We start from the raw sequence: 55,040 nt of genomic DNA, 5'->3' as shown, positions 1-55,040 counted from the left end.
CCGATCAGCAGGTCCGTCGCGAAGCCGGAGACCGGCACGCCGAGCAGCCGCAACCGCTTCGCGCCGCGCCGCACCAGGGCGCGGGCGAGCGCCACGGAGGGCAGCGAATTGTCGGGGGGAAGCGCCAGCAGCGCGCCATCCGGCACGGTGGCGGCCAGGCTGTCGGGTGTTTGAAGGGTCATGTGACGGTCCTCATTGCCCCCTACCTACGCCGGGTTGCCGCGAACGCGAAGGGGGCGGGTGGCAGGCCCGCCATGCCGGCAGTAGGATCGGGCCATGCATCTGCAAGGCCCCCGCCTCATCCTCCGCCCCCTGACACCGGAGGACCAGGCGGCCGTCTTCGCCCTGAACAGCGACCCGGCGGTGATGCGCCACTTCGCCGCGCCCATGACCCGCGACGAGAGCGATGCCTGGGTGGCGCGGCTGATCGCCCACCAGCAGACGCGTGGCTTTTCCTTCGGCGCGGTGGACCTGCCAGGGGCCGGCTGCATCGGCGTGGTCGGGCTGCTGGAGGTGCCCTGGCAGGCGCCCTTCACCCCGGCCGTCGAGATCGGCTGGCGCATCGCCCCCGCCCATCAGCGCCATGGTTTCGCGGAAGAGGCGGCGCGCCTCGCACTCGCCCATGGTTTCGGGCGGCTCGGCCTGGAGCGGATCGTGGCCTTCACCCCGCCGGTGAACGAACCCTCCTGGCGGCTGATGGAGCGGCTGGAAATGCAGCGGCAGGGCGATTTCGAGCATCCCCGCCTGCCGGAGGGGCACCGGCTGCGCCGCCATCTCTGGTACCAGGTCACCCGCGAAGCGTGGCTGGCCGCGCGCGGGCTGGACTGAACTCGGATATACCTTGTCTCACCCGCCAGATGGACGCAACTTCATCTGCATGACGCGTCCTGCCCTGGCACTGGCCCTGGCCTGCGCCGCCCCGCTGCTCATGGCCGCTGTCGCCCCCGGGCGGACGGCGCCGGAGCTCGAGCGGCTGGGATGGCGCAAGGTGCTGTGGCAGGGCATCCCGGCCGCCCGCTTCGAGGCGACGCCGAGCGGCGGCGTGCGGGTGCTCGGTAGTGGGGAGGCCGCCTTCCTCTACCGGTCCCTCTCCGGCGCCGCCGCCTGCCTCACCTGGCGCTGGCGCGTCGATGCCGGGCCGCCGGCCACCGACCTGACCCGCAAGGGCGGCGATGACCGGGCCATCTCGCTGACCGTGGGCTTCGCCGATTACGGCCCGAATGCCGGCATCGCGGCGCGGGCGCAGATGGCGGTGGCACAGGCTGTGGCGGGCGACCACCGGCTGCCGCGCAGCACGCTCTCCTATGTCTGGGGCGGCACCGGGCAGGAAGGCGCGGGCGGCTTCTTCGCCAGCCCCTATGGCCCCGCCATCGCCCGCGCGCGCGTCCTGCGCCCGGCCGGCAGCCCGCAGGGCCGCTGGATGGAGGAACGCGTGAATCTCGGCGCCGACTGGCGCGCGGCCTTCGGCGGGGCTGCCGTGCCGGCGCTGCAGGAGGTGGCGATCTCCACCGATGTGGACGATACGCGCAGCCGCATCGATGCGCAGGTCGAGGATATCCGCCTGGTCCCCTGCTGAACGCGGCTTCCCAATTCGCCGGTGGCGACCCATCTTGGGCGCGGATTGAAGGCGCGTGACCATGACGATGACGGTAAGCCGGGACGAATTTCGCGACGCCATGGCGCGGCTGGGGGCCGCGGTGAATGTGGTGACCAGCGCCGGCGCGGCGGGACGCGGCGGCTTCACGGCGAGCGCGGTCTGCAGCGTGACCGACGACCCGCCGACGCTGCTGGTCTGCCTGAACCGTGCCTCCTCCGGCAATGCGCTGCTGAAGGCCAATGGCGTGCTCTGCGTGAACACGCTGGCGGCCGGGCAGCGGCCGATCTCGGATGCCTTTGCGGGCGTCGGCGGGCTGAAGGGCGAAAGCCGCTTCGGCCATGGCGCCTGGTCCACCCTGGCCACCGGCGCCCCGGTGCTGGAGGAGGCGGCGGTGTCCTTCGACTGCGAGATCGCCGATGTGGTGGAGAAGGGCACGCATAGTGTGTTCTTCGCGGAGGTCCGCGCCATCCGCCAGGGCGCGCCGGGCCGCGCGCTGATCTGGTACGGCCGCGGCTACCATCCGGTGGGCCACGACCAGGTGGTGGGCTAGCCCTTTACCGCGCCCGCCGTCAGGCCGGAGACGATGCGGCGCTGGAAAACCAGCACCAGCGAGATCAGCGGCAGCGTCACGATGACGCTGGCGGCCATAATGCGGCCCCAGGGCAGTTCGAAGCTGCTGGAGCCGCTGATCAGTGCGATGGCGACCGGCACGGTCCGCATTTCATCCGTCAGGGTGAAGGTCAGCGCGAACAGGAACTCGTTCCAGGCGGCGATGAAGGCGAGCAGGCCGGTGGTCGCCATGGCCGGGCCCATCAGCGGCAGGAAGATGCGCGTCAGCACCACGAAGGGGCTGGCGCCATCCATCATCGCCGCCTCCTCCAGCTCGACCGGCATCTCGCGCATATAGGTGGTCAGCACCCAGACCGTGAAAGGCAGGGTGAAGATCAGGTAGCTCAGCGTCAGGCCGAAGAGGTTGTTGTAAAGGCCGAGCGCGCGGATCAGTTCGAACAGCCCCGACAGCACCGCTACCTGCGGGAACATCGAAACGCCGAGGATCACCAGCAGCAGGAAGCCGCGGCCGCGAAACTGCATGCGGCCCAGCGCGAAGGCCGCGGTGACGCCGAGGGCCAGCGACAGCGCGACGACGGAGCCCGCGACGATGACGGAGTTCAGGATGTTCCGCCCAAAGGGCTGTTCGCGGAAGACGGCGGCGTAGTTCGACCATTGCGGGGCGCTGGGCCAGGCCTCGACGCGGAACAGCGCGGCGCCGTCCTTCAGCGAGGAGACGATGGCCCAGTAGAAGGGAAAGACCGTGTAGGCGACGATCGCCAGCACCAGCAGGAAGAAGCCGGCGCGGCCAAGGATCCGCATCGGCTTCATTTGCCCGGCTCCCCGCCGAGCCGCACGCGGCCCAGCGTGATGAACAACGCGGTGACCACGGCGATCACCAGGAACAGCCCGGTGGCGGCGGCGGAGCCGTAGCCGACATCCTGGAAATCGACGAGCTGCTGCCGCGCATAGACGGACATGGAGGCAGTGGCGCGGCTATTGCCGGTCAGCACGTACATCAGGTCGAAGACCCGCAGCGCATCCAGCGTGCGGAAGATGATGGCGACCATCAGCGCCGGCCAGATCAGCGGCAGGGTGATGCGGAAGAACTGTCCCACGGGTCCCAGGCCGTCGATCTCCGCCGCCTCGTACAGTTCGTCCGGCAGCAGCTGCAGCGCGGCCAGCGTCAGCAGCGCCATGAAGGGCGTGGTCTTCCAGACATCCACGGCGATGACGGCGGCCAGCGCGGTGGAATAGTTCGCCGTCCAGGCGCGCGGCTCCGCGATCAGGCCGATGCCCATCAGCATTTCGTTGATGACGCCGTACTGGTCGTGCAGCATCCAGCCCCACATCTGGGCAGAGACCACGGTGGGGATCGCCCAGGGAATCAGCATCGCCGCGCGCAGCACGCCGCGGCCGCGCATCTTCGCATTCAGCACCAGCGCCACGATGATGCCGAGCAGCGTCTCTAGCGTCACCGACACGCCGGCGAAGACCAGCGTGTTGCGCACCGCCACCCACCATTCGGGATCGCGCGCGAGCCAGAGGTAGTTCTCCAGCCCGATGAAGCGGGTTGCGCCCATCTCGTCCAGCCGGGCATCGGTCAGCGAGAACCAGATGGTGCGCCCCAGCGGCCAGCCGGCGACGGCGGCGATGGTGACCAGCACGGGCAGCAGGAACAGCCAGGCCGAGCGGCGGCGCTGCTGCTGGATCGTTCCCGATCTTACCATTGCCCGTCCCGCCCGATGCGCGCGAGGTTGCGCTCCAGCCGATCCAGCGCCGGCGCGGCCTGCATCTGCCCGGCCAGCACGGCATGCACCGCGTTCCAGAATTCGGCGGAGACCTGGTTGTAGCGACGGCCCGTCACCGCCGAGGGGCGCGGCACGGCGTTCGCGAAACTCTCGTAGAGATCGCCGAAGAAGGGATTGGCCGCCAGCACCTCGGCATCCTGGTAGAGCGGGCGCAGCGCCGGGTTGAAGCCGCCCGCGATGGCGCGGCGCTTCTGCTCCGCCGAGCTGGTCAGATAGCGGATCAGCGCGATGGCCTGTTCCGGATGGCGCGAATGGCGGGAGACGGCGAGCTGCTCGCCGCCGAGCGTGGCGCTGTGCTGGCCCTCCGGTCCTCCGCGCGGCAGCAGCGCCACGCCCACCTGGCCGCGCACCACGCTGTCCTCGGCATTCAGCAGCGGCCAGGCATAGGGCCAGTTGCGCATGAAGACGGCATTGCCGGATTGGAAGACGCCGCGCGCATCCTCCTCGGCATAGTTCAGCACGCCGCGCGGGGTGATGGTGCCGACCCAGCCGGCCGCCTGGCGGATGGCGGCCACGGCCTGCGGCGTATTGACGGTGACCTTGCCATCCGGGTCGACGATGCGGCCGCCGCCATGGCTGTGCAGCCATTCCAGCGCATTCACCGTCAGCCCTTCATAGGCGCGGCCCTGGAAGACGTAGCCCCACATGCGGTCGGCGCCGGCCGCGCGTTCCGCCTGCATGATGAAGGCGGCGGTCTCGGTCAGCTCGGCCCAGGTCTCAGGCACGGCGCGCCCGTGTTTTTCCAGAAGGTCGCGCCGGTAGTAGAGCACGCCCGCATTGGTGAACCAGGGCAGCGCCACCAGCCGGCCCGCCACCGTGTTGTTCTCGATCAGCGCGGGGAAGACGGGCTCCAGCTCCGCGGGCGGCACATGCGGCGCGAGGTCCAGCAGGTTGCGGCCCAAAATGCCGGGCCAGACGACGTCGAGCTGCAGCACGTCGAGATCCGCGGAGCCGGCCGAGAGAAGCTGCTGGTACAGCGCCAGCCGCTCCGTGCTGCCGCTCGGCGTGGAGACCAGCTGCACCTGGTTGCCCGTCTCCCGCGCCCAGGACTCGGCGGCCTCGCGGCACATCTGGAACTCGACACCGACCGCGCCGCAGGAGATGGCGAGGGTGACCTGCGCCTGCGCGGGCGCGGCGAGCAGTAGCGCCAGGATGGCGGCGATCAGCCGGATCAAAATCCCCCCTCCCCTGGCCTGTGCCCTTCAGCGGCACAACGCCAGCAGCGGAGGTTCGTTGCCTGCTACCACTCGCCGTAGAAGACGCCGGCCGCCTTGTGCCGGTCCGTGCGCAGCTCGGCCTCCGCCCAGGTCAGCGTGGTGCGGCGCTTCAGCCCGGTGAACCAGGTGAGCAGTCTTTCGCGCATGGCGGCGCGCACCGCCTCATGCGCCGGGTCCGCACCGAGGTCGAAGAACTCCTCCGGGTCCGCTTCCAGGTCGAACAGCTGCGGCCGGTAGCCGCTGGTCCAGTGGATGTATTTCCAGCGCGCGTCGCGGATCATCCAGGCGTGGTGCTGCCCCACCTTCTCGCCCAGCCGCCGCCGCGCCCCGCGAAAGGTCCAGTCGAGCTCGGAAACCACCGCATCGCGCCAGCCCTCCGCCGTGCCGCGCGTGAGGCCGAGCAGGGACCGCCCCTCCAGCAGATGCGGCGCCGGGTCCAGCGCCAGGGCATCAAGGAAGGTGGGCACCAGGTCGATCGCCTCGACGAAGCGGTCATCGACCGTGCCGCGCGTCGCATCGGCTTCCGGCGAGGGGTCATAGACCAGCATCGGCACGCGCTGGATGCAGTCGTGGAACAGCTCCTTCTCGCCGAGCCAGTGGTCGCCCAGGTAGTCGCCATGGTCGGAGCAGAAGACCACCAGCGTGTCCTGCCACCGCCCGAGCCGCTCCAGGGCATCCCACACCCGCCCCAGATGATCATCGAGCTGGGTGATCAGCCCCTGATAGGCCGGGCGCACCGTCGTGATGCAGTCATCCTGCTGGAAGCTTTCCGAGACTTCCTCCTTCTGCCATTCGCGCAGCAGCGGATGCGCGCCCGGCCCGCGCTCCTCAGGGTGGCGGGACACCGGCAGGCATTGGTTCGCCGAATACATCGCGTGGTAGGGCGCCGGCGCGATATAGGGCCAGTGCGGTTTCACGAAGGACAGGTGCAGCACCCAGGGCGTCTCGCCCTGCTGCTCCATGAAGGCGATGCCCTGATCCGCCGTATAGGCGGTTTCGCTGTGCTCCTCCGCCACGCGCGCGGGCAGGCGGGCGTTGCGCATCTTCCAGCCGTTATGGACCTGGCCCGCCGAATCCTGCACGGCGATGACGTAGTCGGTCCATGGATCGGCGCTGTCGTAGCCCTTGCCGCGCAGCCAATGCGCATAGGCGCTGTCGGGCTCCGCATGATGGCCGTCATGGCGATCCACCAGGGTGAACCAGCCTTCCCGCAGCAGTGCGGCGAGGTCGTGCTGGCCGTCCAGCTGCAGCCGCTTCATGCCATGCGCATCCGGCAGCACATGCGTCTTGCCCGCCAGCGCCAGCGTCCGCCCCGCCTCGCGCAAATGCCAGCCCAGCGTGACCTCGCCGACCGAAAGCGGCACGCGGTTATGCGTGGCGCCGTGCGAGGAGACGTAGCGCCCGGTGTAGTAGGACATGCGCGAGGGGCCGCAGATGCCGGACTGCACATAGGCCTGGCTGAAGCGCACCCCGCGGGCGGCCAGCGCATCCAGGTTCGGCGTCTTCAAGAAGGGGTGGCCGGCGCAGCCCATATGGTCCCAGCGCAGCTGGTCGCACATGATGAACAGCACGTTCCGCACGGCCATCGGCCCCATCCCCCCGGTCATGGGGGCAGCATAGGCAGCAAAGTGCCGGCTGGGGAGGATGGGGCGGCGAGACGCCGCCCCATCCGGAAGGCTCACATCTCGGCGTAGGTGCCGTTGCGCCAGACGTAGAAGACATAATCCGGCACGGTGACATCGCCCTTGCGGTCGAAGTTGATGTCACCCAGCACCGTGGCCCAGGGCCCACCGGACTTGAGCAGCGCCGCGATGCGCCGCGCATCGGTGCTGCCGACTCGGGCCGCGGCTGCCGCCCAGATCTGCAGCGTGGCATAGGTGTAGAGGACATAGCCCTCGGGATCGACGTTCTTGGCCCGGAAGCTCTGCACCACGGCGGCGGCGCTGGCGCGCTTGCGCGGGTCGCTGCTGAAGGTCATCAGCGTGCCCTCACCGGCGGCGCCGGTGATCTGCCAGAATTCGTTGGTCACCAGCGCATCGCCGCCGATGAGGGTCAGGTTCATCCCGACCTCCTTCGCCTGGCGCAGGATCAGCCCGGATTCCGTGTGGTAGCCGCCGACATAGAGCACGCCGATATTGGCCTGCTGGAGGCGGGAGACGATGGCGGAATAGTCGCGCTCCCCCGGCGTATAGGCGGAATAGAGCGCCTCCGTCACGCCGGCGGCGTTCATCGCCTTCTTGGTCTCTTCCGCCAGGCCGCGGCCATAGGCGGTATTGTCGTGCAGGATGGCGATGCGGCGGTCGCGCATGTTCTGCGCGATATAGCGCCCGGCCACCAGGCCCTGCTGGTCGTCGCGGCCGCAGACGCGGAAGGTGTTCCAGTCGCCGGCATCGGTGAAGGTCGGGTTGGTCGAGGCCGGGCTGATCTGCAGCAGCCCCTCCTCCGCATAGACCTTGCTGGCGGGGATCGAGCTGCCCGAGCAGAAATGCCCGGCCACCATCACCACGCGGCGGGAGGCAAGCTGGTTGGCGACGGAAACGGCCTGGCGCGGATCGCAGGCATCGTCACCCACTTCCAGCGCCAGCTGGCGGCCCAGCACGCCGCCGGCGGCATTGAGGTCGGCCACGGCCTGCTCGGCGCCGGCGCGGAACTGCGCGCCGAAGCTCGCATACTGGCCGGTCATCGGGCCCGCGGTCGCCACGCGGATGGGGCCGGAGCCCTGCGCGAAGGCGCCGCGGCCGCCCGCCAGCAGCATCGGCGCTGCCAGGCCGGCCCCCAGAATCGTCCTGCGTTGCATCATCCCATCCACTCCCTGTCGTGGCGCCTGCGGCGCGGTGGCGGAAGGGTAGGCGAGAGCCAGGGTCGCTGACCAGCGCCGTCAGGGCACCATCGTTACACGATCCGGCCGGGCTCGACGGCGTCGATCGCCTGGGCCATGGCGATGTCGCGCGCGGACAGGCCGCCGGCGTCATGCGTGGTCAACAGGATCTCCACGCGGTTCCAGGTATTCGACCATTCCGGATGATGGTCCAGCTTCTCCGCCAGCAGGGCGACGCGGGTCATGAAGCCCCATGCGGCGGAGAAATCGGCGAAGCGGAAGCGGCGGAAGATGGCATCCCGCCCCTCCGCCAGGGTCCAGAGCGGCAGGGTGCGGGGCAGCTCCGCGCGCGCCTGGGCATCGAGGGGGCGGATCATCGGGCATCTCCCTGGGCTTGACGCGCGGCGCGGCGGCGGGAAGGAAGCATGGGATGACCCGATTCAGCCACCCCCCGACACTGGAGGATATCGTGGAAATGGCCGAGCAGGCCTTTTCCGCCATCCCGAAGGAGCTGCGCGACCTGGTCCGCGGCGCCGCCATCGTGGTCGAGGAGGTGGCGGATGACGAGACCGCGGCCGAACTCGGCTTCGAAAGCCCCTGGGCGCTGACCGGCCTCTATCGCGGCACGCCGCTGACGCAGAAGAGCGTCTTCGACGCGCCGGGCGAGCCAGACAGCATCACCCTGTACCGGGAGCCGATCCTGCTGGAATGGGTGGAGACCGGGGAGGACCTGTTCCGCCTGGTCCGCAACGTGCTGATCCACGAGATCGCGCACCACTTCGGCTTCTCGGACGACGATATCGACCGGCTGGAGAGCGAATAGGCGGGGCCCCTTCCCTGACGCCGTCTTCATGATGGCGCGGGCCGAACCTCCATGCGCCAGGGCCAAGATGCCGGGCGTGTTCGAAGAGGAGGTCCGGTCATGCATCATCCCAGCACAAGCCTCTCACGCCGCCTGTTCCTGCCGCTGGCGCTGGCCACCGCCGCGCTGACCGCCGGCTGCGCGCCCACCGTCGCCTTGGCGCAGGGCTACTACCCCCCCGTGCCGCCGCTGCGGGCGGAGGTGCGGCCGCCGGCGCCGCGCGGGGAGCATTGGGCCTGGCAGCCCGGCCATTGGCACTGGTCCGGCCGGGCCTATGACTGGATCCCCGGCGAATGGGTGGAACGGCCCGATGCACGGCTTAGCTGGGCGCATGGCCATTGGGTCTGGCGCCGGCCCGAGGGCTGGATCTGGGTCCCCGGCCACTGGCGCTGAGGCCGGCCGGGCGCCGCGCCGGGATGCCGGCGCGGCGCGGGAGTCAGGCCTCGACCGGCACCTTCACGGGGCTCATCCAGCCATGCGCATCGGGCAGGCGGCCATACTGGATGCCGATGATGCTGTCATACAGCTTCTGGGTCAGTTCGCCGGTCTGGCCATTGCCGATGCTGATGCGGTCGCCCTTGTAGCCCAGCTCACCCACGGGCGAGACCACGGCGGCCGTGCCCGTGCCCCACATCTCGGTCAGCCGCCCCTCGCGGCCCGCCTGCATCACCTCCTGGATGCTGACGGGGCGTTCGGAGACGGTGTGCCCCCAGTCGCGCAGCAGGGTCAGGATGGAATTGCGGGTCACGCCGTCCAGGATGGTGCCGGCCAGCGGCGGGGTGACGATCTCGTCGCCGATCTTCATCATGATGTTCATGGTGCCGACCTCGTCGATCCAGCGCCGCTCCACGCCATCCAGCCACAGCACCTGGGTGAAGCCCTGGCGCTCCGCCTCCTGCTGCGCGGAGAGGGAGGCGGCGTAGTTGGCGGCCGCCTTGGATTCGCCCAAGCCCCCCTGCACCGCGCGCACATGCGTATCGGTGGCCAGGATGCGCACCGGCTTCACGCCTTCCTTGTAATAGGCGCCGACCGGGGAGCAGATGACGAAATAGGTGTAGCTGTGCGAGGGGTGCACGCCGAGCATCACATCGGTCGCGATCACGGTCGGGCGGATATAGAGGCTGGTGCCCTCGGTCCGCGGCACCCAGTCATGGTCGACGCCGACGATCGCCTCGAAGCTCTGCAGCACCAGCTCCGCCGGGATCGGCGGGATGCAGAGGCCGGCGCAGGATTTGCCGAGGCGCTCCGCATGGCGCTGGGCTCGGAACAGGCGGATGGTGCCATCGGCGCCGCGATAGGCCTTGAGGCCGTCGAAGACCGCCTGGGCGTAGTGCAGCACCGTGGTGGCGGGGTCCATGGACAGCGGGCCATAGGGGACGATGCGCGGATCGTGCCAGCCTTTCCCCTCCGTGTAGTCCATCAGGAACATGTGGTCCGTGAAGGACTTGCCGAAGGCCAGCGCGCTATCCGGCTGGCGCGGCTTGGGGCTGCGGGTCAGGGTGGTGGGGAATTGGGTCATGGCGCCTGTCGCTCTCGGTTTTTATTGCGTGTGACCCGATGCTATCGCAACACCCATGCGCAGGGGAGCCATCGAAGCTAACAATGCACCCATGCGCGGGGGGCATGATAGGTCAGTCCCACTGCCGTAGTGGGAGGGGCGCCACAGCGCCCCTCCACTCTCAGTTGCCCATGCGGACGAAGCGCAGCGGGAACCAGTTGTCGGCCAGCTGCTGCAGCTGGACATTGTTGCGCGCGGCCCAGATCACCGTCTGCTGGTGCAGCGGCAGGTGGCCGGCCTGCTCGGTATGGATGCGCATGGCTTCCTCGATCATGCCGTTGCGCTTGGCGGCGTCGGTCTCCACCGCCATCAGGTCGACCAGCTCGTTGAAGCGGGCATTGTTGAAACCGCCGACATTGAACATGCCGCGATTGCCCTCCCGCCCCGCCATCAGGTTGAAGAAGGCGTTGTGCGCGTCGTAGGTATTGGGGGTCCAGCCCAGCATGTAGAAGCTGGTATTGTAGCGCGGCCCCAGGATCTCGGCGAAGTAGCGGGCGCGGGTCTGGGCGTTCAGCGTGACGCGGATGCCGACGCGGGCGAGCATGGAGACGGCCGCCGTACAGATCGCCTCGTCATTCACATAGCGGTCGTTCGGGCAGTCCAGCGTCACGCCGAAACCGTTCGGATAGCCGGCCTCGGCCAGCAGGCGGCGGGCGAGGTCCGGGTTGTATTCCGGCACCTGGTCGCGCGCATCGGTATGGCCGTTCACGCCCGGGCCGATCATCAGGCCGGTGGCGCGCGCCTGGCCGCGCATCACGGTGCGGACGATGCTGGCGCGGTCGATCGCGTGATTGAAGGCGCGGCGCACCCGCACGTCCTGGAAGGGATTGCGGCCGCGGACATCGGATTTCAGCAGCTCCGCCCGGCTCTGGTCGAAGCCGAGATAGATGGTCCGCAGCTCCGCCTGCTGGTGGATGGTGATGCCATTGGTGCGCGACAGGCGCTGGGTGTCCTGCGGCGGCACGGTATAGACCATGTCCACCTCGCCCGAGAGCAGGGCGGCCACGCGCGTCGCGTCATTGGCGATGACGTTGAACTCGACGCGGGTCAGGTTGTGCTCCGCGCGGTCCCACCAATTGGGGTTGGGGGCGAGGACGGTGCGGCGGTCCGGCTCGCGGCTCACCAGGCGGAAGGGGCCGGTGCCCATGGCGTTGCGCGTGGCGAAGTTCTCGGCGCCCGTGGTCAGGTCGGCGCTGCGGGTGGCGTTGTTCGCCTCCGCCCAACGCTGCGACATGATGCCGATGCCGGTGATCTCCTCCAGGAAGATCGGGTTGGGCGCGGTGGTCTCGACCTCCAGCGTGTGGTCGTCGATCGCGCGCGCTTCCTTCACGCTCGCCAGGCTGCCGCCGACATTGGAGCCCTGCGCCTTGGCCCGGACGTAGGAAAAGACGACGTCCTGCGCGGTGAAGGGCGTGCCGTCCTGGAAGGTGACGCCGCGGCGCAGCTGGAAGCGCCAGACGGTCGGGCTGGGCTGGGTCCAGCTTTCGGCCAGGGACGGCTCCACCTGCAGCTGGCGGTTCCGGCGCACCAGCGGCTCATAGATATTGCCGTTGAACATCAGCAGGAAGGTCTCCTGCCGCGCATAGGGGTCCATGGAATTGACGTCGCCGTCATTGGCCCAGCGGAAGAGATTGGCCTGGGCGGCGACGGGTAGGGACAGGGCCGAGCTGGCAAGCAGCGCGGCGGCCAGAAAATGTCTGCGCACGGAAGTCTCCTCAGGAGTTTCGTGCGCGAAGACTAGGACCTGGCGCCACAAAGTAAACGGGGACCCTGAAGGGTCCCCGTCCGGCAGGCTCGATAGTGAGGCGGTGGATCAGGCCGCGCGGAGGGCGCGCGGAAGATCGGCGACGGCGCTGTCGATCAGCGCGGCGTCCTTCTCGGCATTCATCGTCGCCGACAGCACGTCGCGGGTCGCGGCGACGGCCACCTCGGCGGCGGCGTTGCGGACCTCGGCCAGCGCGCTCGCCTCTGCGGCGGCGATCCGGTCGAGCGCCATGCGCTCACGCCGCTTGGCGGCATGCTCGGCCTCCAGCGCCGCGGCCTCGGCCACGCGGCCGGCCTCGGCGCGGGCGCGGGCGATCATGTCCTCGGCCTCCGCCAGAGCGGCGGCACGGTCGGCCTCGGCCTGCTTGCGCAGCGCCTCCGCCTCGGCCCGCAGCCGCGCGGCTTCCGCCAGCTCGGCCTGGATGCGCGCACCGCGGGCATCCAGCATGGCGGTGATCCGGCCCCAGGCCATCTTGCCGACCAGCAGCACGAACAGCACGAAGGAGACGGCGACCCAGAACTTCGGGTCGAGCCAGAAGTGCTCGTAGTGATGGTGTTCCATGGCGGCGCTCCTCAACCCTGGCCGCGTGCGGCGAGCGCACGATCGACCGCAGCGCCCACGGTGGCCGCGTCGGATTGGCCGGTCAGGCGCTGCATCAGCGCCTCCGCGGTCTCCGTGGACACCTGGCGCAGCGCGCCCATGGCGGAATCCCGGGCCGCGGCGATGCGTGCCTCGGCGGCGGCCACCTGCTCGGCGAGCCGGGCGGCCAGCGCCTCGGACCGCTGCGCGGCTTCCGCCGTGGCGGATTGCATGGCGGCGGCGATGGCGGCCTGCGCCTCGGCCCGCGCCTGCGCGGTGGCGTCACGATGCGCGGCGATGGCCGCATCGGCCTCCGCCTTCGCAGCCTGCGCGGCTTCGAGGTCGCCCTCGATCCGGCGCCGGCGATCCTCCAGCACCTCCGCCACGCGCGGCAGCGCATAGGCGGAAAGCACGAAATAGAGGACCCCGAAGATGATCAGCAACCAGACGATCTGGGCGATCATCAGCGGATTGCCGAAATCGAGCTGCGGCATGGTGTTCCTCGTCAGCTTCCCTGTGGCGCGCCACCGAAGGGTTGCGCGCTCCGTCGCGAAATTCCCGGCCGGCTTGCGCCGGCCGCGAAACTCAGGCGAACAGGATCAGGAAGGCGATCAGCAGCGCGAAGAGCGCGACGGCTTCCGTGAGCGCGAAGCCCAGGATGCCGATCGGGAAGACCGCATCGCGGGCCGCCGGGTTGCGCGCCACGCTGGTGATCAGCGAGGAGAAGATGTTGCCGATGCCGAGGCCCACGCCGAACAGCGCGATCACGGCGATGCCAGCCCCGAGGGCCTTCGCGGCAGCCACTTCCATCTGGGTAATCCTTCCGTCTTGAATTGAACTGGGTGGGTGAAGCTGAGCGACGCGGGCCGGAATGGCCCAGGCCAGTTTGGCTTAGTGCAGATGCACCGCGTCGTGCAGGTAGATGCTGGTCAGGATGGCGAAGACATAGGCCTGCAGGAAGGCCACCAGGACTTCGAACCCGACCAGGGCGATATTGACCGAGAGCGGCAGCACCGCCACCAGCGGCCCGATCGCGCCGAGCCCGCCGAGCAGCACGACGAAGGTGGCGAAGACCTTCAGCATGACGTGGCCGGCCACCATATTCGCGAAGAGACGAATGGAGAGGCTGACCGGCCGCGACAGGTAGGAGACGATCTCCACCGGGATGATGATGGGCGCGAGCCAGAGCGGCGCCCCCTCCGGGAAGAAGTAGCCGAAGAACTTCCGGCCATGCAGCGCCAGCGCCACCACCGTGATCAGCACGAAGACGATGGCCGCCAGGCCGAAGGTCACCGCGATATGGCTGGTATAGGTGAAGGCGTAGGGAAACAGGCCCAGCATATTGCCGAAGAGCACGAACATGAACAGCGTGAAGACGAAGGGGAAGAAGCGCTTGCCCTCATCGCCCACCTGGCCGACCACCAGGTCGTGCACGAATTCGTAGGAGGCCTCGGCCAGGGACTGCAGGCGCCCCGGCACCACGGCGCGGGCGGACATGCCGAACATGATCAGCGCCGTGATCAGCCCAGCCGCCAGCAGCATATGCGCATTGGACTGCGTGAAGCCCACGGCCGCGCCCACCGGGCCCAGCACGGGAATGAGCTCGAACTGGCTCAGCGCGTCGATCGTCCCGGTCTCGGCGGCCACTCGCAATCTCCCGTCCCCCGCGCGGCGGGGAACCCTCATATGCCGCGGATGCGGCAGCCCTTAATCCTGCTTCCTCGCAGCGCCACGCGGATTGAACAAGCGAAACACGTTCATCACGCCGGCGACGCTGCCGAAGACGAAGAACAGCAGGAAAAGCCACGGCCAGGTGCCGAGCCAGCGGTCCAGGAACCAGCCGACGGCAACACCCACGATCAGGGCCGAGACGACCTCGACACCCGCACGGAAGCCGACCCCCCAGCTGCTGGCCGGCAGCGCGCCGTTGAGGCCCGGCTTAGGATCCATCCCCTGCCGCGCCCGGGCTTGCCGGAGCCTTTGCTCGAAGCCTTCGTCTTCCGCCATCCGTCGCTCTCCCCTGCGGTCGCCCCGCCCGGAAGGCGGCCCGCTCCTACGGCTTGGGGGCAGGAGTGTCAAGGTGATGAACGCGCTGCAACATGGTTCATCTCCCTTCGCCGGGCCGACCTCAATCGCCGATGAAGCCGCCGGACTGTCGCTGCCACAGTCGCGCATAGACCCCGCCGGCGGCCAGCAATTCCGCATGGCTGCCGGATTCCGCCACACCGCCCTCATGCAGCACCACCAGCCGGTCCATCCGCGCCAGGGTCGAGAGGCGGTGGGCCACGGCGATCACCGTCTTGCCGGCCATCAGCCGCTCCAGGCTCTCCTGGATCGCCGCCTCCACCTCCGAGTCGAGGGCGCTGGTCGCCTCGTCCAGCAGCAGGATGGGGGCGTCCTTCAGCAGCACCCGGGCGATGGCGATTCGCTGCCGCTGGCCGCCGGAGAGTTTCACCCCCCGCTCCCCCACATGGGCGTCGTAGCCGGTGCGGCCGCGCCAGTCCGACAGCGCCTGGATGAAGTCATGCGCCTCCGCCCGCCGGGCCGCCGCCTCCACCTCGTCCGGCGAGGCATCCGGCCGGCCGTAGCGGATATTCTCCAAGATCGAGCGGTGCAGCAGCGCGGTGTCCTGCGTCACCACCCCGATCGCCCCGCGCAGGCTTTCCTGGGTCACGGCCGCGATATCCTGGCCATCCACCAGGATGCGGCCGGCCTCCGGCGTGAAGAAGCGCAGCAGCAGGTTGATGGCGGTGGTCTTGCCCGCCCCGGAATGGCCGACCAGCCCGACACGCTCCCCCGGCGCGATGTCCAGGTCGAAATCGTGCAGCACGGCGCCGCGGGAAGGCAGGCCCGGTGCCGCAACCTTCCCGTAGCCGAAGCGCAGATCCTCGAAGCGGATCGCCCCCCGCGTCACCTTGAGCGGCTGCGCGCCGGGCGGGTCCGGCGCCGTCTGCGGCACGGCGACGCTGCCCATCGCCTCCTGCACCACGCCGATATTCTCAAAAATTCCGGCCACGTTGAAGGCGACCCAGCCCGAGATATTGGCGATCTGCCAGGCCATCGGCAGGGCCGAGGCCACCACCGCCAGCGGGATCTCGCCGCGCGACCATAGCCAGATCGCCAGCGCGGCGGTGGAGGTCAGCATGCTGGCGTTCAGCGTCGACAGCAAAAAACCGTTCAGCGTCACCAGCCGGGTCTGCCGGGCGAAATCGCGGTTGAGTTGCTCGATCCCCTCCCGCACCCAGGCATCCTCCTGCTCGGCGCGGGCGAAGAGTTTGACGGTCACGATATTGGTGTAGCTGTCCACCACGCGGCCGGTGAGCAGGCTGCGCGCCTCGCTGGCCTTGCGAGACCGGTCGCGCATCCGCGGCACGATCAGCCGCAGCAGCGTGGCGTAAAGCGCGAACCAGACCAGGATGGGGATCGCCAGCCGCCAGTCCGTGCTGGTCAGCACCAGCACCGCCCCGGTGCCATAGACAAGAATATACCAGACGGCATTCACCGACTGCACCACGCTCTCGCGCAGCGCAGGCCCCGCCTGCATCACCCGGTTGGCAATGCGGCCGGCAAAATCCTCCTGGAAGAAGGCCCAGCCCTGGCGCACCACCTGCCAATGGCTCTGCCAGCGGATCATCGAGGTGACGGCCGGGATGATGCCCTGCTGGGTCACCAGGTTCTGCAGAAGGATGGCGGAGGGCCGCGCCAGCAGCAGCACCGCCGCCATCCCCGCCAGCGTCCAGCCCGCCTCGGCCCAGATCCGCTGCGGCCCGTGCTGCTCCAGCAGCCCTACCACCCGGCCGATGAAGATGGGGATCAGCAGGTCGAGCAGGGCGACGGTCAGCCCGGTGGCGAAAAGCAGCCCGAACAGCGCCCGCGCCTGGCGGGCGAAGTGCCAGTAGAAGCCGGCCAGGCTGGCGGGCGGCGGCGCCTCGGGCACGGGGCGGCCAAGCCAGCGGGAGGCGGGGCGGCCTGGCGGCGCCACCGGGTCGACGGCGGTCTCGAAGAGTCGGAACAGGAACATGCGGCCAGGACGCGCTGAGCCGGCCCCGGCGTCAATCGTCCCCGCGATCAGCGCCGCGTCAGGGCTGGGGCGTCAGGCAAGGCCGAACAGGGCGTAAAGGCGCTGGGCGGGCGGCCAGGCCTCCATCACCTCCGCGCGCCAGGCGAAGCCGGCATAGGCGGCGAAGGCCAGCACCAGCACCGTCAACAGCCAGCCGGCCAGGGCGAAGCGGTCCGGCGGACTGGCCGGGGCGTCGCTCAGCCGGTCCTGCGCCAGGCGGGCCGGATCGGCCGCCGGCGGCGATGCAGCGGCCCCGGGGGGGGCGGCCTCGGGCGCGGCGGCGGGCTCCGCTGCGGGATCGGGCGGCGTCTCCCCGGCCTCCGGCGGCTCCGCCTCGCTGGGCGGCGCCTCGGCCGGCCCCTCCGGCAGCGCGGCGGTGAACTTGTGCTCGCAGCGGGCGCAGCGCAGCAGGCGCGGCCCGGCGGCCAGCGCCGCATCGGGCACGTCGTATTCGGCGGCGCAGTTCGGGCAGGAAATTCGCATCAAGCGCAGTCTTGCGGCCCCCGCGCCCCGCGTCCAGCCACCCCCAGGGCACCGCGACTCGCCAGGATCATTTGGCGCCGGCGCGCCCGCATGGCAGACAGCGCGGATGGTGCGCTTCGAGGCAGTCGGCCTCCGCTACCCCGGCGGCGGCCCGCATACCGGATCCTGGGGGCCGGAGGCGCTGGTCGACGTGACCTTCGCCCTGCCCCAGGGGTCCTTCACGTGGCTGCTCGGCCCCTCCGGGGCGGGCAAATCCTCCGTGCTGCGCCTGATGCACCTGGCGCTGCGCCCGACGCGCGGCGAAGTGGAGGTGCTCGGCCTGCGCACCGCCCGCGCCGGCCGCGCGGCGCTGGCGCCCGTGCGGCGGCGGATCGGCGTGGTCTTCCAGGATTTCCGGCTGCTGCCCTATCTCTCCGCCTTCGACAACGTCGCCCTGCCGCTGCGCCTGGCCGGGAGGCCGGAGGCCTCGCTGCGCGCCGATGTCACGGAAATCCTGCGCTGGGTCGGCCTGGGCGCGCGGGCGGAGGCGCTGCCGCAGGAGCTTTCGGGCGGCGAGCAGCAGCGCATCGCCATCGCCCGCGCCGTGGTGCACCGCCCCGCGCTGCTGGTGGCGGATGAGCCGACCGGGAACCTCGACAGCCACCAGGCCCGCCGCCTGCTGGCCCTGCTGCGGGAGATGAACCGGCTGGGCACCACGGTGGTGGTGGCGACGCATGACGAGGACCTGGTGGCGCGCTTCCCCGCCCCCTCCCTGCTGCTGCATGATGGCCGGCTGCATGACGTGGAAGGCGTGCGCGGCGCCGCCGCGGCGGTGGATTCCGACCCCACCATCTGGCCCGAGGCGCCCTATCCCGAGGAGGGCTACCCCGAGGACCGCTTCGCGGAGGCGCCGCCGCCCGAGGCCTATCCCGCCCCCGGGGCCGCGCCCGAGGACTTCCCGGAGCCGCCGCGCCAGGCCAACCGCCCGCCCCCCTATATCCAGCGCCCGCCCGATCCGCGCCGCGCCCCGCCCAGGGGGCCAGGCTGGGATGGCTAGGCGCCGACGCTATTCGCGGGACCCGCTGGGGCTGCGCCGGGCGCTCTCCGGCCTTCTGCTGCCGGGCCTGGTGGCGGCCATGGCGCTGCTGGCCGCCCTGGCGCTGGCCGGCGCCCAGGGTGCGGCCGCGCTGGCGGAACGCTGGCAGCGCGGCGCCGCGGCCGCGGTGACCGTGCAGATCCCGGATGCCGATGCCGCGCGGCTGCAGCGCGCCGTCGCGGCGCTGCGGGCCATGCCGGAAGTGGCCTCCGCCCAGGCGATGGAGCCGGAGCGCCTGGCCGCGCTGCTGCGCCCCTGGCTCGGCGATGCGCCGGCCATCGCCGTGCCGGGGGTGATCGAGCTGCGGCTGCACAATGCCCGCACCGATCCCGTGCTGATCGGCGACCGCCTGGCCAGCCAGGTGCCTGGCGCGCTGGTGGAGGCGCATGGCCTCTGGGTGCAGCGGCTGGCGGCGCTGGCGCGCAGCCTGCAGGCCATCGCGCTCGGCGTGCTGGTGCTTGTCGCGGCCGTCGCCGCCGCCGTGGTGGCGGTGGGCACCCGTGCCGGCATCGCGGCGCGGCGGGATGCGATCGAGGTGCTGCACGGGCTGGGCGCGCGGGATGGCGACATCGCCGGCCGCTTCGCCCGGCGGCTCGGCCTGCTCGCGGCCACCGGCGCGGTGGTGGGCACCGGAGTCGCGGTGCCGGCGCTGGCGCTGCTTGCGGATCTTGCGGGCCCCTGGGTCGGCGCGGAGGGGCGGCTCGCCAGCCTGGCGGGGCTGCCCTGGGCCGGGCTGCTGACCCTGCCGCCGGTCGCCTTCCTGGTGGGCTGGGGCACCGCGCAATTCACCGTGCGGCGCTGGCTGCGCCGGCTGCCGTGAGGCACCCGTTGCGCCTGCTCGGGCTCGCGCTGCTGGCCGGGCTGCTGGCGCTCGGCTGGGGTTTCGTCCGGTTCCTCGATGGGGTGGACAGCGCGGTGGACGATCCGCTGCGTCCCTCCGAGGCGATCGTCGTGCTGACCGGTGGCGGTGACCGGGTGGAGACCGCCCTGCTGCTGCTGGAACAGGGCGCGGCGCCGCTTCTGCTGGTCTCCGGTGCGCATGAGGGGCTGACCCTGGCCGAGCTCGCCCGCGCGCATGCGCGGGACCCGGCGGCGCTGGCCGGGCGGGTGACGCTGGGGCGGGCGGCGGCGACGACGCTGGGCAATGCGGTGGAGGTGGCGGCCTATGCCACCTCCCGCCACCTCGGCTCCGTGCGGCTGGTGACTGCCGGCTACCATATGCCGCGCGCCCTGCTGGAGTTGCGGCGGGCGGCGCCGGGGCTGGAGGTGGTGCCGCATCCGGTGATGCCGGCGGCACTGCGGGCCGAGCCCGGCAGTCCGCTGGCGGCGCCGCGCGGGGCGGGCGGCGCCTGGGCCAGCACGCCGGCCACCCCCGCCGGCCGTGGCCGCGGGGTGCCAGGCATGCGCCGCTGGACCCTGCTGTCCGGCGAGTATCTGAAGTATGTGGCGGCCGCGGCCGGGCTGACGCGCTTCCTGCCGGCGAAGGAGCAGGTTCTGCGATGATCTGGCTGCGGTCGCTTGTGTTCAATATCCTGTTCTTCGGCATCACCGCCGGCATCGGCATCCTCGCCGTGCCGGCCCTGCTGCTGCCGGTGCGCTTCACCCGGGGGGTGACGCGGCTCTGGGCGCGGTTGGTGATCCTGGCGCTGCGCCTGGCGGTGGGCGTGCGGGTGGAGGTGCGCGGCTGGCACCACCTGCCGCCGGGGGGCGTGGTGCTCGCGGCCAAGCACCAGTCGGCCTTCGACACCATCATCTGGCTCAGCCTGCTGTCGCAGCCCGCCTATGTGATGAAGAAGGAACTGCTCTCGATTCCCTTCTATGGCTGGCATGCGCGCAAGGCCGGCATGATCCCGGTGGACCGCGCAGGTGGCGCGGCAGCCTTGCGCGGCATGCTGCGGGCGGCGACGGAGGCGGTGGCGGCGGGCCGGCAGGTGGTGATCTTCCCGGAGGGCACGCGCACCGCCGTGGGCCAGCGCGTATCCTACCAGCCCGGCGTGGTGGCGATCGCCGCCGGCACCGGCGCGCCGGTGGTGCCGGTGGCCACCGATAGCGGCCGCGTCTGGGGCCGCCGGCACTTCCTGAAGCGTCCCGGGGTGATCCGCATCTCCCTCCTGCCCCCCCTGCCGCCTGGCCTGAACCGGGCCCGGATGCTGGCGGCGCTGGAGGCGCAGATCGAGACGGAAACCGACCGATTGATGGCCGAGCCGCAGCTTCCCACGCGGGAAGACCCTGTGGATAAATCTGTGGGCTGACGAGTGGGGCTTATCGGCCCCGCGACCGCGGCGCTGCCGTCAGCTGTCGTCTCACCCGCCCAAACCATTGATAGGACGTCAATATCACGACGACGCCCTCGTTTTAAGCCATTGAAATTGCTGATAGAAGCATTTGGGGGCTGGACAGGCCTTCCGGCGGGTGGCTGCAACAGCTTGGGGCTCGGGCGCAAGTGGGGACGCGCAAGGGGGCGGTGGATTAGTTCAGGACGCTGCGGCAGATCGGCCCGATGCCGGACCCAGATCGCATCATTCCGATTGTGGACCGGACTCCGCCGGCAGCAGCGCCGCAAGCCGCGCCAGGCCGCGGTCCTGCACCCCCATCTCGGCCAGGTGCTGCAGCGTGTTCAGCAGATAGTCGCGGTTCGCCCCCATCTGCCCCCGCCCCTGGGCGATGGCCCGCGCCGCCGCCGCTTCCGCCAGGTCGCGCACGTAAAGCCGGCAGGCACGATTGGCCACGTAGGTCACCGCCGGCACCGGCGGGCTGCCCGGCGCATCCAGCCGGCGCACCCGCAGCACCCGGCGATGATAGACCACCTCCGCCCCATCCGGCAGTTCGCGGTCGTCCAGGTAGCGCAGCACGGCGGCGGCCTCCGCCGCCGGGACCCGGTAGACCACGCCACGGCAGGCGCCGCCGCGGTCCAGCCCCAGCACCAGGCCCGGCGCCTCCGGCGTGCCGCGGTAGCGATGCGACCACAGGCAGAAGCGGCGATGGTAGCCGCCCAGCAGGGCGGGATGGCTGCCGGCATGGGCAAAGCCCGGCCGCCAGATCAGCGAGCCATAGCCGAAGACCCACATCGCCCCGTCATGCAGCGGCGGCGCGGAGGGGGGCAGCAGGGAAGGGTCGGCGGAGGAAATGGGAGAACGCCTGCACGGGGGGGCCGCTTCGCGCTATATCCCCGCCCAGGATGCTCTTGAAAACCCCCGCCTCGCCCCGTCCGCGCCCCCTGGGGCCCCGCCTCGCCCTTGGCGCCCTGCTGCTGCTGGTGGCGCTCGGTGCCGGCCATGCGGTGCTGTGGCAGCTGATGGCCAGCCAGCTGGAGGCCGGCCTCGCCACCTGGGTGCAGATCCGCCGGGCGCAGGGCTGGCGGGTGGAGCATGCGACGCCGGTGCGCGGCGGCTGGCCGCTCTCGGCCACGCTGACCCTCGGCGCGGTGCGGCTGGAAGGGGGCGGCGCCACCCTGCCCGGCGGGCTGGTGCTGGAGTCGGAACGCGTGGTGCTGCGGGTCACCCTGCCCCGGCTGCGGCGGCTGCGGGTGGAGATGCCCGGTGCGCAGCGCCTGCGCCTGGCCGGCGGCGAATGGCGCTTCGCGGCGGACCAGCTGGTCGCCCTTGTGCCGCTGGAGGAGGATACCCCGCCGCGGGAGGCGGAGGTGCTGGCCGAGCGGCTGCGCCTGTCCAGCCCCGGCGGCCCGGTGGAGGTGGCGTCGGCCCGGCTTTCGGCCACCACCTCCTCCACCGCGACGGAGGATGAGCCGGCGCTGCTGCTCGACCTCTATGCCGAGGCGATCGACCTGCCCATGGCCGCCGATGCCGCCGCCGGCTTCGGCCGCCGGATCGAGGCCCTGGCGGCGGAGGCCGCGCTCAGCGGGCCGGTGCCGCCGGGGCGGGAGCCGGCGCGGCGGGCGGCGGCCTGGCGCGACGGCGGCGGGTCCCTGGAGCTGCGGCAACTCTCCATCCGCTGGGGCCCGGCGGAGCTGGCCGCCGCCGCGACGCTGGCGCTGGACGAGGCGCTGCAGCCGATGGGCGCCGGCACGCTGCGGCTGACCGGCGCCAGCCAGGCGCTGCAGGCGCTGACCGACGCCGGGCTGGTCGGCCGGCGGGCGGCGGGCACGGCGCGCATCATGCTGCCGCTGCTCTCCCGCCCCGGCCCCACCGGCGCGACCGAGATCGAGGTGCCGGTGACGGTGGAGGACCGCACACTGGCCATCGCCCGCATCCCTGTGCTGCGCTTCCCGAGCTGGGACTGGCCGGCGACCGGCGCGGCGGCGCGCTGATCCCCTGGCGCGGCGTTTCCCTGCGCGGCCGCCCGGTCTAGCCTGCGCCCATGCTTGAACTGGTCGATATCGGCCGATCCTTCCGCGTCGGCCCGGGCGAGATGCACATCCTGCGCAACCTGTCGCTGACCGTGGCGGCGGGGGAGCTGGTCTCCATCATGGGCGGCTCCGGCTCCGGCAAGACCACGCTGATGAATATCATCGGCCTGCTCGACAAGCCGACCGCCGGGCAATACCGCATCGATGGCCAGGACGTGCTGAAGGCGGAGGCGCGGGAGCTGTCGCGGCTGCGCAACCGGCTGATCGGCTTCGTCTTCCAGTCCTTCTTCCTGCTGCCGCGGCTGAATGCCTGGCGCAACGTGGCGCTGCCGCTGATGTATCGCGGCACGCCGGAGGCCGAGGCGCGGCGCCGCGCCCTGGCGATGCTGGAGCGCGTCGGCCTGGGAGAGCGGACGGAACATATGCCGGCCATGCTCTCCGGCGGGCAGAAGCAGCGCGTCGCCATCGCCCGCGCCCTGGTGGGGGAGCCGCGCGTGGTGCTGGCGGACGAGCCGACCGGCGCGCTGGACCCCAAGGTGAGCCAGGAGATCATGGACCTGTTCCTGGAGCTGAAGCGCGAATTCGGCGTGCTGATCCTGATCATCACGCATGACCCGGGCGTTGCCGCGCAATGCGAGCGCCAGGTGGTGCTGGCGCAGGGCGTGCTGACCGAGGCGAGGCCCTCGTGAAGCGGGTGGCAGCGGAGGCGGTGGCCAATCTGCTGGCCTCTCGCCAGCGGTCCGCGCTGGCGCTGCTCGGCATCGTGATCGGGGCGGCGGCGGTGATCGCCATGCTCAATGTCGGCGCCATCGCGCGCAACGAGACGATCCGCCAGTTCCGCCAGCTGGGCACGGATATCCTGACGCTGCGCCTCGATGCCGATAGCGGCCTCGGCAATTTCGCACTCGCGGATGTCGAGGCGCTGCCGCAGGAGGTGCCGATGGTGACGGAGGTGGCACCCTTCGTGATCGGCGGCGGCAGCGTGCTGCATGAGGGGACTGCGGCCTATGGCTCGCATCTCGGCGTCACCGCCGCCTTCGCCAGCGTCTCCCGCCTCCGCCCACGCGCCGGCCGCTTCATCTCCGACCTCGATCGCTACGAGCTCTATGCCGTGCTGGGCCATGGCATGGCGCAGCAATTGTCGACGTCCTATGCGCCGGTCGGCGTCGGCTCCAACCTGCGGATCGGGCGCTATGTCTTCACCGTGATCGGCATCCTGGAGCCGGTGCTGCAAAGCCCGATGATGCCGGTGGATATCGACACGACACTGTTTGTCTCGGTCCCGAATGTCCGCCGCATCATGGCGAACCCCGCCTTGTCCATGGCCATCGCGCGGATCCGGCCGGATGCGGAGGCGGAGGCCGCGGTCCACCAGATCGAGCGCTACTTCGCCCCCAAGATCCGCGACCAGCGGCTCACCGTGCAATCGGCGCGGCAGCTGATCGCGGGCATGCAGAACCAGATGCAGCTCTTCACCCTGCTGCTGGGCGCGGTGGGCGCCATCGCGCTGGCGCTGGGCGGGGTCGGCGTGATGAACATCATGCTGGTCTCCATTGCCGAAAGACGGCGCGAGATCGGCGTGCGACTCGCGATCGGCGCCGAGCCCGGCGATATCCGCACGCTGTTCCTGGCGGAGGCGGTGATCCTCTCGGTGGCCGGCGGGATCATCGGCATCTTCCTCGGCATCGGCGGCGCCTGGTTCTTCGCCTGGCTCTCGGGCTGGGAATTCGTGCTCTCGCCCACCGCGGTGCCGCTCGGCGCCGGCGTCTCCGCCGCGGTCGGGATCTTCTTCGGCTTCTACCCCGCCGTCATGGCATCGCGGCTGGATCCAATCGAGGCATTACGGGCGGAGTAGGCTCGGGCAGGGTGATCGGCGGTTCCCCGGTGGGCAGCGCGATGGCGGGCATGGGTAGGGTCTCGCTGCGGTCGATGCTGGCGGCATCCGGCGGCCGCCGCAAAACCTCCGGCGTGCCGCAGCCGGCCAGCAGCGCCGCCGAGCAGATCATCCAGCGCATCTTCCGCAAGGTTCCACCCCAGGATCGAATCATGCGCCGCAGGGTGGCCCAGTCCGCGGGCACCGGCAAATCGGCTGTGGCGATCCGCGCCATAGGCGGCGGCAGGACGGAACGCATGGACTTGATGACCTTCCGGATGAGATAGTTGTGCACTCACTGCACGGCGCGAAGAAGAGGGTCGACCGAGTGACAAGGCAGGTCGAAGCTGGGGCGGTTCCCGGTCACGGGAAAGCATCCCGCGCGGCGATGAGGCTATCATTCTTGAGCCGACCCGTGCTCGGGGTCGTGGTGGCGCTGGGCCTGCTCTGTGCCCCCGCCCGGGCGCAGCCCCGGCCGCCCGAAGGCGCCGTGGCGCTGACGCTGCCGGAGGCGGTCTTCCTCGGCCTGCGCAACAATCGCGGCATCCGCGGCGAATACCTGCAGCGCATCGCGGACCGCTTCGCCCTGCGCGTGGCGGAGGACAGCTTCACCCCGCGCCTGACCATAGCGGCGGAGGCGACGCGCCAGCGCAATGCCGGGGTGAACAGCACGCAGCTTTCGCTCGGCCCCGTGGTCAGCGTGGATACGCCGACCGGGGCGCGCTTCACCATGTCCTGGCTGGCGGCGCAGACCAATGTGCGCGGCCAGACGCCGCAGGGCCCCTCCGAGATCGGATTCCAGGTGGAACAGCCGCTGCTGGCCGGCGGCGGCATCGACTATGCCATGGCGCCGCGGCGAATCGCGCGCATTTCCGAACAGGGCGCGCAGCTGCGGCTGAAGGCGCAGGTCATCGACCAGATCTCGCAGATCATCGTCGCCTATCGCGCGCTGCTGCAGGCGCAGGAACAGACGCGCATCGCGGAGGAAAGCCTGCGGCGCGCGCGCGACCTGGTGGAGGTGAACCGCGCCCTGATCGCGGCCGGCCGGCTGGCGGAGGTGGAACTGATCCAGTCCGAGGCCAGCATCGCGCAGCAGGAGCTGCAACTGATCGGCGCCCGCAACAGCGGGGAAGCCGCGCGGCTTTCGCTGCTGGTGCTGATGGGCGTCGACCCTTCCTCCCGCATCTGGGCCTCGGAACGTCCCTCCGCCCCCGCGGTGCGCATCGACCTGGATCGGGCGCTGGCCACGGCCTATGCGCAGCAGCCGGCCTATCTGTCGCGCATGCTGACCATCGAGATCAACCGCATCAACCTCGACATCGCGCGCAACCAGCGGCTCTGGGACGTGTCCATCGTCGCCGGTGCCGGGCAGCAGGCGCTTCGGTCCCAGGTGCTGGAGACGATCGGCGCGCTGTCCACCGTGCGGTCCGACTTCAACATCGGGCTGCGCGTGAATATCCCGATCGGCGGCCTGTCGCGGGAGCAGCAGGAGGTGAATGCGACGGTCGCGCTGCGGCAATCCGAGGTGCAGGTCGAGGAGGCGCGCGACCAGCTGCGCCAGCAGACGGAGAATGCCGTTCGCGGCATCGAGGCGCAGCGCCGCCAGGCGCAGCTGGCCCGCCGCGCGCGGGAGCTGACGGCGCAGCAGTTGGCGGCGGAGCTGGTGAAGCTGCAGGCCGGGCGGTCCAGCAACTTCCAGGTGGTCTCCTTCCAGTCCGCCTTGCAGCAGGCGGAAAGCGCGGAGCTGGCCGCGGTGATCGCCTATCTCAATGCGCTGACGGCGATGGACCAGGTGCTGGGCACCACGCTCGAGACCTGGCGCATCAGCCTGAACGAGCGGTGATGGACGGACCCCTGCAAGCCGAGGGCGCGCCGCTGGCCGAGGATTTCGGCCGGCTCGCCGCCACGCTCACCGGCTGCGCCAGCGGGCGCATCCTGCTGCAGCCGCCGGTGGAGCCCGCCCTGGCCGCGGCATGGGCGGAGGCGCTGGCCGAACCCGGCCTGCGCCTGGTGCCGGGCTGCCCGGGCTTCTGCGCCGGCCTGGCGCTGCGCGATGCCCTCGGCCGGCCGCTCGGCGTGCTGGTCTTGCAGGATCCGGCGCCGCGGGAGCTGGCACCGGCGCAGCGGGAGGGGCTGGCGCTGCTGGCCACGCGCGCGGCGGCGGACCTCGCGCTGCGCGAAAGCCACGACCGGCTGCAGCTCGGCTTCGGGGCGGCGCTGGACGGGCTGGCGGATGGCGTGCTGGCCTTGGGCAGCGATGGCGCCGTCACCACGCTGAACAGCACCGCCGCCGCCATGCTCGGCCTGGATGCGGCCAGCGCGCCGGGTGCGACGCTCGCCGCCCTGCTGCCGCAGGATGGCAGTGCCGATGCGCTGCTGGATGCGCTGCTGGCCCCGGTTTCGGCCGAGGTGCCGCCGCCGCGCCAGGTGGTGGATTTCGCCGGGCGGCGCCTGGCCGTCAGCAGCCGCGCCTATCGGCTGCGCGTCGGGCCACAGGCCGGGCGGCTCGGCCTGACCGCGACCCTGACCGATGTCACCGAGAGCGAGCGCCTGGCGGCGGCGGAAGCGGCGCTGAGCCGCGACCTGGCCGAGCAGCACCGCAAGCTGCAGACCGCCTATCTGCAGCTGGAGCAGGGCGCGATCCGCATGCAGGAGACGCAGCGCCGGATCCGCCTGGCACGGCTTGGGGGCGCGGCCGGCGTGGCGCTGCTGCTGCTGGCGACCGGCGCCTATGCCTGGCTGCCGCTGCCCACGGGCTGGAGCGGCGCGCCGGAGGCGAATGCCGGCGGCATGCCGCCCATCACCCTGGCGCCGACACCCATCTCCTCCCGCATCGCCGTGGTCGGCATGCTGGATGCGGGCTCGATGGTCAGCGTGGTGGGGCCCTTCGACGGGCTGGTTCAGGAACGGCTGTTCCAATACGGCAGCCAGGTGGAACGCGGCCAGCCACTGCTGCGACTGGACCTGAACGATGTCGAGGTGCGGCTGCGCGATGCCCGCAGCGCGGAGATCCGCGCCCGCCAGCGCGTGGCGGAGCTGCGCGGCTGGACGACGGGCTTCGAGGTGGCGCGCGCCCGCCGCGCCGTGGCGCAGGCGCGGCTGGAACAATCCGACATCACCGCCCGCGTGGCGCAGACGCGCATGCTGCTCTCCCGCGGCATCATCGCGGCGGATGAGCATCGCGCCCTGGTGCAGCAGCAGCGCAACCAGCAGATCCAGGTGCAGGCGGCCGAGAACGACCTGGAGGCGACGCTGGCGCGCGGCGACGAGCAGACGCTGCGCATCGCCGAACTGGAACTCGCCAATGCCGAGGTGAAGGTGCGGGAGCTGGAGGCGGACCTCGCCAATGCCACCGTGCGGGCGCCGGTCGCCGGCGTGGTGCTGATGCCGCCCGAAGCGCCGGGCGGCCGCCGCGCCGAGACCATCGAGCCCGGATCGCGCGTGCAGCGCGGCCAGACCATGTTCACCCTGGGCGCGCTGGAGACCTTCCAGGTGCGCGCCACGGTGGATGAGATCGACGTGAACAAGGTGCGCATCGGCCAGAAGGTGACGGTGACGGGCGACGCCTTCGGCGACCTGGTGCTGGAGGGCCGCGTCACCAGCGTGGCCGCCCAGGCCGGCGGCGAGGCCAGCAGCCGCGGCGGCATGCCGACCTTCCCCGTGGCGGTGGCGGTGGAGGGTCTCTCGCCGGAGCAGCGGCGGATGCTGGCCGTCGGCATGTCCGCCAGCCTGTCCATCATCATCTACGAGAAGCCGGACGCGCTGGTGCTGCCGCCCTTCGCCATCCAGGGCGGGCCCGGCGGCCGCATGGTGCGCGTGCGCCGCGGCGGGCGGGAGGAGGTGGTGCCGGTCACCCTCGGCATCAGCACCCCCGGCGGGGTCGAGATCCGCGAAGGGCTGGCGCCGGGGGATCTGGTGCTGCCGTAGGGGCTATGCGGCGCGGCGGGCCCGCCAGCCGGTGGCACGCTCGAAGGCATGGCCGGCGCGCAGCACCGTGGCGTCCGCAAAGGGTCGGCCGATGAGCTGGGCGCCGACCGGAAGCCCGCCCTCCCCGAAGCCGGTGCAGACGGCCAGCGCCGGCTGGCCGGTCAGGTTGAAGGGAATGGTCAGGCCGGGCGATTCCAGGCTGGCGAATTTGCTCACGCGGTCGATCGGCGGCGCCTCCGCCGGCTGTGCCGCGGTCAGCAGCAGGTCCACCCCCTCCATCACCGCGGCGACCTGCTGGCACAGCCTGCGCCGCTGGCGCTGCGCCTGCAGGTAGTCCGGCGCGGAGACCAGGGCGGCCAGGGCCAGCCTTTCCCGCAGGATCTCGCCATAGTCGTGGAAGCGGGTGCGGAGCCAGGGCTCATGCACCGCATGGGCTTCCGACATCAGGATCAGCCAGCCGGCGGCGTGGAAATCCAGCAGCGGCGGCAGCGTGACCTCCGACAGGATGGCGCCCTCGGCGCGCAGCACCTCCGCCAGGTGCTCGACGCCGGCGCGGACGGCGGGGCTGGCGACCAGGTCCTGCTCGTGGAAGTGGCGGATGAGGCCGATACGCAGGCCGCGCACGCCGCCGCCGAGGCCGGAGAGCAGGTCCGGCGCCGGGCGATCGGCGGAGGAGGGATCCTCCGGATCGTGGCCTGCCATGGCCTGCAGCAGCAGGGCGCAGTCCTCCACCGTCCAGGCGATGGGGCCCGTGGTGTCCAGGCTATGCGCCAGCGGCAGCACGCCCGCGCGGGAACAGAGGCCATAGCTGGGCTTGATGCCGGCCAGGCCGCAGAGCCCGGCGGGGCCGCGGATGGAGCCGCCCGTATCGCTTCCGGTGGCGCCCAGCACCAGCCCGGCAGCCACCGCGGCCCCGGCTCCGGTGGAGGACCCGCCCGTGAAGCGGCTGGTGTCCCAGGGATTGCGGGCCGGCGGCCAGGGCAGGTCGAAGGAGGGGCCGCCCCAGGCGAATTCATGCGTCGCCGTCTTGCCGATGGTGACGGTGCCGGCCGCGGCCCAGGCGCGCACCACCGCGGCATCCTTGGTCGGCACATGGTCGGCCAGGATGCGCGAATGCCCGGTCGTCGGGATGCCGGCGGTCTCGTAGATATCCTTGTGGCCGATCGGAATGCCGTCCAGCGGCCCTGTAAGGGTGCCCGCCATCTGCCGGGCCTCCGCGGCGCGGGCCTGGGACAAGGCGAGATCCGGTGTCAGGCGGATGAAGGCGTGCAGCTTCGGGTTCCACTCCTCCGCCCGCGCGAGCGCGCATTCGGCAAGGTCGACCGGCGAAAGCTGCTTCGCCGCGATCAGCCGGGCAGCCTCGGCCAGGCCCAGCGGGAGTTCGGCCAGGCCGCTCACGGCCGGAAGACCGTGGCGGGTTCCAGCGCCAGCTGGTCCTGCGGGCGCAGCCGTTCCGTCAGCGCCGCGACATGGCGGGAGGCGGCGCGGACGCTGTCGCGCTCCGCCGGGGTCAGGGGGAGGCCGGCGCGGGCGATCAGCGCATCGAAAAGCGGCTCGGGCAGCGAATCGGGCATGGCTGGCCTCCCTGGCAGCGGGGTGGAAGGCCATCATGCGGATATTGCGCGCGGCCTGTCATCCCACCCCCTCGCGGGCGCGGCGGGGGCTGTGGTAGCTTGGGACCGGGTCTCCGTAGCTCAGCCGGATAGAGCACCAGATTCCTAATCTGGGGGCCGTGGGTTCGAATCCCGCCGGGGACACCATTTTGCCCCCCCAGAGGCGGGCATCGCCCGCGCCCGCGTCACTCCTTTTCAGCGCGCCCCTGCCCCCGCCTCCGCCGTCTGCGCCCGGTTGCGCGTCACCCGCCACACCGTATTCGAAAGATCATCCGCCACGATCAGCGCCCCGCGCGGGTCCACCGTCACGCCCACCGGCCGCCCGCGCGCATTGCCCTCGCCGTTCAGGAAGCCCGTGACGAAATCCACCGGATCCCCCGACGGGCGGCCGTCCCGGAAGGGCACGAAGACCACGCGGTAGCCGGAGGGCGGGTTGCGGTTCCAGCTGCCGTGCTCGCCGACGAAGACGCCCTCGGCGAAGTCCGGTCCCATGGAGGGTTCCGAAAAATCCACGCCCAGCGCCGCCACATGCGCGCCCAGTGCATAATCGGGGCGGATCGAGGCCGCGACGCGTTCCGGATTCTGCGGCTGCGCGCGCGGGTCGACATTCTGGCCCCAATAGGCATAGGGCCAGCCATAGAAGCCGCCCTCCCGCACTGAGGTCAGGTAGTCCGGCGCGATATTCGGGCCGATCTCGTCGCGCTCATTCACCACGGCCCAGAGCTGGCCGCTGCCGGGCTGGATGGTCAGCGCGGTCGGGTTGCGAAGGCCGGTGGCATAGGGACGATGCGCGCCCGTCGCCACGTCGATCTGCCAGATCATGGCGCGGTCTTGCTCCGCATCCATGCCGCGCTCCGTGATATTGCTGTTGGAGCCGATGCCGACATAGAGGAAGCGGCCATCCGCGCTCGCGGTCAGCGCCTTGGTCCAGTGGTGGTTGATGACGGAAGGCAGCGCGGTGACGGTGGTCGGCGGGCCGCTGGCCTGGGTCTGGCCCTCGGTATAGTCGAAGCGCACGAGCGCATCCTGGTTCGCGACGAACAGCGCATTGCCGACCAGCGCCAGGCCATAGGGCGCGTTCAGGTTCTCCGCGAAGACGTTGCGCGTCTCATAGGTCCCATCGCCATCGGCATCGCGCAGCAGCGTCAGGCGATGGCCTGGCGCGACGGAGGTCTTGCCCCAGCTCTTGATGATACCGGCGATGAAATCCTTCGGCCGCAGCACCGGCGCGCTGCCGCCCGTGCCCTCCGCCACCAGGATATCGCCATTCGGCAGCACCAGCGTCTGGCGCGGGATGCGCAGATCGGTGGCGATCGGCGTGATGGTGAAGCCTGCGGGCACCGTCGGCAGTTCGTTGCCCCAGGCCGCGGGGCGCGGGATCGTCATGCTGGGTAGCAGGCCGCGCTCCGGCTCGGGCATCTGGGGATTGGCGCCGCGCTGCAGCGGGCCGGGATCGCCGTCGCAGGCGGCGAGAGCCATGGCGGCAGCGCCGAGAAGCAGGGTCCTGCGCATCACTTCACCTCGCTGGCATGAAAGCGGGAATAGCCGAGCCAGGACGCCACCACCGCCAGCAGCGCGGTGATGGCGGAGAGGTAGAGCCCCTCCGGCATCGTCGCCCAGGCATCCTTGGCGTGGACAAGGGCATTGATGAAGCCCAGCACGAACATGCCCAGCAGCACGAGAAAGTAGGTCAGCAGGCGCCGGCGACGCGCGGCGCCGCCGAGCGCCAGTTCGATCAGCGCCCAGAGCAGGACGAAGCCGCCCACCAGAAGGCCGCCCGCGATCAGCCAGGAGGCAAAATTCGCCCATTGGACATGGAAGGTGGCGCGATAGGCCAGGTCGCTCAGCAGCGCGCCCAGGAAGAGGGGAAAGGGAAAGGCCAGCAGGATGGCGTGCAGCGGATGCAGCGGGCGAAACGGCCGCGTCTGCACAGGGGCGGGTATGGCAACCACGGCGTCTGTACTCCTTGCCGGAACCCGGCCGTCGGATCGGCGTGGGTTCCGGGTCAACGGCACAGTGCGCGGCAGGGTTTCCCCCGGTGCCCGAATCTTCGCCCCCGGGCCGGTGCGTCAACCGCGCCGCGCCCGGGGCCTCGGCAATTCAGGCCAGCGTCAGGCCCACCGCCACATTGCCGCGCGTCGCATTGGAATAGGGGCAGACCTGGTGCGCCTTCTGCACCAGCGCCTCCGCCTGGGCGCGCTCCAGGCCCGGCAGGGCGACGGTCAGATCCGCGGTGATGCCGAAGCCGCCTTCGGAGCGGGGGCCGATGCCGACCTTGGCCGTCACCCGCGCCGCCTCCGGCACGCGGACCTTCTCCTGACCCGCGACGAATTTCAGCGCGCCCAGGAAGCAGGCGGCATAGCCGGCGGCGAAGAGCTGCTCCGGGTTGTTGCCCTCGCCGCCGGCGCCGCCGAGTTCACGGGGAGTGGCGAGCTTCACATCCAGCGCGCCATCGGTGGTGCGGGCGCGGCCATCGCGGCCGCCCTCGGCGGTGGCTTCGGTGCTGTATTTCACGTCGACGGGCATGTGGGGGCTTCCTTGGCTTGGGGTGAGGCTGCGGCGGGTGGCGGGGCCGGCCCGACGCGGGCCAGGTTTTTCTGGCACGCAATTCAATAGCGCACAATTGTTTTGCCTGCAAGCCCTGTCCGGTCTATCCTGCCGCCATGCCCCGACCGATGCCCCCGCCAAACCCCTGCCTGCGGCTGGAGGAGAACCTCTGCTTCGCGCTCTATGCCGCCAACCACGCCTTCACCGCCGCCTACAAGCCGCTGCTGGAGCCGCTGGGGCTGACCTATCCGCAATACCTGGTGCTGCTGGTGCTGTGGGAGGCGGAGGAGCCGACGGTGAAGGCCATCGGGCAGCGCCTGCACCTCGATTCCGGCACCCTCACGCCCCTGCTGAAGCGGATGGAGTCGGCGGGCCTGCTCCAGCGCCGACGCGATGCGGAGGATGAGCGCCAGGTGCGGATCGCGCTGACCCAGGCGGGGCGGGCGCTGGAGGCCGAGGCCGTGGAGGTGCAGCGCCGCCTCTCCTGCCTGCTGCAGGGGCCAGGCGCGGATCCCGCCGCGCTGCGCCAGCAACTCCTCGCCCTGGCCCGAAGCCTGCGCCAGGCCTCGCCCAGGGCGTAGCGCGCGCCACGGGCGGGCATGGGAACCTTCGCGGTCACCACGCGCTGGACGCGCGCCGGCCCGCACGAAGGCCGCGCCGGAGATCGTCACCTGCCGCTGCCTTGACCCGGAACCCGCGACCGATCCAATGGACCGCATGGAGGCCTCCCCCCGACCCGCCCCCGCCGAGCAGGAGCATGCGGCGGCAAGCGTCCTGCGGCCCGGCGAGAATTGCTGGCGCATCGCCCGCGCCAGCCGCGCCGCCGTGATCGTCGATGCAGCGGATTATTTCCGCGCCGCGCGCACCGCGATGCTGGCCGCGCGGCACCGCATCATGCTGATCGGCTGGGATTTCGACACACGCATCGAGCTGATCCCCGGCGAGGACAGTCCGGATGCGCCGCGCCGCCTGGGCGATTTCATCCTGTGGCTGGTGAAGCGGCGGCCGGACTTGGAGATCTGCCTGCTGCACTGGGACCTCGGCGCGCTGAAGGCGCTGTTCCGCGGCTCCACCATCCTGACGCTGCTGCGCTGGAAGGCGCATCCGCGCATCACCGCGCGGCTCGACAGCAGCCATCCACCCGCCGCCTCGCACCACCAGAAGATCGCCGTGATCGACGATTGCCTCGCCTTTTGCGGCGGCATCGACATGACGGCGGATCGCTGGGACACGCGCGACCACGCGGATGAGGATCCGCGGCGCGTGCGGCCGGGCGGGGCGCCGCACAAGCCCTGGCACGACGCCACCACGGCGCTGGAGGGGCCGGCGGCGGCAGCCCTAGGTGAGCTGGCGCGCGACCGCTGGCGGCTGGCCGGCGGCAAGCCGCTCGCCCCCGTCACCGCGCGCGGCGATTGCTGGCCGGAAGGCCTGGCGCCGCAGTTCCACGACATCGAGGTCGGCATCGCCCGCAGCCAGCCGGAGATGCCGGAAAGCCCGGCGGTGCTGGAGATCGAGCGGCTCTATCTCGACCTCATCGCCTCCGCCCGGCACGTGATCTATGCCGAGAGCCAGTACTTCGCCTCCCGCCGCATCGCGGAGGCGCTCGCGCGCCGGCTGGCCGAGCCGGAGGGGCCGGAGATCGTGCTGGTGAACCCGCACAGCGCACAGGGCTGGCTGGAGCCGATCGCGATGGATTCCGCCCGCGCCCGGCTGCATGAGGCGCTGCGCCGGCTGGATACGCATGGCCGATTCCGCATCTACCATCCGGTGACGCAGGGCGGGCAGCCGATCTATGTGCATGCCAAGATCCTGGTCGTGGATGACCGCGTGCTCCGCGTCGGCTCCTCCAATATGAACAACCGCTCCATGCGGCTGGATACCGAATGCGACGTGGTGATCGACGCCGCGCTGCCCGCCAATGCCGATCTGCGCCCCACCATCCGCGGCATGCGCGACGGGCTGTTGGCCGAGCACCTCGGCACCACGGCGGCGGCGGTGGCGGCGCGGATCGAGGCGCATGGATCGCTGATCGCGGCCATCGAGGGGCTGCGCGGCCCGGGGCGCAGCCTGGTGCCCTATGAGACGCCGGATCTCACCGCCGTCGAGGCCTGGCTCGCGGATCACGAGGTTCTGGACCCCGAGGGGCCGGAGGAGATGTTCGAGGCGATCGAGAAGCGTGGCCTGTTCCGCCGCTTCAGCCGGCTGCGGCGCGCCCGGCCGCGGGATTGATGCGGAAACCGCTTGATCCACATCAAGGTGTCAAGCTGACTTGACGCCTAGCCTTCCCGCAACGGGGAGGCTCCGATGCGTATCCTGTTCATCCACCCGAACTACCACTCCGGCGGCGCCGAGATCGCCGGCAATTGGCCACCCGCCTGGGTCGCCTATCTGACCGGTGCGCTGAAGGCGCAGGGCTATACCGACATCGTCTTCATCGATGCGATGACGAACGACCTGTCGGACGAGGCGCTGCGCGCGCGCATCGCCGAGGCGAAGCCCGACATCATCGGCACCACCGCCATCACGCCGGCCATCTATCGCGCGCAGACCGTGTTGCGCATGGCGAAGGAGATGTTTCCCGAAGCCGTGACGGTGCTGGGCGGCATCCACGCCACCTTCATGTACCAGCAGGTGCTGGCCGAGGCGCCCTGGATCGACTGCATCGTGCGCGGCGAGGGCGAGGAGATCCTCGTCAACCTCGTGCGCGCCATCGAGCAGGGCCGCTGGCCGGCGGCGCGCGCCACGCTGCGCGGCATCGCCTATGCCGAGGAGGGCAAGGTGGTGGCAACCCCCGCCGCGCCCACCATCAAGGACCTCGATTCCATCACGCCCGACTGGGGCATCCTGGAATGGGCGAAATATACCTACATCCCGCTGAACACCCGCGTCGCCATCCCGAATTTCGCGCGCGGCTGCCCCTTCACCTGTTCCTTCTGCAGCCAGTGGAAATTCTGGCGCGACTACCGCATCCGCGATCCGAAGAAGGTGGTGGACGAGATCGTCGGGCTGAAGCGCGACCACGACGTCGGTTTCTTCATCCTGGCGGATGAGGAACCGACCATCAACAAGAAGAAGTTCGTCGCCTTCTGCCAGGAGCTGATCGACCGCGAGGTGAATATCCTCTGGGGGATCAATACCCGCGTCACCGACATCCTGCGCGACGAGGCGCTGCTGCCCTTCTATCGCCGCGCCGGGCTGATCCATGTCTCGCTCGGCACGGAAGCCGCGGCGCAGATGAAGCTCGACCTGTTCAAGAAGGAAACCACGGTGGCGCAGAACAAGCGCGCCATCCAGCTGCTGCGGGACGCCGGCATCGTGGTGGAGGCGCAGTTCATCGTCGGCCTGGAGAACGAGACGAGGGAGACGGTGGAGGAAACCTACCGCATGGCGCAGGACTGGAAGCCGGACCTCGCCAATTGGTCGATGTACACGCCCTGGCCCTTCTCCGACCTGTTCCGCAGCATGGGTGACAAGGTGGAGGTCTTCGACTACGAGAAATACAACTTCGTCACGCCCATCGTGAAGCCGGATGTGATGGAGCGCGGCGAGCTGCTGGACGCCGTGATGAACAACTACCGGCGCTTCTACATGCGCAAGGCGCTGTTCTCCTACCCCTGGGCCGGCAGGGGGCAGCGGCGGCGCTACCTGCTGGGCTGCCTCAAGGCCTTTCTCAAGTCGGGCTTCGAGCGGAAGTTCTATGACCTGGGCAAGGTGAACTACTGGGGGCCGCAATCGAAGAAAGCCGTCGACTTCCACTTCGACGCCAGCCGCACCCGCGCCGATCCGTCGCAGGTGGAATGGACCACGACGCACAACCGCCGCGGCCTGAACCCGCCGGCGCCGGAGCGCGTGATGGCCTGCGGCGGCGGCACGGACCAGATGACAGAACAAATGGCCGATGACGCCCGCTAGCATCGGCCCCAATGCCGTGCTGCAGCTGGATGCGGTGCTCGCCTTGCAGGATGGCGAGGCGGCACGGCAGCGCGTGTTCGGCCGCGCCGGGCTGCAGCGCCACCTGGTGATGCCGCCGACGCGCATGGTGGCGGAGACGGAGGTGGCCGCGCTGTTCGCCGCGCTGCGCGACGAATTCGGCGAGCCCGCGGCCTGCCATCGCGCCGCCGCCGCGGGTGCCGCCACCGCGCGCTACCTGCTGGCGCATCGCATCCCGCGCCCGCTGCGCCTGCTGCTGCCCCGCCTGCCGGCGCGCATCGCGGCGCCGGTGCTGGGGGCGGCCATCCGCCGGCATGGCTGGACTTTCCTCGGCAGCGGCGCGCTGGAGCTGCGCCACGGGCGGCCGCTGCATATCCACATCCGGCTCGCCACCTGCCTGGAGGCCGTGGCACCCGTCGCCGCCGCCTTCTACCGCATGACCTTCCTCGGCCTGTACCGCGCGCTGGTTTCCGCGCGCATCCAGGCACGACCGGGCCCCGGCCCCTGTGACTTCGATCTCGCGTGGTAAAGGATTCTGGGATGCTGACCACCACACCGCATGCGCTCGACACCACGCGCCTGGCGCTCGCGGAGCGGTCCGTGCCGCGCTACACCTCCTACCCCACCGCGCCGCATTTCCACGCCGGCGTCGGCAGTGCGGAGTATTCCGACTGGCTGGCGGCACTGGCGCCGGAGGCGACCCTCTCGCTCTATCTGCACGTGCCCTATTGCGCGGCGATGTGCGCCTATTGCGGCTGCCACACCAAGGTCACGCGGCAGCAGGCGCCGATCGAGGCCTATGTCGAATCCCTGATCGCCGAAATCCACCTGCTGGCGGCCGCCACGCCCGCGCGGCGCGTGACGCATCTGCATTGGGGCGGCGGCACGCCGAGCATGCTGGGCGAGGCCGGGCTGGAACGGGTGATGGCGGCGATCGCCTGGCACTTCGATCTTTCCGCGCTGGCGGAACACGCGATCGAGCTCGATCCGCGCAGCCTGACGCGCAGCCTGGCGAAGACGCTCGCGCGGCTGGGCGTGACGCGCGCCAGCCTCGGCGTGCAGGATTTCAACGCGGAGGTGCAGCGCGCCATCGGCCGCGTGCAGCCCTTCGAGCTGGTGCAGGCCAGCGTGGCATTCCTGCGCGAGGCCGGCATCGCCGCGATCAACTTCGACCTGATCCACGGCCTGCCGCTGCAGGGCGTCGAAGGCCTCGCGCATAGCATCCAGCTGGCGCATTCGCTCGCGCCGGACCGCATCGCGCTCTTCGGCTATGCGCATGTGCCCTGGATGAAGAAGCACCAGCGGCTGATCGACACGGCGCTGCTGCCGGGCGTGCCGGAACGGCTGGAACAGGCCCGCATGGCCCGCACGCTGCTCGGCGAACTTGGCTATACCGCGATCGGCCTGGATCACTTCACGCGGCCGGACGACCCGATGGCGCAGGCCGCCCGCGCCGGCACGCTGCGGCGCAATTTCCAGGGCTATACCACCGATGTGGCGGATGCGCTGCTCGGCCTCGGCGCCTCCTCCATCGGCCGGCTGCCGCAGGGGTTTGTGCAGAACGAGCCGGAGATCGGCGCCTGGCGCCGCCGCGTCGCCGCCGGCCAATTGCCCATCGCCCGCGGCCTGGCACTGACCGAGGACGACAAAGCGCGCGGCGCGGTGATCGAGCGGCTGATGTGCGATTTTTCCGTGCGTCCGCCGCCCCGGCTGCTGGCCGGCGCCTGGGACGAGCTGTGTGGGCTGCGCGAGGCCGGCATCCTGACTCTGGAGGACGGTGTGGTGGCGATGACGGCGGAGGGCGCGCCCTTCCTCCGCCTGGCCGCCGCCGCCTTCGACGCGCATCTGGCACGCGCGGGGCGGCATTCCACCGCGGTCTAGTCGCGTTGCAGCACATGCCCCACCGCCACGGCGCCGAGGCCGATCATATGCGCCATCGCCGTGCGCGCGCCCGGCTGCTGCCGCCCCTCCGCCTCGCCGCGCAATTGCCGCACGATCTCCGCCACCTGGCCGATGCCGGTGGGGCCGATGGGGTGCCCCATGCCGATCAGCCCGCCGGAGGGGTTCACCGCGCAGCGCCCGCCGATCTCCCAGGCGCCATCGCGCAGCCGCGCCGCGCCCTCGCCAGGCGGACAGAGGCCAAGCGCCTCGGCATAGACGATCTCCTCGATGCTGAAGGCGTCGTGCAGTTCCACGATGTCCAGCGCTGCCGCGTCGATCCCGGCCTGGCGCAGCGTCTCCAGCCCCGAATGGCGCACCATCTCGGCCATGCCGAAGGCGCCGGGCGGCACATCCGCCTCGCTGCTGGCGGTGGAGGCCAGCACGCGGATGGCGCGGCGGCGGTCGAGGCCAAGCCGCGCGATGGCCGCGTCGCTGGCCACGATGACGGCCGCGGCGCCCTCGCCGCGCGGGCAGCACTGCAAGGCCGTGAGATCCCCGGCGACGGGGGCGGAGGCCAGAACCTGTTCCAGGCTGCGCGGCTTGCGGAACTGGGCGAAGGGGTTCCGGGCCGCATTGCCGTGGTTCTTCACCGCGACGCGCGCCATGTCCGCTGGCGTCAGCCCGTGCCGGTCGCGCCACAGCCGCGCCAGCAGCGCGAATTCCACCAGCGGGCTGTGGTCGGTGGGCGAGAGTCGCGGCAGACCGTCCTTGTCCACCGCACGGTGGGAAAAGCCGTGCTTGTCCACGCCCAGCGCCAGCACGATGTCCCGCTGCCCGCTGCCCACCAGCAGGCAGGCCATCCGGAAGGCGGAGGAGCCGGAGGCGGAGGCATTCTCCACCTGCATCACCTCCAGCCCCGTGCCGCCCATATGCCGCAGCATGATGCGGCCGGCTGCCATGCCGAGGCCGGCGGTGCCGATCATCGCGGCCTCGATCTGCGGCCAGGCGAGGCCCGCATCCGCCAGCGCCGCGCGCAGCGCCGTGAGGCCGAGCGTGACATAGGGCGTGTGGCTGGCGAATTGGTAGCGGTGCATGCCGATGCCGACGACGCGCACCGGGCGCAGATCGCGGAGCGTGTTCATGCCATCGGCTCGAAGCGGCAGGCGCCCGCGCCATCCAGCACGGCGCGCATGCGCGTGCCCGGCGGCGGTTCCACCGTGCCGACCAGCACGCCATCCACCACGAGGCCTTCATCCAGCCGAAGCCGCGCCACCACCAGCGGCGGCACCACGCCGGGCAGCACGGGCTGGTGCAGCGTGATGCAGGCGAGCAGCGTGGCCGCGCCGCGGAGCTCCACGGGCTCCAGCCCGGGCGCGCCATAGGGCGAGCGCGGGAAGGTCAGCGCGCCGCTGGCGGGATCGCGCAGCGCCAGCAGCACCGCCCCCTCGCCATCCGCGGCGGGCGCACAAAGCCTCGGTTCGCGCAGATCCATGCTTTCGCTCCCTATTGGCGCGCAGGATAGCCGCCCCTTGACCGCACCGGATACTGGTCGGATCGTGGCGCGGGCCGCGAGGAATACACCTGCCATGCCGGATGTGCCGTCCCGCTTCACCGGCCGCATCGGCCTGGTTACCGGCGCCGCCTCGGGCCTCGGCCGTGGCGTGGCGCTGGCCCTCGCCGAGGAAGGCGCGCGGCTGGTGCTGTTCGATCGCGACGCGGCAGGGCTGGCGCAGGTGGCCGCCGCCTGCCCGAGCGCGCAGGCGGTGGTCGGCGATGTGACCAGCGCCGCCGACATGGACCGCGCCGCGGCGGCGCTCGATGCGCTCGGCCCCGCCACCCTGCTCGTCACCGCCGCCGGCATGCTGGGCCCGACGCGGCCGCTGCCGGAGGTGACGGAGGCGGAATTCGACCAGGTCTTTGGCGTGAACGTGAAGGGCACATGGCTGGCGCTGAAGGCGCTGCTGCCGCGCATGGAGCGCGCCGGCGGCGGCTCGGTGGTCACCATCGCCTCCGGCTCCGGCATTGTGGGCAATGCGGTCTTCCCGACCTACTCCGCCAGCAAGGGCGCGGTGGTGCTGATGACGCGCAGCGTCGCGGTGGGCCATGCCATGCAGGGCATCCGCGCCAATACCGTCTGCCCCGGCCAGATCGAGACGCCCATGCTGCGCGGCGTCTTTGCGCAGCTCGGCGATCGTGCCCAAGGCGTGGAGGCGATGTTCCGCGCCAAGAATCCGTCGGCGCGGTTCGGCGAGGTGCAGGAGGTGACGGCGGCCGTTCTGTTCCTGCTGAGCGATGCCGCCAGCTACATCAATGGTGCGGCCATGCCGATCGATGGCGGCAGGCTGGCATGAGGAAACATCCCGCATGGATATGAGCGTGAAATGGCCGAACGGCGCGCGCTGCGCCGTGGCGCTGACCTTCGACTTCGATGCCGAGACGCTCTGGCTGTCACGCGACCCCTCCAATGCCCGCCGCCCCGGCACGCTCAGCCAGGGCCAGTACGGCGCCAAGGTCGGCGTGCCGAAGATCCTGGAGACGCTGGGCGATGCCGGCGTGAAGGGCACCTTCTTCATTCCGGGCTGGACGGTCGAGAACCACACCGACCGTGCGGAAATGATCCTGAAAGCCGGGCACGAGATCGGGCATCACTCCTATTCCCACGCCTGGCCGGACCCGGATGCGCCGGAGAAGGACATCGAGGAAATGGAGAAGGGCCTCGAAAGCCTGAAGCGCGTGCTTGGCGTGGTGCCGAAGGGCTATCGCTCGCCGGCCGGCGAGACGACGGATGAGCTGGTGCGGCAGCTCGACAGGCACGGCTTCCTCTACGACAGCTCGATGATGGGCGATGTGAATCCCTATCGCCTGCCGCATCCGGATGGCGGGCGGCAGCTGGTGGAGCTGCCCTATCACTGGAGCCTGGACGACGCGCCCTTCGTGCTGTTCAGCGTGAAGACGCCGCGCCCGATCATGACCAACAGCCATATCCGCGAGGTCTGGCAGGAGGAGTTCCGCGAAATCCATCGCTGGGGCGGCTTCTACAACCTGGTGATGCACCCGCAGCTCTCGGGCCGCCCCAGCCGCATCGCGCTGCTGCGGGAGATGATCGAATTCATCCGCGGTTTCGACGATGTGTGGTTCGCCACCTGCACCGAGATCGCCGAAGCCTGGGCCGCCCAGGAAACCCGTTGAGAGGATTTTCGACAATGCAGATCACCCGCAGGCAAGCGCTGGCCGGTGCCGGCATTACGCTCCTCGGCAGCGGCGCACGGGCCCAGGCCCAGGCGGCGCCCTTCCGCTTCATCGTCAATGTCGGGCTGCAGAATCTCGACCCGATCTCCAGCCCCAGCTTCGTCACCCGCAATTTTGCCTACCTGGTCTTCGACACGCTGGTCTCGATGGACAGCCGCGGCGACTACAAGCCGCAGATGCTGGCGGGCTGGGAGATCAGCGCCGATCGCCTGACCTGGATCTTTGCGCTGCGTCCCGGCCTCGCCTTCCATGACGGCAGCCCGGTGACGGCGGAGGATTGCGTCGCCTCGCTGAAGCGCTGGGGCGGCCGCGATTCCATTGGCCGCCGCCTGATGGCCGCGACGGAAAGTCTCACCGCCACCGATGCCCGCCACTTCACGCTGAAACTGTCGAAACCCTTTGGCGGGGTGCTGGAGGCATTGGGCAAACCCTCGGTGCATGTGCCCTTCATCATGCCCGCGCGCATCGCCAATGCGACGCCACCGGCGCAGCAGGTGCCGGAGATCATGGGCTCCGGCCCCTTCCTGTTCCAGCGCGCCGGCTGGATCCCCGGCGAGCGCGCCAGTTTTGCGCGCAACGCCCGCTACGTCCCGCGCGACGAAGCCGCGGATGGCCTGGCCGGCGGCAAGATCGCAAAGCTGGATCGCGTCGAGATGGCGACCATGTCCGACCCCGGCCTGCGCGTCGCCGCCTTGCAGACGGGCGAGGTCGACTATCTGGAATATGCGCCGGTCGACTACCTGCCCCGCCTGCGCAGCAACCGCCAGATGACCATTGCCCAGGCCGGCGGCCAGGCGACGCTGATGTACTGCGCCAGCCTCAACCACTACCTGCCGCCCTTCGACAACGTCCTGGTGCGCCGCGCCGTGCAGCAGGCGCTGGACCGGATGGAGGTGCTGGCCGGCGCCGGCTTCGGCGAGGGCTTGGGCCAGCCTGATTGCGCCAGCCTCTTCATGTGCGGCGCGCCCTATTCCAGCACGGAGGGCAGCGACCTCATCGCCCAGCCGAGCCTGGATCGCGCCCGCGCCCTGCTGCAGCAGGCCGGCTACACCAACCAGCGCGTGGTGCTGCTGCATCCGGCGGACAGCCCGCTGCTGAATCCCTATGGGCTGGTGATGATCGACCGCCTGAAGCGCGCCGGCTTCAACCTGGATGTGCAGGCCAGCGACTGGGCCTCCATCGCGCAGCGCTGGGTGCAACGCCAGCCGCTGGACCAGGGCGGCTGGAACATCGTGCCGGTGGTCTATACCGGCTTCGACCTGGCGAATCCGCTCTCCAACATGGGCGTCGGCTTCAACTGCACGGACAACCAGCCCTGGGGCTATTGCGACGCGGCCATGGCGCCCGTGCTGCAGGAATTCGAGGCCGAGAGCGACCCGGCGCGCCGCCGCGCCCTGGCTGGCCAGTTGCAGAAGCTGGCCTTCGAGGCCGCGACCTTCCCCATCGCCGGCCAGTTCCGCAGCCCCGCGGTCTGGCGCAGCGAACTGCGCGGGGTGATCGACTTCGGCTTCCCCGTGATCTGGAACATCGAGAAGCCGGCGCGGTAGATTGATGTGACTTAAGGCGCGCCCGCGCCGCGTGGGGCAGGATGCGGCACGCCCTGCAACCTCCGGAAGCCAGCCCATGCGCCGCTATCTGCTGCTGATCTGGGTGGCGATCGGGCTTGGGGCCGGCGGTGCGCTCAGCATGGCGGGTTTCGCGCAGCCCGCGGGCTGGGTGCTCTCGGCCGCGGTGCTACCCGTGGCGCTGCATGTGGCGGTGGGGCTGCTGCGCGCCCTGGCCGGCGGGCGGCTCGGCGTGGATGTGGTGGCGCTGGCAGCCATGCTGGGTGCCCTCGCCCTCGGCCAATTCGCCGCCGCCGCTGTCATCGGCCTGATGGTGGCGGGTGGGGAGGCGCTGGAGGCCTGGGCGCAGGGCCGCGCCACCTCCGCCCTCACTGCGCTGATGGCCCGCGCCCCGCGCCAGGCCCTGCGGCTGGAGGGCGAGGCCATCACCGAGATCGGCGTGGCGGAAATCCGTCCCGGCGACCTGCTGCTGGTCCGCCCCGGCGCCACGGTGCCGGCCGATGGCACGCTGGAGGATGCGGCCGCCACGCTGGATGACAGCGCGCTCACCGGCGAATCCCTGCCGGTGGAGGCCACCCAGGGCGCGGCGCTGCGCAGCGGCGCGGTGAATGCGGGCGGCGCCTTCCGGATGCGCGCGGCGCGGGATGCCGCCGCCAGCACCTATTCCGCCATCCTGCGGCTCACCGCCCAGGCGGCGGAGGCCCGCGCCCCGCTGGCGCGGCTGGCGGATCGCTGGGCGCTGGGCTTCACCGCGGCCACGGCGCTGCTGGCCGGCGGCGCCTGGGCCGCCAGTGGCGATCCGCTGCGCGCGCTGGCCGTGCTGGTGGTCGCCACCCCCTGCCCGCTGATCCTGGCCGCCCCGGTGGCGCTGATGGCCGGCATCGGCCGGGCGGCGCGGCGCGGCATCGTAGTGAAGGGCGGCGGCGCGCTGGAACGGCTGGCACGGGTGCGGACCGTGATCTTCGACAAGACCGGCACGCTGACCCCCGGTCAGCCGCGCCTCGCCGCCATGGATGCCGATCCGGCGCTGGGGCGGCAGCCAGCGCTGCGGCTGGCGGCCGCGCTGGCCCAGGGCTCCTCCCACCCCGTCTCCGCCGCCCTGGTCGCCGCCGCCCAGGGCATGGCGCTGCCGGTGCCGGAGCAGGTGACGGAGGTGGCCGGCGGCGGCCTACTCGGCCGGGTGGAGGGGCAGGCGCTGATGCTGGGCTCCGAGGGTTTTCTGCTCGGCCAGGGGCTGGAGCCGCGCCCCGGCTTCGGCATCGCCGTGCAGGTGGCGGCCGCGGCCGGCTCCGTCGCCTGGCTGGCCGTGGAAGGGCGCGTCGCAGCCGCCTTCGTCATGGCGGACGGGCTGCGCCAGGATGCGCCGCGCGCGGTGCGCCGGCTGCGCGCGCTCGGCATCGCGCGGATCCTTCTGCTGAGCGGCGACCGTGCCGCCGCCGTGGCGCCGATCGGCCGCGCGCTGCGCCTCGATGCCGTGCTGGCGGACCAGGCGCCGGAGGCCAAGCTGGCGGCGGTGCGGCGTGAATCCGCCGCCGCCCCTACCGCCATGGTCGGCGATGGCGTGAACGACGCCCCGGCCCTGGCCGCCGCCGATGTCGGCATCGCCATGGGCGCCGCCGGCACCGCCGCGGCGGCGGAGGCCGGCGACGTGGTGTTGCTGGTGGACCGCGTGGACCGGGTGGCGGAGGCGATCGCCATCGCCCGCCGCTCCCGCGCCATCGCGCTGCGGGCGATCGGCCTGGGCATGGGCCTGTCCGGCATCGCGATGGGCTTCGCCGCCGCCGGGCTGCTGCCGCCGCTCGCCGGCGCCCTGGTGCAGGAGGGGGTGGACGTCGCCGCCATTCTCTACGCCCTGACCGCACTTCGCGCAGGCCGGGGCGAAGCCGCGCCCGAGGCCCTCCCGACGGAGGCGGGCTTCGCCGAACGCCAGGCCGAGCATGCCGGGCTGCGCGAGCTGGCCGATGCGCTGGGCACCGCCGCCACCGCGACCAGCCTGCCCACCCTGGCCGCGCTGGAGGCCCGGCTGCGCCAGGACCTGCTGCCGCACCAGAGGGCGGAGGAGCGCAGCCTTTACCCGGCCGCAGCGCTGCGCCTCGGCGGGCAGGACCCGATGGCGCCGCTGATCCGCATGCATGCCGAGATCGAGACCCTGGCCGAGCGCCTGGCCGCGCTGCTGGGCCTGCCGCCCGGCACGGCGACGGAGGGCGAGCTGCGCCGTACCCTCTTCGCGCTGGAGGCGCTGCTGCGCCTGCACCTGACGGTGGAGGAGGAGATGCTGGCGGGGCTGGAGGCCGAGCCGGGCTTGCCCCCGCACGCCGCAGGGGAGAGGCTGCCGCGATGATGCAGGCCCTCGCCAGCTATTCCCCGGCCGCCGCCGTGATGCTGGCGCTGGCCGGCGCCGTGATCGGCGCGATCGGCGGGCTGCTCGGCATCGGCGGCGGCGTGGTCGCCGTCCCGGTGCTGCTGGAGGTTTTTGCCCGGCGCGGCCTGGCGCCGGAACAGGTGCTGCCGCTCTGCATCGGCACCGCGCATCTGGTGGTGGCGCTGGCGGCACTGCCCGCCGCCTGGGGCCATGCGCGCGGCGGCCGGCTGGATTTCGGCGTGCTGCGCGCCTGGACGCCGGCGGTGCTGGGCGGCGGGCTGATCGGCCTGCTGCTGGCCCATGCGCTCCCGCCAGCCCTGTCCACCGGCCTGTTTGCCGGGCTGGTGGCCCTGCTGGCGCTGCGCATGGGGCTGGCCAGCGGTTTCGTGCTGGCCCCCGCACCGCCCGCCCCGCCGCTCGGCCTGGTGCCGCCGGCCCTGGTGGGCGGGCTGGCGGCGGCGCTGGGCATCGGCGCCGGCACGCTGAGCGGGCCGGTGCTCGGCCTGTTCCGCGTGCCGCTGGCGCGCGCCGCCGGCGCCGGGGCGGTGTTCAACCTGGCGGTGGCGGCCCCCGCCACCCTGGCCTTTGCGCTGGCCGCGCCGGCGCGGCTGCCCGATGCGGTGGGGGAGGTGGCGCTGGGCGCCGCCGCGCTGCTGGCGCTGCCCGCCATGCTGGTGGCGCCGCTCGCGGCCCGGCTGAGCGGCCGGCTGCGGGAGGCGCTGCTGCGCCGGCTTTTCGCCGCGGGCCTCGCGCTGATCGCCCTGCATGTGCTGCTGCGGGCGCTGGCGTGATGCTAACCGGCGACCAGCCCCCCCGCCGCGGCCTGCTGGCGCCGCTCGCCATGCTGAACCGGCGCACCGCCCCGCCGCTGCTGATCTACCTGGTGGCCGGCGCCAGCGGCTTCGCCGCCATCGCCGAGACCTTCTGGGTGCGCGACAGCCTCGGCCTGTCGGCCTCCAGCCTGCTGGCGCTGGCCGCCTGGCTGACGGTGCCCTGGACGCTGAAGATGGTGATCGGCCACTTGGTGGATACGGTGCCCATCCTGGGGTCGCGCCGCCGCGCCTATGTGCTGCTCGGCACGGCGCTGCAGATCGGCGCCAACCTGATGCTGGCCGCCGCCGCCGCGGGGATGACCGGGCCGGTGCCGGCGGAGGCTGCCTATATCGCCGCCTCCCTCGCCGCCGTGCTGGGGCTGGTGGTGCAGGACAGCGTGGCGGATGCGATGACGACGGAGGTGGTGGACCGCACCCACCCGGATGGCACGCCGCGGCCGGAGGCGGTGGTGCAGGCGGAGCTGGGCGATATCCAGGTGCTCGGCCGCGTCGCGCTGATGGGCGGCGCCTTCCTGGTGGCCGGCGCCGGCGGCTGGCTGGCGCAGGTCCTGCCGGCGGCCACCATCTTCCTGATGGCCGCCGCCCTGCCGCTGCCGAGCCTCCTCGCCGCCTTGCTGCTGCGCGAATCGCATGAGGCGCCGGGCGCGCGGGATCCGCGCATCCTCTGGGGCGGGCTCGGCTTCGGCGCGGCGATGCTGGGCCTGGGCATCGGCCAGCCACCCTTTGCGGAGGAGATCGGCTTCCTGCTGACGCTGGCCGTCATCCTGGCCCTGCTGAAGGTGACGGTGGCGGAGGTGCCGGCGGCGACGAAGCGGGCCATGGCGGCGGCGGGCCTCATCATCTTCGCCTTCCGCGCCGCGCCCTCCCCCGGCCCGGCGCTGCAATGGTGGCAGATCGACGTGCTGGGCTACAGCCAGGCCTTCTTCGGCACGCTCGGCCAGCTCGGCACCGGCCTGACCATCGCGGGCGCGCTGCTGCTGGGCGGGCGGATCGTGCGCTGGCCGCTGGGGGCGGTGTTCTTCTGGCTGGCGGTGCTGAACGCCGCCTTCATGCTGCCCAGCATCGGCATGCTCTTCGGGCTGCATGAATGGACCGAACAGGTCTTCGGCTTCGGCGCGCGCACCATCGGCCTGGTCGATGCCGCCTTCTCCGCCCCCCTGGCCCAGCTCGCCATGATCCCGATGCTGACGCTGATCGCGATGCATGCGCCGGAGGGGCGGCGCGCCACCTGGTTCGCGCTCATGGCCTCCCTGATGAACCTGGCGCTGCAGGCCGGCGCCATCGCCTCACGCGGGTTGAACGCGGTCTTCGTGGTGGGGCGCGGCGATTACGCGCAGCTGCCGGCGCTGGTCATCGCGGCCACGCTGGTCGGGCTCGCCCTGCCGCTGCTGGCCATCGGGCTGTTCGGCCGGCGCCTTTCGCCGCGCACCGCACCGCCGGGCTGAGGGGCCGGTCCGGCCGCGGGAAAAGCCGCAGGCCGCAGCGCGCCGGCGGCAGGCCATGATTGCGGGACACGCGGCTTGGTGGCAGGATCGTTTGCGCTTCGCGTGAGTGGCCATGCCCTCAATGCGCGTGCACGCCGGCTCCACCTGGCTCGCCATCCTGCTGGCGGTCGCGTCCCAGCCGAGCGGAGACGTGACCAGCTCGGCCGGGTGGTGATCCCGACCCTTCGATTCCAGTGAGACGCAACCGACCCGATGCGACACCCCGTGATGGGCGGCTCCGGCTCCAGCATCCCCGCGCCGGCCCCAGCCACGCGACAGGCGCGTGGCCTCGGCCGGTTGACGGCCGGGCGGCTGGTGCTGGGCAATCTCCTGGTCGCGTTGCTCTATGCCGGGCTCGGTGCGGCGGCCGGCCTGTTCTTCGCCCGCTTCGGCCTGTTCCCCTCGCCCATCTGGCTGCCCGCGGGCGTCGCCGCCGTGGCCTGCCTGCTGGCGGGCTGGCGGCTGGTGCCGGGGCTTTTCACCGCCTCCTTCGCAGTGAATTACCTGCTGCTGGATGCGGCGCTGCTGACCGCCGGGCTGATCTCGCTCAGCAACAGCCTGGGCCCGCTGGCCGGCGCCTGGCTGACCCGCCGCCTACGGCCGCCCACCGGCCTCTTCACCCGCCTGCGCGGCGTCTTCGGCTTCCTCGCCGGCAGCGTGGTGCTGCATGCGGCGGTCACCAGTGGCGGCGGCACCGCGGCGCTGCTGCTGGCCGGCGGCCTGCCGCTGGAGGCGGGCTATGCCGTGGCCTCCCAATGGCTGCTGAGCGATGCGGGCGGCGTCTTCTTCCTGGCCCCCGCGCTGATGCTCTGGCTGGGCGTGGAGCGCACGCCGCCCGCCCCGGGCACGGCGGCGGGCACGGCGGATACGCTGGTGCTGGCCGCCACCGCAGGCCTCACCGCCCTGGTCTTCGCCCTGCCGCCGCCACTCGCCGCACTGGTGCAGCCGGAGGCGGTCTTCCTGCTGACCATCCCGGTAACCTGGGTGACGCTGCGCATCTCGCTGCGCGCCGCCTATTCGCTGCTGACGCTGATCAGCGTGGTGGCCACCGTCGGCACGCTGGCCGGCCTCGGCCCCTTCCAGCCGGAGGTGGTGGCCAATCCGCTGCGCGCGGTCGGCATGATGATCGTGCTGATGGCCACCAATGCCCTGGCGCTGATGGCCCTGCTGAGCGAGCGGCGGGAGGCGGAGGCGCTGCTGGCCGAGGGCAATGCGCGGCTGACGGCGGAGGTCGCGGCCCGCACCGCCGAGCTGCGCCATCGGGCGGAGACGGATGACCTGACCGGCATCGGCAATCGCGGCCATTTCCTGCGCTGCCTGACGGAGGCCTTCGCGGAGGCGCGGCGGCAGGGCAGCCCGCTGGCGCTGGTGGTGCTGGACCTCGACCATTTCCGCCCGCTGAACGACATGCGCGGCCATGCGGCGGGCGACCTGGCGCTGCAGGCCGTGGCGCAGCTCTGCGCGGCGCAGCTGGAAGGCTGGAATGCGAGCTTCGGCCGGCTGGGCGGGGAGGTCTTCGCCGCCCTGCTGCCCGGCTCCGGCGCGGTGGAGGGGGCCTCCCTCGCCGAGGGGCTGCGCGCCGCCATCGCGCGGCACAGCTTCACCTTCGAGGATGACGCGGTGCCGGCGCGGATGACCGCGAGCCTCGGCGTCACCGGCCTGCTGCCCGGCGATGCCTCGGCCGAGGAGCTGCTGAAGCGCGCCGATGCCGCCGTCTTCCTGGCCAAGGCCAAGGGCCGCAACCGGGTGGAGGTGCGCATGGTGACCGAGGTGCCGACCGAGATGCGGGCCCGCAACCTCGGGCGCTAGAGTCTAGATCCTTCAGCCGTCCAGCCGCACATTCGCCGCCCGTGCCACCTCGCGCCACTTGGCGATCTCGGCGGCGATGAAGCGGCCGTATTCCTCGGGCGTGCCGGGGTCGGGGAAGCCGCCCAGCTGCACCATGCGGGCGGCCACCGCCGGGTCGCGCAGGATCGCCACCGCATCCGCATTCACCCTGCGGATGATCGCCGCCGGCGTGCCGGCGGGGGCCACGATGCCGGACCAGCCCAGCGCCTCGAAGCCCGGCGAGACGCTTTCCGCCACCGTCGGCACGTCCGGAAGCTGCGGCGTGCGGGCGCGGCCGGTGGCGGCCAGCGGCTTGATGCGGCCCGCCTGGATATTCGGCAAGGCGGAGGCCAGGCTGTCCACCATCACCTTCACATTGCCGGCGATCAGATCCGCCATGGCCGGGCCGCTGCCGCGATAGGGCACGTGCTGCATCTGCAGGCCCAGCCGGTGCGCCAGCATCTCCGCCGTCATGTGCTGCGCCGTGCCCGGCCCGGCGGAGGCGTATTGCACCCGCCCCGGCTGCGCCCTGGCCAGCGCCACGAAGCCCGCGATGTCATGCGCCTCGAAGCTCGGATGCGCCACGAAGACCAGCGGCAGGGTGAAGATATTGGTGACCGCGGCGAAATCGCGCTCCGCGTCATAGGGCAGCCGCGCCATGACGGAGGGGTTCACGCCGAGCGTGCCGGAGGTGCCGATGCCGAGCGTATAGCCATCCACCGGCGCGCGGGCCACGGCATCCATGCCGATGGCACCCGCGCCGCCCGCGCGATTCTCCACCACCACCCGCTGCGGCCAGCGGCGCGACAGCTCATCCGCCATGACGCGGGCAAAGATGTCGGCCGCCTGGCCCGGGGGGAAGGGCACGATCATGCGGACCGGCCGCTCCGGCCAGGATTCCTGCGCCCGGGCGGCGTGAAGGGCGGGCAGCGCCAGCGCGGCGCCCAGCAGCAGGCGGCGGGTCGTCATCTCGGTTTCCCCCAAGCGGCGGCGGTTGGCCCGCCGCCATTCCGGATTCCTGACGCGCGCCGAGGCCGGCGCGCAACGCATCATCTAACGCATGCATTGTTGCGGCGAGTGCCGGACCTGGTCAAGCCGCTGCCGCGGCGCTCACGCCGCGCTGCGGGCCGCCGGCGAGCCCGGTGGACGCGCCGCCAGTTCGGCCAGCGCGGTCGGTGTCATCGGCCGGCCGAGCAGGAAGCCCTGCACCTGGTCGCAGCCGAGCTGCCGCAGCACGGCGAGCTGGCCCGGCGTCTCCACCCCCTCCGCCACCACCTCCGCCCCCAGCCCATGCGCCAGCCGGAGGATGGCATCGAGGATGCGCCGGCCGGGTCCGGCTTCCTCCAGCCCGGCGATGAAGGTGCGATCCACCTTGATGACGTCGAAGGCCAGGTGCTGCAGATAGCCGAGCGAGGAATAGCCGGTGCCGAAGTCATCGAGCGCCACCCGCACGCCCATGCCGCGCAGCGCCTTGAAGCTGCGCGAGGCGGCTTCCGCGCTGCGCAGGAAGACTCCCTCGGTCACCTCCACCTCCAGCAGCGCCGGGTCGCATCCGGTCGCCGCCAGCGCCTCCTCCACCAGACGCACGCCCTGCTCGGCGCTGAAATGCCCGGCGGAGAGATTGACCGCCACCGGCAGGTGCAGGCCCTGGGCGCGCCAGGCCATGGCCTGGCGGCAGGCCATGTCCAGCACCAGCTGGGTGATCGGATGGATCAGCCCGGTCTCCTCCGCCACCGGCACGAAGAGGCTGGGGGAGACCAGGCCGCGCTCCGGATGGGTCCAGCGCAGCAGCGCCTCGCAGCCCTTGATGCTGCCATCGCCGATGCGGAATTTCGGCTGGTAGGCCAGGGTTAGTTCGCCCCGGCCAAGGGCCTGGCGCAGATCCTCCTCGATCCGCCGCCGCTCCCGCAGCCCTTCCTCCTGCTCCATGCTGAACAGCACGGCGCGGCCGCGGCCGCCGGCCTTGGCGCGATACAGCGCGATATCGGCACGGCTCAGCAGCGCCTCCACCGTCATGCCATGCTCGGGCGCCAGCGCGGTGCCGATGCTGGCGCCGGCGCGCAGCGTATAGCCCTGCAGGCGATAGGGCTGGCCGAGCAGCTCGGTCAGCCGCTCCGCCAGGATCCGGGCCTCCGAAAGGGCAGCCAGGTTGGGCTGGATCACGGCGAATTCGTCGCCGCCCAGCCGCGCCAGCATATCCCCCTCCCGCAGCGCGCCGCGCATGCGGGCGGAGGCCGCCAGCAGCAGCTGGTCGCCGACGGGGTGACCCAGGCTGTCGTTCACTTCCTTGAAGTGATCGAGGTCGATGCAATGCACCGCCACCATGCGCCCCGGCTCGGCGCGGCCGAGCAGCGACTTCAGATGGCTGCCGAAGAGCAGGCGATTGGGCAGGTCGGTCAGCGTGTCGTGCTCCGCCAGGTGGCGGATGCGCCGGTCCGCCGCGCGCTGCTCCGTCACGTCGAGCGCCACGCGCACCACCCGCAGCAGCGCGCCATTGCCGGCGAAGACCGGCGCGGTGCTGACCAGCAGCGTGCGGGTGGTGCCGTCGCAATAGTTCAGCGTGGCTTCCTGCGGCGGCACCGCGGTGCGATGCGACAGCACGCGCGCGATATCCTCCTCCACCGCGGAGCCCGCGCCCAGTTCGCTCGGCCGCCGGCCCAGCGCCTCCGCCTCCTGCTTCAGCCGGGCGAGGCCGAGATAGGCGTCGTTGACCAGCACGATGCGCCCTTCCTCGTCGAAGGCGGCGACGCCGATCGGCAGCGCATCCACCAGCACGCGCAGCGTCCGTTCCGCCTGCCCCGCGCGCCGCGCGCCGCGCGCGACCAGCAGCAGCAGCAGCAGCGCCGCCAGCAGCAGCCCGCCGAGGCTGACCAGGAAGACCAGGCTGAGATGGCGCGCGCTGGCCCGTGCCTCCTCCACCGCGCGGCGACGTTCGGTATGCAGTGCCAGGTTCAGCCGCGTCAGCAGCAGGTCGGCCTCCTGCGCCACCGCGTCGATCCGCGCCAGCGGCACCGTGGCGCCGGGCTGCAGCGTGAGGACATCCGCCTCCACCTGCTCCAGCGCCATCTGCAGTCCGCTGACGATATCGCCGTGGTCGAGCACGGAGCGCGTATTCGCCTCCTCCGCCCCCACCAGCAGCGGCAGGCGGCTCAGCAGGATCTCGTAGCGCTCCAGCAGGCGGTCCTTGTCCCAGCCCGGATCGGCGCGGTCGAAGCGCAGCAGGGCGACGCGGAAGCGGTGCAATTCCACCAGCGCCTGGGTGCTGAACCAGATGGAGACGCGCTGGCTGCCGGCCTCCAGCCGCAGCTGTTCCCGCGCCCGCTGCAGCGAGACGCCGACCGAGAGCACGAAGAGCAGGCCGGCCGCCAGCAGCAGCGCGGCCGTGGTGCGGCCGGGCGTCCGCAACCAGGGGCGGGAAAGGCGCGGCATCGTGGCCGGCTCAGATCACGTCGATCGACCGGACCTGCCAGATCGCCCTGTCCCGGTAGATCGGCAGGTCCAGCTCCGGCCGGTCGGTCCAGGGGTAGATGAGCCAGATCGGCCCGCGATCGCGAATGCGCAGCGGCGCGCCGTCCTGCCGTGTCGCCAGCAGCGCGCCGTTGCGGTCGGCGTCCTGGCGCGGCAGGGTCACCGCGTAATCGTTCAGCGCCTGCGCCCGCAGCGTCTCCCCCTGGGCGGAGACCGCCTGCAGCAGGCGGGCCAGCGGCACGCCGCTGAAGCGCCGCACCTCGCTGCCGGTCCATCGGGTCTCGGTATGCAGGTCCTGCAGGCCCAGCGCCTCCAGCCCCGCCAGGTCGAAGTCCCGCGTGCCGCCGGCGATGCGCCCGCTGACCCGCAGGATGATGCGGCCCTGCGCCGGGGAAGCCGCCCCACCGCCGGGCTGCGCCTGCGCAGCGAACCCTGCCAGGGCACCGACCAATGGCAGGATGGCGAGACGACGACGGCGCACTGCGGGACATCCTGGAGCAAGGGGAGCCGCGCGCAGTTTTTTCGCGGGGTGGGGCAATCTGGACGGGAAGAGTCACCAACGGGTTAATCGCGCCGTGCCGCGGCGACCCCTCAGCCACTCAGCCCGGGCTGCCCTCCACCATCTCCACCGCCCGCTGCAGGTCGACGCTGAGCAGGCGGGAGACGCCGCGTTCCTGCATGGTCACGCCATAGAGCCGATGCATCCGCGCCATGGTCAGCGGATGGTGCGTGACGATCAGGAAGCGCGTGCCGCCGCGTCCCTCGGCATCCGGCGCCGCCATCACCTCCAGCAGGTCGCAGAGGCGCTCCACATTCGCATCGTCCAGCGGCGCATCCACCTCGTCCAGCACGCAGACGGGCGCCGGGTTGCAGCGGAAGACGGCGAAGACGAGGGAGAGCGCCGTCAGCGCCTGCTCCCCGCCCGAGAGCAGGTTCAGCGAGGACAGTTTCTTGCCGGGCGGCTCCGCGAAGATCTCGAGGCCGGCTTCCAGCGGATCGTCGGAGCCGACGAGCGCCAGATGCGCGCGGCCGCCGCCGAACAGGCGCGTGAACAGGGCGCGGAATTCAGTATCGACCTTGTCGAAGACCACGCGCAGGCGTTCGCGGCCTTCGCGGTTCAGGTGTCCGATGACGCCGCGCAGCTTGGCGATGGCCGTCGCCACTTCCTGGCGCTCGGTCTCGATGCGCGCGCGGGTCGCGTCGAGGTCATTCAGCTCCGCCTCCGCGCGGAGATTGACCGGCCCCATCTCCTCCCGCTCGCGGGTCAGGCGCTCCATCTTGCGGCGCGCTTTTTCCTCGATCTGGTCGGTCAGCTCGCCCTCGGGCGCGGGCAGGGCCGCATGCCCTTCGCCGAGTCGCTCGACGATGCGTTCCTCCACCGCCAGCGCCGCGGCCTCCGCCTGGCCGGCGGCGCCCTCGGCGCGCAGCTGGGACTCGCGTGCCTGGGCAAAGGCGGCATCGGCGCTGCGGCGGGCGAGCGCCGATTCGCGGTCCTCCGCCTCGGCCGCGGCCAACGCCTTGGCGGCGGCCGCGTGGGTGGCTTCCGCCTCGGCCAGGGCGCGGCCGGCCGTCGCGCGCTGGGCGGCGGCGGTCTCGGGCGCCTCGGCGAGTTCGTCGCGCTCGGCGGCAGCGGCGGCAGCGCGGCGGGCGAGGTCCTGGCGGCGGCCGGCGGCCTCGGCCTTGCGACGGGCCCATTCGGCGCGTTCCGGGCCGATCGCCGCCTGGCGTTGCGCGATGCGCGCGGCCTCCGCGGCGAGCGTCGCGCGGCTGTCGCGGCAGCCGGCCTCGGCCTCCCGCGCCG

General features: G+C 71.6%; 54 protein-coding genes, 1 tRNA gene and 1 pseudogene (1 of these 56 running past the window's edge). 28 read left to right on the top strand and 28 right to left on the bottom strand.

Going from position 1 to position 55,040, the window contains the following annotated elements; genetic code table 11:
• A protein-coding gene (locus tag ACTIF1_RS09670) for a CoA transferase subunit A (protein ID WP_439596193.1) crosses the window boundary here: on the bottom strand, positions 1-182 show its 5' end (the start). Its footprint begins 649 nt before the window's first position; the window shows 182 of its 831 coding nt (coding positions 1-182); the start codon lies at positions 180-182; its stop codon lies off the left edge, out of view.
• Between the two features lie 94 nt (positions 183-276).
• Here ACTIF1_RS09670 and ACTIF1_RS09665 point away from each other — a divergent pair, with 94 nt between their 5' ends.
• The 3 genes from ACTIF1_RS09665 (at position 277) to ACTIF1_RS09655 (ending at position 2,147) form a co-directional block, all read left to right on the top strand.
• Positions 277-828: a GNAT family N-acetyltransferase gene (locus ACTIF1_RS09665; RefSeq protein WP_439596192.1), complete on the top strand. Its 552-nt coding sequence runs from the start codon at positions 277-279 to the stop codon at positions 826-828.
• Between the two features lie 49 nt (positions 829-877).
• On the top strand, positions 878-1,576 hold the full coding sequence (locus tag ACTIF1_RS09660; protein WP_439596191.1) for a DUF3047 domain-containing protein: 699 nt from the start codon (positions 878-880) through the stop codon (positions 1,574-1,576).
• A gap of 61 nt (positions 1,577-1,637) precedes the next feature.
• Positions 1,638-2,147 carry a flavin reductase gene (locus ACTIF1_RS09655; RefSeq protein WP_439596190.1) on the top strand — a complete coding sequence of 170 codons (510 nt, stop codon included), beginning with the start codon at positions 1,638-1,640 and terminating at the stop codon, positions 2,145-2,147.
• Here the strand turns inward: ACTIF1_RS09655 and ACTIF1_RS09650 are convergent.
• The 6 genes from ACTIF1_RS09650 to ACTIF1_RS09625 all read right to left on the bottom strand — a co-directional run bounded on the left by ACTIF1_RS09650 (position 2,144) and on the right by ACTIF1_RS09625 (position 8,369).
• Positions 2,144-2,968: a carbohydrate ABC transporter permease gene (locus ACTIF1_RS09650; protein WP_439596189.1), complete on the bottom strand. Its 825-nt coding sequence runs from the start codon at positions 2,966-2,968 to the stop codon at positions 2,144-2,146. The two genes, ACTIF1_RS09655 and ACTIF1_RS09650, sit on opposite strands and share 4 nt — an antisense overlap.
• A 5-nt stretch (positions 2,969-2,973) precedes the next feature.
• Entirely contained in the window at positions 2,974-3,876 is a 903-nt protein-coding gene (locus ACTIF1_RS09645) for a carbohydrate ABC transporter permease (RefSeq protein WP_439596188.1), read from the bottom strand.
• A complete protein-coding gene (locus ACTIF1_RS09640; protein ID WP_439596187.1) occupies positions 3,870-5,132 on the bottom strand; it encodes an ABC transporter substrate-binding protein in 1,263 nt (420 codons plus the stop codon). The genes ACTIF1_RS09645 and ACTIF1_RS09640 overlap by 7 nt, the downstream gene beginning before the upstream one ends.
• Positions 5,133-5,197: 65 nt before the next feature.
• Entirely contained in the window at positions 5,198-6,760 is a 1,563-nt protein-coding gene (locus ACTIF1_RS09635) for a sulfatase-like hydrolase/transferase (protein ID WP_439596186.1), read from the bottom strand.
• 92 nt (positions 6,761-6,852) lie between these two features.
• The gene (locus ACTIF1_RS09630; RefSeq protein WP_439596185.1) at positions 6,853-7,974 is read right to left on the bottom strand and encodes a branched-chain amino acid ABC transporter substrate-binding protein; all 1,122 of its coding nucleotides are present in this window, start codon (positions 7,972-7,974) and stop codon (positions 6,853-6,855) included.
• Positions 7,975-8,066: 92 nt separating this feature from the next.
• Positions 8,067-8,369, bottom strand: coding sequence for a 4a-hydroxytetrahydrobiopterin dehydratase (locus ACTIF1_RS09625; protein WP_439596184.1), 303 nt, complete (start codon positions 8,367-8,369; stop codon positions 8,067-8,069).
• A gap of 53 nt (positions 8,370-8,422) precedes the next feature.
• Between ACTIF1_RS09625 and ACTIF1_RS09620 the strand changes: the two genes are divergently transcribed.
• Together ACTIF1_RS09620 and ACTIF1_RS09615 are read left to right on the top strand one after the other, a co-directional pair.
• A complete protein-coding gene (locus ACTIF1_RS09620) occupies positions 8,423-8,815 on the top strand; it encodes a metallopeptidase family protein (RefSeq protein ID WP_439596183.1) in 393 nt (130 codons plus the stop codon).
• A 99-nt stretch (positions 8,816-8,914) separates the two neighbouring features.
• Entirely contained in the window at positions 8,915-9,247 is a 333-nt protein-coding gene (locus ACTIF1_RS09615) for a hypothetical protein (RefSeq protein ID WP_439596182.1), read from the top strand.
• Between the two features lie 43 nt (positions 9,248-9,290).
• Here the strand turns inward: ACTIF1_RS09615 and ACTIF1_RS09610 are convergent, their stop codons facing one another.
• The 9 genes from ACTIF1_RS09610 to ACTIF1_RS09570 all read right to left on the bottom strand — a co-directional run bounded on the left by ACTIF1_RS09610 (position 9,291) and on the right by ACTIF1_RS09570 (position 17,299).
• A complete protein-coding gene (locus ACTIF1_RS09610) occupies positions 9,291-10,373 on the bottom strand; it encodes a branched-chain amino acid aminotransferase (protein WP_439596181.1) in 1,083 nt (360 codons plus the stop codon).
• A 160-nt stretch (positions 10,374-10,533) separates the two neighbouring features.
• Positions 10,534-12,117: an ABC transporter substrate-binding protein gene (locus tag ACTIF1_RS09605; RefSeq protein WP_439596180.1), complete on the bottom strand. Its 1,584-nt coding sequence runs from the start codon at positions 12,115-12,117 to the stop codon at positions 10,534-10,536.
• 108 nt (positions 12,118-12,225) lie between these two features.
• Positions 12,226-12,738 (bottom strand): F0F1 ATP synthase subunit B family protein, encoded by a 513-nt coding sequence (locus ACTIF1_RS09600; RefSeq protein ID WP_439596179.1) that lies wholly within the window; start codon positions 12,736-12,738, stop codon positions 12,226-12,228.
• Between the two features lie 11 nt (positions 12,739-12,749).
• Positions 12,750-13,250, bottom strand: coding sequence for a F0F1 ATP synthase subunit B family protein (locus tag ACTIF1_RS09595; RefSeq protein WP_439596178.1), 501 nt, complete (start codon positions 13,248-13,250; stop codon positions 12,750-12,752).
• 91 nt (positions 13,251-13,341) lie between these two features.
• A complete protein-coding gene (locus ACTIF1_RS09590) occupies positions 13,342-13,566 on the bottom strand; it encodes an ATP synthase subunit C family protein (protein ID WP_131546781.1) in 225 nt (74 codons plus the stop codon).
• 81 nt (positions 13,567-13,647) lie between these two features.
• Positions 13,648-14,403 (bottom strand): F0F1 ATP synthase subunit A, encoded by a 756-nt coding sequence (locus ACTIF1_RS09585; RefSeq protein WP_439596177.1) that lies wholly within the window; start codon positions 14,401-14,403, stop codon positions 13,648-13,650.
• Positions 14,404-14,463: 60 nt separating this feature from the next.
• Entirely contained in the window at positions 14,464-14,763 is a 300-nt protein-coding gene (locus ACTIF1_RS09580; RefSeq protein WP_439596176.1) for an AtpZ/AtpI family protein, read from the bottom strand.
• Positions 14,764-14,884: 121 nt separating this feature from the next.
• Positions 14,885-16,777: an ABC transporter ATP-binding protein gene (locus ACTIF1_RS09575; RefSeq protein ID WP_439596175.1), complete on the bottom strand. Its 1,893-nt coding sequence runs from the start codon at positions 16,775-16,777 to the stop codon at positions 14,885-14,887.
• Positions 16,778-16,849: 72 nt separating this feature from the next.
• Positions 16,850-17,299 (bottom strand): zinc-ribbon domain-containing protein, encoded by a 450-nt coding sequence (locus ACTIF1_RS09570; protein WP_439596174.1) that lies wholly within the window; start codon positions 17,297-17,299, stop codon positions 16,850-16,852.
• Positions 17,300-17,405: 106 nt separating this feature from the next.
• On the opposite strand from ACTIF1_RS09570, the gene ACTIF1_RS09565 reads away from it, so the two are divergent.
• From ACTIF1_RS09565 to ACTIF1_RS09550, 4 genes are read left to right on the top strand one after another with little or no spacing between them, the layout of a single operon-like run.
• A complete protein-coding gene (locus ACTIF1_RS09565) occupies positions 17,406-18,335 on the top strand; it encodes a cell division ATP-binding protein FtsE (protein ID WP_439596173.1) in 930 nt (309 codons plus the stop codon).
• A complete protein-coding gene (locus ACTIF1_RS09560; protein WP_439596172.1) occupies positions 18,328-19,194 on the top strand; it encodes a cell division protein FtsX in 867 nt (288 codons plus the stop codon). The genes ACTIF1_RS09565 and ACTIF1_RS09560 overlap by 8 nt, the downstream gene beginning before the upstream one ends.
• An 8-nt stretch (positions 19,195-19,202) precedes the next feature.
• Positions 19,203-19,877, top strand: a complete 675-nt coding sequence (locus ACTIF1_RS09555) for a YdcF family protein (RefSeq protein WP_439596171.1) — start codon at positions 19,203-19,205, stop codon at positions 19,875-19,877.
• Positions 19,874-20,626 (top strand): lysophospholipid acyltransferase family protein, encoded by a 753-nt coding sequence (locus ACTIF1_RS09550; RefSeq protein ID WP_439596170.1) that lies wholly within the window; start codon positions 19,874-19,876, stop codon positions 20,624-20,626. The genes ACTIF1_RS09555 and ACTIF1_RS09550 overlap by 4 nt, the downstream gene beginning before the upstream one ends.
• Before the next feature lie 267 nt (positions 20,627-20,893).
• Here ACTIF1_RS09550 and ACTIF1_RS09545 read toward each other — a convergent pair whose 3' ends face one another.
• Positions 20,894-21,442: a gamma-glutamylcyclotransferase gene (locus ACTIF1_RS09545; protein WP_439596169.1), complete on the bottom strand. Its 549-nt coding sequence runs from the start codon at positions 21,440-21,442 to the stop codon at positions 20,894-20,896.
• A 110-nt stretch (positions 21,443-21,552) separates the two neighbouring features.
• On the opposite strand from ACTIF1_RS09545, the gene ACTIF1_RS09540 reads away from it, so the two are divergent.
• From ACTIF1_RS09540 to ACTIF1_RS09515, 6 genes are all read left to right on the top strand, one after another.
• Positions 21,553-22,641 carry a DUF2125 domain-containing protein gene (locus ACTIF1_RS09540; protein ID WP_439596168.1) on the top strand — a complete coding sequence of 363 codons (1,089 nt, stop codon included), beginning with the start codon at positions 21,553-21,555 and terminating at the stop codon, positions 22,639-22,641.
• A 50-nt stretch (positions 22,642-22,691) separates the two neighbouring features.
• Positions 22,692-23,369 carry an ABC transporter ATP-binding protein gene (locus tag ACTIF1_RS09535; protein ID WP_439596167.1) on the top strand — a complete coding sequence of 226 codons (678 nt, stop codon included), beginning with the start codon at positions 22,692-22,694 and terminating at the stop codon, positions 23,367-23,369.
• Complete coding sequence (locus ACTIF1_RS09530) at positions 23,366-24,535, top strand: ABC transporter permease (RefSeq protein ID WP_439596166.1); 1,170 nt, start codon at positions 23,366-23,368, stop codon at positions 24,533-24,535. The genes ACTIF1_RS09535 and ACTIF1_RS09530 overlap by 4 nt, the downstream gene beginning before the upstream one ends.
• An 11-nt stretch (positions 24,536-24,546) precedes the next feature.
• Positions 24,547-24,840, top strand: coding sequence for a hypothetical protein (locus ACTIF1_RS09525; protein WP_439596165.1), 294 nt, complete (start codon positions 24,547-24,549; stop codon positions 24,838-24,840).
• A 116-nt stretch (positions 24,841-24,956) separates the two neighbouring features.
• Positions 24,957-26,396 (top strand): TolC family protein, encoded by a 1,440-nt coding sequence (locus ACTIF1_RS09520; protein WP_439596164.1) that lies wholly within the window; start codon positions 24,957-24,959, stop codon positions 26,394-26,396.
• Positions 26,396-28,480 (top strand): HlyD family efflux transporter periplasmic adaptor subunit, encoded by a 2,085-nt coding sequence (locus ACTIF1_RS09515; RefSeq protein WP_439596163.1) that lies wholly within the window; start codon positions 26,396-26,398, stop codon positions 28,478-28,480. The genes ACTIF1_RS09520 and ACTIF1_RS09515 overlap by 1 nt, the downstream gene beginning before the upstream one ends.
• Before the next feature lie 3 nt (positions 28,481-28,483).
• Here ACTIF1_RS09515 and ACTIF1_RS09510 read toward each other — a convergent pair whose 3' ends face one another.
• Positions 28,484-29,878 (bottom strand): amidase, encoded by a 1,395-nt coding sequence (locus ACTIF1_RS09510; protein WP_439596162.1) that lies wholly within the window; start codon positions 29,876-29,878, stop codon positions 28,484-28,486.
• Positions 29,875-30,054, bottom strand: coding sequence for a hypothetical protein (locus ACTIF1_RS09505; RefSeq protein WP_439596161.1), 180 nt, complete (start codon positions 30,052-30,054; stop codon positions 29,875-29,877). Before ACTIF1_RS09505 ends, ACTIF1_RS09510 begins: the two co-directional genes overlap by 4 nt.
• 109 nt (positions 30,055-30,163) lie before the next feature.
• On the opposite strand from ACTIF1_RS09505, the gene ACTIF1_RS09500 reads away from it, so the two are divergent.
• Positions 30,164-30,240 (top strand) — tRNA-Arg (locus ACTIF1_RS09500).
• 48 nt (positions 30,241-30,288) lie between these two features.
• Here ACTIF1_RS09500 and ACTIF1_RS09495 read toward each other — a convergent pair.
• From ACTIF1_RS09495 to ACTIF1_RS09485, 3 genes are all read right to left on the bottom strand, one after another.
• Entirely contained in the window at positions 30,289-31,605 is a 1,317-nt protein-coding gene (locus ACTIF1_RS09495) for a PQQ-dependent sugar dehydrogenase (RefSeq protein WP_439596160.1), read from the bottom strand.
• Positions 31,605-32,045: a DUF2231 domain-containing protein gene (locus ACTIF1_RS09490; RefSeq protein ID WP_439596159.1), complete on the bottom strand. Its 441-nt coding sequence runs from the start codon at positions 32,043-32,045 to the stop codon at positions 31,605-31,607. Before ACTIF1_RS09490 ends, ACTIF1_RS09495 begins: the two co-directional genes overlap by 1 nt.
• A gap of 148 nt (positions 32,046-32,193) precedes the next feature.
• Positions 32,194-32,619, bottom strand: coding sequence for an organic hydroperoxide resistance protein (locus ACTIF1_RS09485; RefSeq protein ID WP_439596158.1), 426 nt, complete (start codon positions 32,617-32,619; stop codon positions 32,194-32,196).
• Positions 32,620-32,756: 137 nt separating this feature from the next.
• Here ACTIF1_RS09485 and ACTIF1_RS09480 point away from each other — a divergent pair, with 137 nt between their 5' ends.
• The 5 genes from ACTIF1_RS09480 (at position 32,757) to hemN (ending at position 38,451) form a co-directional block, all read left to right on the top strand.
• A complete protein-coding gene (locus ACTIF1_RS09480) occupies positions 32,757-33,221 on the top strand; it encodes a MarR family winged helix-turn-helix transcriptional regulator (RefSeq protein ID WP_439596157.1) in 465 nt (154 codons plus the stop codon).
• Between the two features lie 127 nt (positions 33,222-33,348).
• On the top strand, positions 33,349-34,869 hold the full coding sequence (locus ACTIF1_RS09475; protein ID WP_439596156.1) for a phospholipase D-like domain-containing protein: 1,521 nt from the start codon (positions 33,349-33,351) through the stop codon (positions 34,867-34,869).
• Between the two features lie 75 nt (positions 34,870-34,944).
• Complete coding sequence (gene bchE, locus ACTIF1_RS09470) at positions 34,945-36,552, top strand: magnesium-protoporphyrin IX monomethyl ester anaerobic oxidative cyclase (RefSeq protein ID WP_439596155.1); 1,608 nt, start codon at positions 34,945-34,947, stop codon at positions 36,550-36,552.
• Positions 36,539-37,099, top strand: coding sequence for a bacteriochlorophyll 4-vinyl reductase (gene bchJ / locus ACTIF1_RS09465; RefSeq protein WP_439596154.1), 561 nt, complete (start codon positions 36,539-36,541; stop codon positions 37,097-37,099). The genes bchE and bchJ overlap by 14 nt, the downstream gene beginning before the upstream one ends.
• A gap of 11 nt (positions 37,100-37,110) precedes the next feature.
• Entirely contained in the window at positions 37,111-38,451 is a 1,341-nt protein-coding gene (hemN, locus tag ACTIF1_RS09460; RefSeq protein ID WP_439596153.1) for an oxygen-independent coproporphyrinogen III oxidase, read from the top strand.
• Here hemN and ACTIF1_RS09455 read toward each other — a convergent pair.
• Positions 38,448-39,593: a thiolase family protein gene (locus tag ACTIF1_RS09455; RefSeq protein ID WP_439596152.1), complete on the bottom strand. Its 1,146-nt coding sequence runs from the start codon at positions 39,591-39,593 to the stop codon at positions 38,448-38,450. The genes hemN and ACTIF1_RS09455 overlap by 4 nt on opposite strands.
• The gene (locus ACTIF1_RS09450) at positions 39,590-39,943 is read right to left on the bottom strand and encodes a hypothetical protein (protein ID WP_439596151.1); all 354 of its coding nucleotides are present in this window, start codon (positions 39,941-39,943) and stop codon (positions 39,590-39,592) included. The genes ACTIF1_RS09455 and ACTIF1_RS09450 overlap by 4 nt, the downstream gene beginning before the upstream one ends.
• Positions 39,944-40,037: 94 nt before the next feature.
• Between ACTIF1_RS09450 and ACTIF1_RS09445 the strand changes: the two genes are divergently transcribed.
• The 7 genes from ACTIF1_RS09445 (at position 40,038) to ACTIF1_RS09415 (ending at position 49,753) form a co-directional block, all read left to right on the top strand.
• Positions 40,038-40,802 (top strand): SDR family NAD(P)-dependent oxidoreductase, encoded by a 765-nt coding sequence (locus tag ACTIF1_RS09445; protein ID WP_439596150.1) that lies wholly within the window; start codon positions 40,038-40,040, stop codon positions 40,800-40,802.
• A gap of 13 nt (positions 40,803-40,815) precedes the next feature.
• Entirely contained in the window at positions 40,816-41,640 is an 825-nt protein-coding gene (locus ACTIF1_RS09440; RefSeq protein ID WP_439596149.1) for a polysaccharide deacetylase family protein, read from the top strand.
• A gap of 14 nt (positions 41,641-41,654) precedes the next feature.
• Complete coding sequence (locus ACTIF1_RS09435) at positions 41,655-43,247, top strand: ABC transporter substrate-binding protein (protein ID WP_439596148.1); 1,593 nt, start codon at positions 41,655-41,657, stop codon at positions 43,245-43,247.
• Positions 43,248-43,323: 76 nt separating this feature from the next.
• Positions 43,324-45,606, top strand: a complete 2,283-nt coding sequence (locus ACTIF1_RS09430; RefSeq protein WP_439596147.1) for a heavy metal translocating P-type ATPase — start codon at positions 43,324-43,326, stop codon at positions 45,604-45,606.
• Positions 45,603-46,418: a sulfite exporter TauE/SafE family protein gene (locus ACTIF1_RS09425; protein ID WP_439596146.1), complete on the top strand. Its 816-nt coding sequence runs from the start codon at positions 45,603-45,605 to the stop codon at positions 46,416-46,418. Before ACTIF1_RS09430 ends, ACTIF1_RS09425 begins: the two co-directional genes overlap by 4 nt.
• A complete protein-coding gene (locus ACTIF1_RS09420; protein ID WP_439596145.1) occupies positions 46,418-47,905 on the top strand; it encodes a hypothetical protein in 1,488 nt (495 codons plus the stop codon). Before ACTIF1_RS09425 ends, ACTIF1_RS09420 begins: the two co-directional genes overlap by 1 nt.
• Before the next feature lie 252 nt (positions 47,906-48,157).
• On the top strand, positions 48,158-49,753 hold the full coding sequence (locus tag ACTIF1_RS09415; RefSeq protein WP_439596144.1) for a diguanylate cyclase: 1,596 nt from the start codon (positions 48,158-48,160) through the stop codon (positions 49,751-49,753).
• Positions 49,754-49,765: 12 nt separating this feature from the next.
• On the opposite strand, the gene ACTIF1_RS09410 is transcribed toward ACTIF1_RS09415, so the two are convergent.
• The 4 genes and pseudogenes from ACTIF1_RS09410 to ACTIF1_RS09395 form a co-directional block, all read right to left on the bottom strand.
• Positions 49,766-50,740 carry a Bug family tripartite tricarboxylate transporter substrate binding protein gene (locus ACTIF1_RS09410; protein WP_439596143.1) on the bottom strand — a complete coding sequence of 325 codons (975 nt, stop codon included), beginning with the start codon at positions 50,738-50,740 and terminating at the stop codon, positions 49,766-49,768.
• A 141-nt stretch (positions 50,741-50,881) separates the two neighbouring features.
• Positions 50,882-53,200: a putative bifunctional diguanylate cyclase/phosphodiesterase gene (locus ACTIF1_RS09405; protein WP_439596142.1), complete on the bottom strand. Its 2,319-nt coding sequence runs from the start codon at positions 53,198-53,200 to the stop codon at positions 50,882-50,884.
• Positions 53,201-53,210: 10 nt separating this feature from the next.
• Positions 53,211-53,720, bottom strand: coding sequence for a molybdopterin-dependent oxidoreductase (locus ACTIF1_RS09400; protein WP_439596141.1), 510 nt, complete (start codon positions 53,718-53,720; stop codon positions 53,211-53,213).
• A gap of 118 nt (positions 53,721-53,838) precedes the next feature.
• A pseudogene (locus ACTIF1_RS09395) lies at positions 53,839-55,040 on the bottom strand (chromosome segregation protein SMC); the annotation flags it as partial.

The sequence above is a fragment of the Falsiroseomonas sp. genome, from assembly GCF_051860665.1.
GTDB lineage: Bacteria > Pseudomonadota > Alphaproteobacteria > Acetobacterales > Acetobacteraceae > Falsiroseomonas.
The sequence above is the reverse complement of the archived record's forward strand: the minus strand, read 5'-3'. Positions and strand labels throughout refer to the sequence as shown.

Coding starts and splice junctions, on each gene's coding strand:
- ACTIF1_RS09665 (WP_439596192.1), top strand. CDS start 277: ATGCATCTGCAAGGCCCCCGCCTCATCCTCCGCCCCCTGACACCGGAG.
- ACTIF1_RS09660 (WP_439596191.1), top strand. CDS start 878: ATGACGCGTCCTGCCCTGGCACTGGCCCTGGCCTGCGCCGCCCCGCTG.
- ACTIF1_RS09655 (WP_439596190.1), top strand. CDS start 1,638: ATGACGATGACGGTAAGCCGGGACGAATTTCGCGACGCCATGGCGCGG.
- ACTIF1_RS09650 (WP_439596189.1), bottom strand. CDS start 2,968: ATGCGGATCCTTGGCCGCGCCGGCTTCTTCCTGCTGGTGCTGGCGATC.
- ACTIF1_RS09645 (WP_439596188.1), bottom strand. CDS start 3,876: ATGGTAAGATCGGGAACGATCCAGCAGCAGCGCCGCCGCTCGGCCTGG.
- ACTIF1_RS09635 (WP_439596186.1), bottom strand. CDS start 6,760: ATGGCCGTGCGGAACGTGCTGTTCATCATGTGCGACCAGCTGCGCTGG.
- ACTIF1_RS09630 (WP_439596185.1), bottom strand. CDS start 7,974: ATGATGCAACGCAGGACGATTCTGGGGGCCGGCCTGGCAGCGCCGATG.
- ACTIF1_RS09625 (WP_439596184.1), bottom strand. CDS start 8,369: ATGATCCGCCCCCTCGATGCCCAGGCGCGCGCGGAGCTGCCCCGCACC.
- ACTIF1_RS09620 (WP_439596183.1), top strand. CDS start 8,423: ATGACCCGATTCAGCCACCCCCCGACACTGGAGGATATCGTGGAAATG.
- ACTIF1_RS09615 (WP_439596182.1), top strand. CDS start 8,915: ATGCATCATCCCAGCACAAGCCTCTCACGCCGCCTGTTCCTGCCGCTG.
- ACTIF1_RS09610 (WP_439596181.1), bottom strand. CDS start 10,373: ATGACCCAATTCCCCACCACCCTGACCCGCAGCCCCAAGCCGCGCCAG.
- ACTIF1_RS09600 (WP_439596179.1), bottom strand. CDS start 12,738: ATGGAACACCATCACTACGAGCACTTCTGGCTCGACCCGAAGTTCTGG.
- ACTIF1_RS09595 (WP_439596178.1), bottom strand. CDS start 13,250: ATGCCGCAGCTCGATTTCGGCAATCCGCTGATGATCGCCCAGATCGTC.
- ACTIF1_RS09590 (WP_131546781.1), bottom strand. CDS start 13,566: ATGGAAGTGGCTGCCGCGAAGGCCCTCGGGGCTGGCATCGCCGTGATC.
- ACTIF1_RS09580 (WP_439596176.1), bottom strand. CDS start 14,763: ATGGCGGAAGACGAAGGCTTCGAGCAAAGGCTCCGGCAAGCCCGGGCG.
- ACTIF1_RS09575 (WP_439596175.1), bottom strand. CDS start 16,777: ATGTTCCTGTTCCGACTCTTCGAGACCGCCGTCGACCCGGTGGCGCCG.
- ACTIF1_RS09570 (WP_439596174.1), bottom strand. CDS start 17,299: ATGCGAATTTCCTGCCCGAACTGCGCCGCCGAATACGACGTGCCCGAT.
- ACTIF1_RS09565 (WP_439596173.1), top strand. CDS start 17,406: ATGGTGCGCTTCGAGGCAGTCGGCCTCCGCTACCCCGGCGGCGGCCCG.
- ACTIF1_RS09560 (WP_439596172.1), top strand. CDS start 18,328: ATGGCTAGGCGCCGACGCTATTCGCGGGACCCGCTGGGGCTGCGCCGG.
- ACTIF1_RS09550 (WP_439596170.1), top strand. CDS start 19,874: ATGATCTGGCTGCGGTCGCTTGTGTTCAATATCCTGTTCTTCGGCATC.
- ACTIF1_RS09545 (WP_439596169.1), bottom strand. CDS start 21,442: ATGTGGGTCTTCGGCTATGGCTCGCTGATCTGGCGGCCGGGCTTTGCC.
- ACTIF1_RS09540 (WP_439596168.1), top strand. CDS start 21,553: ATGCTCTTGAAAACCCCCGCCTCGCCCCGTCCGCGCCCCCTGGGGCCC.
- ACTIF1_RS09535 (WP_439596167.1), top strand. CDS start 22,692: ATGCTTGAACTGGTCGATATCGGCCGATCCTTCCGCGTCGGCCCGGGC.
- ACTIF1_RS09515 (WP_439596163.1), top strand. CDS start 26,396: ATGGACGGACCCCTGCAAGCCGAGGGCGCGCCGCTGGCCGAGGATTTC.
- ACTIF1_RS09505 (WP_439596161.1), bottom strand. CDS start 30,054: ATGCCCGATTCGCTGCCCGAGCCGCTTTTCGATGCGCTGATCGCCCGC.
- ACTIF1_RS09495 (WP_439596160.1), bottom strand. CDS start 31,605: ATGCGCAGGACCCTGCTTCTCGGCGCTGCCGCCATGGCTCTCGCCGCC.
- ACTIF1_RS09485 (WP_439596158.1), bottom strand. CDS start 32,619: ATGCCCGTCGACGTGAAATACAGCACCGAAGCCACCGCCGAGGGCGGC.
- ACTIF1_RS09480 (WP_439596157.1), top strand. CDS start 32,757: ATGCCCCGACCGATGCCCCCGCCAAACCCCTGCCTGCGGCTGGAGGAG.
- ACTIF1_RS09475 (WP_439596156.1), top strand. CDS start 33,349: ATGGACCGCATGGAGGCCTCCCCCCGACCCGCCCCCGCCGAGCAGGAG.
- bchE (WP_439596155.1), top strand. CDS start 34,945: ATGCGTATCCTGTTCATCCACCCGAACTACCACTCCGGCGGCGCCGAG.
- bchJ (WP_439596154.1), top strand. CDS start 36,539: ATGACGCCCGCTAGCATCGGCCCCAATGCCGTGCTGCAGCTGGATGCG.
- hemN (WP_439596153.1), top strand. CDS start 37,111: ATGCTGACCACCACACCGCATGCGCTCGACACCACGCGCCTGGCGCTC.
- ACTIF1_RS09455 (WP_439596152.1), bottom strand. CDS start 39,593: ATGAACACGCTCCGCGATCTGCGCCCGGTGCGCGTCGTCGGCATCGGC.
- ACTIF1_RS09450 (WP_439596151.1), bottom strand. CDS start 39,943: ATGGATCTGCGCGAACCGAGGCTTTGTGCGCCCGCCGCGGATGGCGAG.
- ACTIF1_RS09445 (WP_439596150.1), top strand. CDS start 40,038: ATGCCGGATGTGCCGTCCCGCTTCACCGGCCGCATCGGCCTGGTTACC.
- ACTIF1_RS09440 (WP_439596149.1), top strand. CDS start 40,816: ATGGATATGAGCGTGAAATGGCCGAACGGCGCGCGCTGCGCCGTGGCG.
- ACTIF1_RS09435 (WP_439596148.1), top strand. CDS start 41,655: ATGCAGATCACCCGCAGGCAAGCGCTGGCCGGTGCCGGCATTACGCTC.
- ACTIF1_RS09430 (WP_439596147.1), top strand. CDS start 43,324: ATGCGCCGCTATCTGCTGCTGATCTGGGTGGCGATCGGGCTTGGGGCC.
- ACTIF1_RS09425 (WP_439596146.1), top strand. CDS start 45,603: ATGATGCAGGCCCTCGCCAGCTATTCCCCGGCCGCCGCCGTGATGCTG.
- ACTIF1_RS09420 (WP_439596145.1), top strand. CDS start 46,418: ATGCTAACCGGCGACCAGCCCCCCCGCCGCGGCCTGCTGGCGCCGCTC.
- ACTIF1_RS09415 (WP_439596144.1), top strand. CDS start 48,158: ATGCGACACCCCGTGATGGGCGGCTCCGGCTCCAGCATCCCCGCGCCG.
- ACTIF1_RS09410 (WP_439596143.1), bottom strand. CDS start 50,740: ATGACGACCCGCCGCCTGCTGCTGGGCGCCGCGCTGGCGCTGCCCGCC.
- ACTIF1_RS09405 (WP_439596142.1), bottom strand. CDS start 53,200: ATGCCGCGCCTTTCCCGCCCCTGGTTGCGGACGCCCGGCCGCACCACG.